Annotated in this window: 43 protein-coding genes, 1 tRNA gene, 1 rRNA gene and 1 pseudogene (1 of these 46 running past the window's edge); 19 read left to right on the top strand and 27 right to left on the bottom strand. The window is 72.0% G+C overall.

The window, feature by feature from the left end:
* Window positions 1-268, bottom strand: the start of a protein-coding gene (miaA, locus tag ABZZ20_RS22575; protein WP_356872222.1) for a tRNA (adenosine(37)-N6)-dimethylallyltransferase MiaA. Its footprint begins 671 nt before the window's first position; the window shows 268 of its 939 coding nt (coding positions 1-268); the start codon lies at window positions 266-268; its stop codon lies beyond the left edge, outside the window.
* A 243-nt stretch (window positions 269-511) separates the two neighbouring features.
* Here miaA and ABZZ20_RS22570 point away from each other — a divergent pair, with 243 nt between their 5' ends.
* Both ABZZ20_RS22570 and ABZZ20_RS22565 read left to right on the top strand, forming a co-directional pair.
* Window positions 512-661 carry a gliding motility protein gene (locus ABZZ20_RS22570; RefSeq protein WP_356872220.1) on the top strand — a complete coding sequence of 50 codons (150 nt, stop codon included), beginning with the start codon at window positions 512-514 and terminating at the stop codon, window positions 659-661.
* A gap of 23 nt (window positions 662-684) precedes the next feature.
* A complete protein-coding gene (locus tag ABZZ20_RS22565) occupies window positions 685-930 on the top strand; it encodes an antitoxin (RefSeq protein ID WP_356872218.1) in 246 nt (81 codons plus the stop codon).
* A gap of 54 nt (window positions 931-984) precedes the next feature.
* Here the strand turns inward: ABZZ20_RS22565 and ABZZ20_RS22560 are convergent, their stop codons facing one another.
* The gene (locus tag ABZZ20_RS22560) at window positions 985-1,692 is read right to left on the bottom strand and encodes a class III extradiol dioxygenase subunit B-like domain-containing protein (protein WP_356872216.1); all 708 of its coding nucleotides are present in this window, start codon (window positions 1,690-1,692) and stop codon (window positions 985-987) included.
* 388 nt (window positions 1,693-2,080) lie between these two features.
* Window positions 2,081-3,601: a tRNA (N6-isopentenyl adenosine(37)-C2)-methylthiotransferase MiaB gene (miaB, locus tag ABZZ20_RS22555; RefSeq protein ID WP_356872214.1), complete on the bottom strand. Its 1,521-nt coding sequence runs from the start codon at window positions 3,599-3,601 to the stop codon at window positions 2,081-2,083.
* Window positions 3,602-3,755: 154 nt separating this feature from the next.
* Here miaB and ABZZ20_RS22550 point away from each other — a divergent pair, with 154 nt between their 5' ends.
* Window positions 3,756-4,751, top strand: a complete 996-nt coding sequence (locus ABZZ20_RS22550; protein WP_356872212.1) for a TAXI family TRAP transporter solute-binding subunit — start codon at window positions 3,756-3,758, stop codon at window positions 4,749-4,751.
* 106 nt (window positions 4,752-4,857) lie between these two features.
* Here ABZZ20_RS22550 and ABZZ20_RS22545 read toward each other — a convergent pair whose 3' ends face one another.
* The 3 genes from ABZZ20_RS22545 to ABZZ20_RS22535 form a co-directional block, all read right to left on the bottom strand.
* A complete protein-coding gene (locus tag ABZZ20_RS22545; RefSeq protein ID WP_356872374.1) occupies window positions 4,858-5,793 on the bottom strand; it encodes an ROK family protein in 936 nt (311 codons plus the stop codon).
* A gap of 90 nt (window positions 5,794-5,883) precedes the next feature.
* Window positions 5,884-6,915, bottom strand: coding sequence for a LacI family DNA-binding transcriptional regulator (locus ABZZ20_RS22540; RefSeq protein WP_356872210.1), 1,032 nt, complete (start codon window positions 6,913-6,915; stop codon window positions 5,884-5,886).
* An 11-nt stretch (window positions 6,916-6,926) separates the two neighbouring features.
* Window positions 6,927-11,234, bottom strand: a complete 4,308-nt coding sequence (locus ABZZ20_RS22535) for an NEW3 domain-containing protein (protein WP_356872208.1) — start codon at window positions 11,232-11,234, stop codon at window positions 6,927-6,929.
* A 213-nt stretch (window positions 11,235-11,447) separates the two neighbouring features.
* Between ABZZ20_RS22535 and ABZZ20_RS22530 the strand changes: the two genes are divergently transcribed.
* On the top strand, window positions 11,448-12,749 hold the full coding sequence (locus tag ABZZ20_RS22530) for a glycosyl hydrolase (RefSeq protein WP_356872206.1): 1,302 nt from the start codon (window positions 11,448-11,450) through the stop codon (window positions 12,747-12,749).
* 93 nt (window positions 12,750-12,842) lie between these two features.
* Window positions 12,843-15,026, top strand: a complete 2,184-nt coding sequence (locus ABZZ20_RS22525) for an endo-beta-N-acetylglucosaminidase (protein WP_356872204.1) — start codon at window positions 12,843-12,845, stop codon at window positions 15,024-15,026.
* Between the two features lie 60 nt (window positions 15,027-15,086).
* Here the strand turns inward: ABZZ20_RS22525 and ABZZ20_RS22520 are convergent, their stop codons facing one another.
* Window positions 15,087-16,499: a HAMP domain-containing sensor histidine kinase gene (locus ABZZ20_RS22520; protein WP_356872202.1), complete on the bottom strand. Its 1,413-nt coding sequence runs from the start codon at window positions 16,497-16,499 to the stop codon at window positions 15,087-15,089.
* 12 nt (window positions 16,500-16,511) lie between these two features.
* Complete coding sequence (locus tag ABZZ20_RS22515) at window positions 16,512-17,216, bottom strand: response regulator transcription factor (protein ID WP_356872200.1); 705 nt, start codon at window positions 17,214-17,216, stop codon at window positions 16,512-16,514.
* A 265-nt stretch (window positions 17,217-17,481) separates the two neighbouring features.
* Here ABZZ20_RS22515 and ABZZ20_RS22510 point away from each other — a divergent pair, with 265 nt between their 5' ends.
* The 7 genes and pseudogenes from ABZZ20_RS22510 to ABZZ20_RS22480 all read left to right on the top strand — a co-directional run.
* Entirely contained in the window at window positions 17,482-18,267 is a 786-nt protein-coding gene (locus ABZZ20_RS22510; RefSeq protein WP_356872198.1) for an amino acid ABC transporter ATP-binding protein, read from the top strand.
* Window positions 18,268-18,354: 87 nt separating this feature from the next.
* Window positions 18,355-19,206 carry a glutamate ABC transporter substrate-binding protein gene (locus ABZZ20_RS22505; RefSeq protein ID WP_356872196.1) on the top strand — a complete coding sequence of 284 codons (852 nt, stop codon included), beginning with the start codon at window positions 18,355-18,357 and terminating at the stop codon, window positions 19,204-19,206.
* An 83-nt stretch (window positions 19,207-19,289) separates the two neighbouring features.
* Window positions 19,290-19,964: an ABC transporter permease subunit gene (locus tag ABZZ20_RS22500; protein ID WP_356872194.1), complete on the top strand. Its 675-nt coding sequence runs from the start codon at window positions 19,290-19,292 to the stop codon at window positions 19,962-19,964.
* Window positions 19,961-20,854 (top strand): amino acid ABC transporter permease, encoded by an 894-nt coding sequence (locus ABZZ20_RS22495; RefSeq protein WP_356872192.1) that lies wholly within the window; start codon window positions 19,961-19,963, stop codon window positions 20,852-20,854. The genes ABZZ20_RS22500 and ABZZ20_RS22495 overlap by 4 nt, the downstream gene beginning before the upstream one ends.
* A gap of 191 nt (window positions 20,855-21,045) precedes the next feature.
* Window positions 21,046-22,617: an FAD-dependent monooxygenase gene (locus tag ABZZ20_RS22490; RefSeq protein WP_356872190.1), complete on the top strand. Its 1,572-nt coding sequence runs from the start codon at window positions 21,046-21,048 to the stop codon at window positions 22,615-22,617.
* A 33-nt stretch (window positions 22,618-22,650) separates the two neighbouring features.
* Entirely contained in the window at window positions 22,651-22,737 is an 87-nt protein-coding gene (locus tag ABZZ20_RS22485) for a putative leader peptide (protein ID WP_356872372.1), read from the top strand.
* 223 nt (window positions 22,738-22,960) lie between these two features.
* A pseudogene (locus ABZZ20_RS22480) lies at window positions 22,961-23,167 on the top strand (rhodanese-like domain-containing protein); the annotation flags it as partial.
* A gap of 193 nt (window positions 23,168-23,360) precedes the next feature.
* On the opposite strand, the gene ABZZ20_RS22475 reads toward ABZZ20_RS22480, so the two are convergent.
* The 3 genes from ABZZ20_RS22475 to recA all read right to left on the bottom strand — a co-directional run bounded on the left by ABZZ20_RS22475 (window position 23,361) and on the right by recA (window position 27,718).
* Window positions 23,361-25,901 (bottom strand): FtsX-like permease family protein, encoded by a 2,541-nt coding sequence (locus ABZZ20_RS22475; protein ID WP_356872188.1) that lies wholly within the window; start codon window positions 25,899-25,901, stop codon window positions 23,361-23,363.
* 116 nt (window positions 25,902-26,017) lie between these two features.
* A complete protein-coding gene (gene recX, locus ABZZ20_RS22470) occupies window positions 26,018-26,605 on the bottom strand; it encodes a recombination regulator RecX (protein ID WP_356872186.1) in 588 nt (195 codons plus the stop codon).
* A gap of 3 nt (window positions 26,606-26,608) precedes the next feature.
* Window positions 26,609-27,718 (bottom strand): recombinase RecA, encoded by a 1,110-nt coding sequence (gene recA, locus ABZZ20_RS22465; protein ID WP_356872184.1) that lies wholly within the window; start codon window positions 27,716-27,718, stop codon window positions 26,609-26,611.
* Window positions 27,719-27,945: 227 nt separating this feature from the next.
* Here recA and ABZZ20_RS22460 point away from each other — a divergent pair, with 227 nt between their 5' ends.
* On the top strand, window positions 27,946-28,707 hold the full coding sequence (locus tag ABZZ20_RS22460) for a Clp protease N-terminal domain-containing protein (protein ID WP_356872182.1): 762 nt from the start codon (window positions 27,946-27,948) through the stop codon (window positions 28,705-28,707).
* Here ABZZ20_RS22460 and ABZZ20_RS22455 read toward each other — a convergent pair.
* Entirely contained in the window at window positions 28,655-29,749 is a 1,095-nt protein-coding gene (locus ABZZ20_RS22455; protein ID WP_356872370.1) for an AI-2E family transporter, read from the bottom strand. The genes ABZZ20_RS22460 and ABZZ20_RS22455 overlap by 53 nt on opposite strands.
* 201 nt (window positions 29,750-29,950) lie before the next feature.
* A complete protein-coding gene (locus tag ABZZ20_RS22450; RefSeq protein WP_030729208.1) occupies window positions 29,951-30,145 on the bottom strand; it encodes a DUF3046 domain-containing protein in 195 nt (64 codons plus the stop codon).
* Between the two features lie 82 nt (window positions 30,146-30,227).
* Here ABZZ20_RS22450 and ABZZ20_RS22445 point away from each other — a divergent pair, with 82 nt between their 5' ends.
* Window positions 30,228-31,253 (top strand): hypothetical protein, encoded by a 1,026-nt coding sequence (locus ABZZ20_RS22445; protein ID WP_356872180.1) that lies wholly within the window; start codon window positions 30,228-30,230, stop codon window positions 31,251-31,253.
* Here the strand turns inward: ABZZ20_RS22445 and ABZZ20_RS22440 are convergent.
* From ABZZ20_RS22440 to ABZZ20_RS22430, 3 genes are all read right to left on the bottom strand, one after another.
* Entirely contained in the window at window positions 31,222-31,530 is a 309-nt protein-coding gene (locus tag ABZZ20_RS22440) for an AzlD domain-containing protein (RefSeq protein WP_356872178.1), read from the bottom strand. The two genes, ABZZ20_RS22445 and ABZZ20_RS22440, sit on opposite strands and share 32 nt — an antisense overlap.
* Entirely contained in the window at window positions 31,527-32,225 is a 699-nt protein-coding gene (locus ABZZ20_RS22435) for an AzlC family ABC transporter permease (RefSeq protein ID WP_356872368.1), read from the bottom strand. Before ABZZ20_RS22435 ends, ABZZ20_RS22440 begins: the two co-directional genes overlap by 4 nt.
* A gap of 85 nt (window positions 32,226-32,310) precedes the next feature.
* Window positions 32,311-33,135, bottom strand: coding sequence for an AraC family transcriptional regulator (locus ABZZ20_RS22430; RefSeq protein WP_356872176.1), 825 nt, complete (start codon window positions 33,133-33,135; stop codon window positions 32,311-32,313).
* An 80-nt stretch (window positions 33,136-33,215) separates the two neighbouring features.
* On the opposite strand from ABZZ20_RS22430, the gene ABZZ20_RS22425 reads away from it, so the two are divergent.
* From ABZZ20_RS22425 to ABZZ20_RS22410, 4 genes are all read left to right on the top strand, one after another.
* Window positions 33,216-37,805, top strand: a complete 4,590-nt coding sequence (locus ABZZ20_RS22425; protein WP_356872174.1) for an ATP-dependent helicase — start codon at window positions 33,216-33,218, stop codon at window positions 37,803-37,805.
* Between the two features lie 180 nt (window positions 37,806-37,985).
* On the top strand, window positions 37,986-38,675 hold the full coding sequence (locus ABZZ20_RS22420) for a hypothetical protein (protein WP_356872172.1): 690 nt from the start codon (window positions 37,986-37,988) through the stop codon (window positions 38,673-38,675).
* 126 nt (window positions 38,676-38,801) lie between these two features.
* Entirely contained in the window at window positions 38,802-39,602 is an 801-nt protein-coding gene (locus ABZZ20_RS22415; RefSeq protein ID WP_356872170.1) for a DNA-formamidopyrimidine glycosylase family protein, read from the top strand.
* 32 nt (window positions 39,603-39,634) lie between these two features.
* Window positions 39,635-40,405, top strand: coding sequence for an SDR family NAD(P)-dependent oxidoreductase (locus ABZZ20_RS22410; protein ID WP_356872168.1), 771 nt, complete (start codon window positions 39,635-39,637; stop codon window positions 40,403-40,405).
* Here ABZZ20_RS22410 and ABZZ20_RS22405 read toward each other — a convergent pair.
* The 9 genes from ABZZ20_RS22405 to ABZZ20_RS22365 form a co-directional block, all read right to left on the bottom strand.
* Entirely contained in the window at window positions 40,353-40,619 is a 267-nt protein-coding gene (locus ABZZ20_RS22405; RefSeq protein WP_356872166.1) for a hypothetical protein, read from the bottom strand. The genes ABZZ20_RS22410 and ABZZ20_RS22405 overlap by 53 nt on opposite strands.
* A gap of 158 nt (window positions 40,620-40,777) precedes the next feature.
* Entirely contained in the window at window positions 40,778-41,158 is a 381-nt protein-coding gene (locus ABZZ20_RS22400) for a helix-turn-helix transcriptional regulator (RefSeq protein ID WP_030301503.1), read from the bottom strand.
* A 109-nt stretch (window positions 41,159-41,267) separates the two neighbouring features.
* A complete protein-coding gene (locus tag ABZZ20_RS22395; RefSeq protein ID WP_356872366.1) occupies window positions 41,268-41,786 on the bottom strand; it encodes a CinA family protein in 519 nt (172 codons plus the stop codon).
* Between the two features lie 68 nt (window positions 41,787-41,854).
* Window positions 41,855-42,511 carry a CDP-diacylglycerol--glycerol-3-phosphate 3-phosphatidyltransferase gene (gene pgsA / locus ABZZ20_RS22390; RefSeq protein ID WP_356872164.1) on the bottom strand — a complete coding sequence of 219 codons (657 nt, stop codon included), beginning with the start codon at window positions 42,509-42,511 and terminating at the stop codon, window positions 41,855-41,857.
* Window positions 42,508-44,004, bottom strand: coding sequence for a 30S ribosomal protein S12 methylthiotransferase RimO (gene rimO, locus ABZZ20_RS22385; protein WP_356872162.1), 1,497 nt, complete (start codon window positions 44,002-44,004; stop codon window positions 42,508-42,510). Before rimO ends, pgsA begins: the two co-directional genes overlap by 4 nt.
* A 115-nt stretch (window positions 44,005-44,119) precedes the next feature.
* Complete coding sequence (locus ABZZ20_RS22380) at window positions 44,120-45,004, bottom strand: RodZ domain-containing protein (RefSeq protein WP_356872160.1); 885 nt, start codon at window positions 45,002-45,004, stop codon at window positions 44,120-44,122.
* A 206-nt stretch (window positions 45,005-45,210) separates the two neighbouring features.
* On the bottom strand, window positions 45,211-47,991 hold the full coding sequence (locus ABZZ20_RS22375; RefSeq protein ID WP_356872158.1) for a DNA translocase FtsK: 2,781 nt from the start codon (window positions 47,989-47,991) through the stop codon (window positions 45,211-45,213).
* Window positions 47,992-48,158: 167 nt separating this feature from the next.
* On the bottom strand, window positions 48,159-48,839 hold the full coding sequence (locus tag ABZZ20_RS22370; RefSeq protein WP_356872156.1) for a response regulator: 681 nt from the start codon (window positions 48,837-48,839) through the stop codon (window positions 48,159-48,161).
* 274 nt (window positions 48,840-49,113) lie between these two features.
* Window positions 49,114-54,636 carry a HAMP domain-containing protein gene (locus ABZZ20_RS22365; RefSeq protein ID WP_356872154.1) on the bottom strand — a complete coding sequence of 1,841 codons (5,523 nt, stop codon included), beginning with the start codon at window positions 54,634-54,636 and terminating at the stop codon, window positions 49,114-49,116.
* A gap of 228 nt (window positions 54,637-54,864) precedes the next feature.
* Here ABZZ20_RS22365 and ABZZ20_RS22360 point away from each other — a divergent pair, with 228 nt between their 5' ends.
* A complete protein-coding gene (locus tag ABZZ20_RS22360; RefSeq protein WP_356872152.1) occupies window positions 54,865-57,390 on the top strand; it encodes a SpoIIE family protein phosphatase in 2,526 nt (841 codons plus the stop codon).
* 107 nt (window positions 57,391-57,497) lie between these two features.
* On the opposite strand, the gene ABZZ20_RS22355 is transcribed toward ABZZ20_RS22360, so the two are convergent.
* Both ABZZ20_RS22355 and rrf read right to left on the bottom strand, forming a co-directional pair.
* A tRNA-Thr gene (locus ABZZ20_RS22355) sits at window positions 57,498-57,573 on the bottom strand.
* 5 nt (window positions 57,574-57,578) lie between these two features.
* A 5S ribosomal RNA gene (gene rrf / locus ABZZ20_RS22350) occupies window positions 57,579-57,671 on the bottom strand; the annotation flags it as partial.

The following is a 57,671-nucleotide window of genomic DNA, read 5'->3' as shown; positions in this document are numbered from 1 at the left end:
TCTCGGCGCGGGCCAGGCGCTGGTACTCGGCGACGCTCGCGGTCTCGGTGACGTCCCAGATGTCGAGGAGGTGGTGCGGGACGCCGCCGCGCTCCTCGGTCGTCAGCTTGGCGGTGCCGATGTCCATCCCCCGGTACAGCTGCATGGAGTCCGCGTTGACGACTTCGCCGTCGAAACTACGGGCCAGGGCTACGCCCAGATCGGACTTTCCGGCCGCGGTGGGACCGACGACGGCGATGACCCGCGGGGCGGGGGCTGCTTTCCTCACCGCCCCAGTCTCGCAAACCCCAGGGCATGTACCCGATCGAGTTACGTGACAGGGAAGTGCCGGGGTCGTTGCCCTGGCGAGGTTCCGCCGGGCCTCCGCCGGGCGTACGCCCGGCGGAGGCCGCGCCGGACCGGGCGGAACTTCACCCGCACGAGTAACGTTATGGGAGTAGACATGGGTGTTTTTGATCGGTTTTTTCGGCGTAAGGGCGAGGATGCGACCGCGGAGGTCGCGTCCGGGGGCGTGACGACGGAGTCCGAGACGGCGGCCGAAGGGGCCGAGGCCGAGCCGGCTGCGACGGAGATTCCCGCGGCGGAAGCCGTGGAGATTCCGAAGCAGCAGTCTGCGGATGTCGCTGCGGACAGCGAGGCCGGCGAGAGCGCCCGTACGTAGCCACCGCCACGGGAAGGTGTCCCATGGGCCTGCTGGACAACATGAAGGCCAAGCTCGCTCCGGCGAAGGAGAAGGTCGGCCACCTCGCGCACCAGCACGAGGGCAAGATCGGTCACCACCTGGACAAGATGGCCAAGGCGGTGGACTACAAGACCAAGGGCAAATACCACGGTCGGATCGAGACCGGAACGAGCAAGGCGAAGGAAGCCCTGGGCAAGATCGCGCACAAGGACGCTCCGGGCGGGCCGACTCCGCCGACGGCCCCCTGACGCGGTTTCCGGAAGGGGCGCGGGTTCCGGTGAACCCGCGCCCCTTCCGCAGGTCTAGGACCAGGCCGCGACGAAGTAGCCGACCCCGTACGGGGCGTCCTCGTACAACAGCCGCCCGTCGAGGCCCGCTCCCTCGGCGGCGCCGGCCAGAACCTGCCAGGGGGCCCTGCCGGCGGCCTTGAGCTCGTACGCGAGCTCGGCGTCGAGGACGGCGAGCGCGGCCACGTCCGCGCTGCCGAGCGCACGGGCCGCGGCGGCGTCGAAGGCGGCGGCGCGGTCGTCCAGGTAACCCGGGGCCTTGAGGGTGCGGCAGGCGCTGCCGTCGCCCATGACGAGGAGGGCCACGCGCGCCTCGCGCGCCGCGATCTGCCGGCCGGCCTCCAGGCAGCGGGCGGTGTCGAGCGGCTCCCCGACCCCGAGGCCCTCCAGCGGCGCGGCGCCCCAGCCCGCGCGGTTCAGCAGCCAGGCGCCGACGGCGAGGGACGGCGGCAGGGGGCGAGCACCCGCGTCTCCGGCTCCGAGCTGTACGTCGGCCTCGACCCCGAATCCGCGGAAGCTGCCGCGGGCGCCCTGGGGGTAGGGGCCGCGGTGGTCCTCGTCGGCGGGTCCGACGACGACCAGCAGGTCGGGTCGGGAGGCGGCGAGCACCGCGAGCGCGTCGGAGCAGGCGGTGCGGGCTTCGCCGAGTTCGGCGGCGGCCCCCGCGGCGACCTCGGGCACGAGGAGCGGCGGGGCGGGGCAGACGGCGGCGGCAACGAGCATGATCCGCAGCCTAGCCCCCGGTCCGCGGTCTCCGCCCCCGGATCTCCCGTGCCAGGGCCGGCGACGGGACCGGAGGCCGATCAGCCGGCCCCGGCGCGGCGCAGGCGGGCCGGGGCAGGCGGGCCGGGGCAACCCCGGCCAGGGGCATGTCGAGCACAGGGGGCAGGCCTGCCCGGGGCAAACCCGGGCCGGGGGCAGGCCCGGCCCAGAGGCAAGCCCGGGCCCGGGGCAGGCCGAGCGCGAGGGCAGATCGGGCCCCGGGGCAGGCCGAGGGCGGGGCCGGAGGCGGGACCGGCTGATCGGGGACGGGTGCGCCAAGGGACGGGGCGGTCCCTACCGGTCCCGCCGAGTGGCGGGACCGGTAGGGGACGACGCGTGCGACGGCGTGTCAGGAAGGCAGGGCGCAGCCCGAGGTGGCTTCCGGCAGCGGGGCAGGGACGCCCAGCGTCGGGATGCCCAGCATGACGCCCTGCGGCTGTGCGGGCGCCGCGTTGCGCTTCTCCCAGGCGTCGCCCGCGCGCGTGCGGCGCACGGACTGCGTCGGGCCCTCCGCCAGGAGGTGGTGCGGGGCCGCGTAGGTGATCTCCACGGTCACCACGTCGCCGGGACGGACCTCGGACTCCGGCTTCGTGAAGTGCACCAGGCGGTTGTCGGGGGCTCGGCCGGACAGGCGGTGCGTCGTACCGTCCTTGCGACCCTCGCCCTCCGCGACCATGACCTCCAGCGTGCGGCCGACCTGCTTCTTGTTCTCCTCCCAGGAGATCTCCTCCTGGAGGGCGACCAGCCGCATGTAGCGCTCCTGGACGACCTCCTTGGGGATCTGCCCCTCCATGTCCGCGGCCGGGGTTCCCGGACGCTTGGAGTACTGGAAGGTGAACGCGTTCGCGAAGCGCGCCTCGCGCACCGTGTGCATCGTCTGCTGGAAGTCCTCCTCCGTCTCACCGGGGAAGCCCACGATGATGTCGGTGGAGATCGCGGCGTGCGGAATGGCGGCGCGCACCTTCTCGATGATGCCGAGGAAGCGCTCCTGGCGGTACGAGCGGCGCATCGCGCGCAGGATCGTGTCCGAGCCGGACTGCAGCGGCATGTGCAGCTGCGGCATCACGTTCGGCGTCTCGGCCATCGCCGCGATCACGTCGTCGGTGAAGTCCCGCGGGTGCGGGGAAGTGAACCGGACCCGCTCCAGTCCCTCGATCTGGCCGCAGGCGCGCAGCAGCTTGGAGAAGGCCTCGCGGTCGCCCAGGTCCGAGCCGTAGGCGTTCACGTTCTGCCCGAGCAGGGTGATCTCGCTGACGCCTTCGGCGACGAGGGCCTCCACCTCCGCGAGGATGTCCCCGGGGCGGCGGTCCTCCTCCTTGCCGCGCAGCGCCGGAACGATGCAGAAGGTGCAGGTGTTGTTGCAGCCGACGGAGATCGAGACCCAGGCGGCGTACGCCGACTCGCGGCGGGTCGGGAGCGTCGAGGGGAACGCCTCCAGCGATTCGGCGATCTCGACCTGGGCTTCCTCCTGGATGCGGGCGCGCTCCAGCAGGACGGGCAGCTTGCCGATGTTGTGCGTGCCGAAGACCACGTCGACCCAGGGGGCCCGCTTGACGATCGTGTCGCGGTCCTTCTGCGCGAGGCAACCGCCGACGGCGATCTGCATGCCGGGGCGCTTGGTCTTCATCGGAGCCAGCCGGCCGAGGTTGCCGTACAGCTTGTTGTCCGCGTTCTCACGGACGGCGCAGGTGTTGAACACCACCACGTCGGCGTCACCGTCGGACCCCTCGGGCGCCCGGGTGTAGCCCGCGCCCTCCAGCAGACCGGAAAGCCGCTCGGAGTCGTGCACGTTCATCTGGCACCCGTAGGTGCGCACCTCGTATGTTCCCTTGACGTCCACTGCCGTGCTCCGGTCGCTGCTGCTGGTCATGGAACAAGGGTAGGCGGTACCCGACGGCCCTCCGGCCCCCGTGCGGTCGGCCCGCGGCAGGGCGGCGCCGCGGACGGGTTTCCGCCGCCGGATCGGGAGGCCCCGGGCCGGGCGCCCCGTGACAGGGCGGCGGGTCGGTGGCAGGATCGCGGCCATGGCTCGCGTACCGCCCCGCATCAGCAGGCGCACCGCCCTGTGGGGGCTGGTGGCCGTGCTCGGGGTGCTCGGGCTGCTTGTGTGGTGGCTGAGGCCCTTCGGGGAACCGCAGCTCAAGGGCGATCTGACTTTCAGTACGGGTGTCCGTACGGGTGTCTACCACCGCTACGGCCAACTCCTGGACCAGGCCCTCGCCCGGGACATGCCCGGGGTCCGCGTACGGCTGGAGACCAGCGAGGGCTCGCAGGAGAACCTTCGTCGGGTGGCCACCGGGAAGGCGGACTTCACCATCGCGACGGCCGACGCGGTCTCCAAGTACCGGGCCGACGAGGAGCCGGGCGCGGAGCGCCTGCGCGGCGTCGCGCGGCTGTACGACGACTACGTGCAGCTGGTCGTGCCGGCCGATTCGGCGGTGCAGTCGGCCCGGGACCTCAGGGGCAAGCGGGTCGCGGTCGGCCAGTCGGGCTCCGGGGTGCGGTTGGTCTCGGAACGGCTGCTGACTGCGGCGAAGCTGGACCCGGCGCGGGACATCACGCCGGTGTCCATCGGCATCGACACCATGCCGGCCGAGCTGGAGGCCGGGCGGATCGACGCGTTCTTCTGGTCCGGTGGCCTGCCGACGAACGCGGTACGGGAGCTCTCCGAGCGGTTCGACATCCGGCTCGTGCAGCTGGGGGACCTGGTGGAGGCGCTGCAGAGGAGCGGGAGCCCGGCCCGGTACTACCGGGCGGCGGTGATGCCGCAGGACGCGTACACGCGGGCCCGCAACACGTCGGCGGTGGCGACCCTGGCCGTACCGAACCTGCTGGTCACCACCGAGCGGACGGATCCGGGGCTGACCGAGCAGTTCACGCGGACGGTGATCCTCAGCCGTGACCGGATCGGGCAGGAAGTGCACGCGGCGCAGCTGGTGGACCTGCGGACGGCGATCTACACGGATCCGCTGGACCTGCACGAGGGCGCCCGCCGGTACTACCGCTCGGTGAAGCCGTAGGAGTTCCGGGGCGGAGAAATTCCGGGTCGGGTGCTCCGGGGCGGAGTACCCCGGGGCAGGGAGCTCGCGCGGGGAGCTCCGGGAGGCGTGCGGGCGGCCGGGCCGCTCAGGTTGCCGGCAGCAGCATCATCGCGGCGGCAGCCGCACCGATCAGGCCGGCGTGGGTGCCCAGGGCCGCCGGAACCACGTGCAGGTCGCTCACGAACGAGAGCGTGGCGTAGTCGGCGAGGTGGCTGCGGATGGGCGCGAAGAGGGTGTCGCCCGAGGTCGCGACTCCCCCGCCGATGACGGCGACGTCCGTCTCGACGAGGGTCGCGGTGGCCGCGATGGCGGCGGCCAGGGCGCGGCCCGCACGGTCGAAGGCGGCCAGCGCGACGGGGTCCCCGGCCTCGGCGGCGACGGCCACGCCGGCCGCCGTGGCGTCGGCGGAGCCGGGTGGCGGGGTCCAGCCCTGGGCGCGGGCCCATCGGGCGATGGCGGTGCCCGAGGCGAGGGACTCCACGCATCCGTGGCCCCCACAGACGCAGCGTTCGCCGTCGAAGGCGACGCTGATGTGGCCGATGTGGCCCGCGTTGCCCGTGGGACCCGGGTGGAGCTGGTTGTTCAAGATCAGCCCGCCGCCCACCCCGGTGGAGACGACCATGCACAGGGCGTTCGCACGGCCCCGGGCCGCTCCCAGCCAGTGTTCGGCGGCGGTCATCGCCACGCCGTCGCCAACCAGCACCGTGGGGAGGTCCGCGCCGTGCCGGGCCAGTTCGGCCTCGACCCGCGCCTGGATCGGGAACTCCCGCCACGCTCCGATGTTGACCGGGCTCACCGTGCCGCGGGAAGCGTCCACGGGGCCCGCGCTGCCGATGCCGCAGCGGGCGGCCGACGCCCAGAGCGGGGAGCCCGCGAGGTCCGCGACGACCTCCGCGACGGCGGCGAAGACCCCGTCGCCGTCCGTGCCCCGGGGGGTCGGGCGACGGGTGGTGTCCGTCATCGTGCCGTCGGGGTGCACCAGCGCGCCGGCGATCTTCGTACCACCGATGTCGATCGCCACCGTCGGGCCGGTGTCCGCGCCAACGGCAGGCGGGGTGGGGACGGCGGGGGTGGGAGGGGTCACAGCGGCGCTCCAGGAAGGGGTCGGAAATCAGTATGCGGCCGGCGGCCTGGCCGTACTCTCCCGGGGCTCCAGCCGGGGCTGTTCACCCTCACGGGCCCGCGGGGGGCCACCGGCCAGTACGGCGACGAGCTCCTCGGCGGCGAGCCTGCCGAAGCCCGCGGTGTCGCGGACGAGCGCGGTGAGCCGGGGGTGGGTGACCCGGCACAGCGCGGAATCGTCCCAGGCCACCACGGAGATCCGACCGGGCACGGGAAGGCCCAGCTCGGCGGCGACGGCGATGCCTGCCACCGCCATCACGTCGTTGTCGTAGACGAGCGCGGTCGGCGGTTCGGGTTCGGCGAGGATCCGGCGGGTGGCGGCGGCCCCTTCGGCGTCGGAGTAGTCGGTGACCACCGAGCGCACTTGGTCCGGGCCGAGGCCGCGCGCCGCGGCCTCGGTGCGCAGCGAGTCGATCCGGCGGGCGGTGTGGGCCAGACCGGGCAGTCCGGCGATGTGCGTGATCCGGCGGTGGCCCAGCCCGTACAGGTGGTCCAGCACCCGGGCCATGGCCCGGGCGTCGTCCGCCCAGACCGAGGACAGCGGGCCGGTCCCGCCCGTCCCGCCGATCATGACCGCTGGGAGGCCGAGCTGCGCGAGGAGCTCGGGGCGCGGGTCGTCCGTCCGCGGGTCGACGACGAGGACCCCGTCCACGCGCCGCTCGGCCCACCAGCGGCGGTAGACGGCGCATTCGGCGTCGATGCCGTCCACGACCTGGAAGAGCAGGGCGATGCGGCCGGCGGACAGCACCTCCTGTATGCCGGAGACCAGTTGCAGGAAGAAGGACTCGACGCCGAGGGTCTGCGCGGGCCGGGCGAGAACCAGCCCGACCGCGCCGGAACGTTCGCCGGACAGGGCGCGCGCGGCACTGTTGGGCTGCCAACCGAGCTCCTCCGCGACCCGGCGGATCCGGGCGCGGGTGTCCCGGGACACGCCGGGCCGGTCGTTGAGCGCGAAGGAGACGGCGCTCTCGGACACCCCGGCCCGGCGGGCGATGTCCTTGATGGTGGGTCTGCGGGCCATGGCCTGCCTCTTCATCCCTCGGGTACGTCGGGTACGCCGCGTACGCGGACGGCAATGGCGGGACCGTACGCGATCCTGCCCTGGCAGACCGCCTTGACCACCATCCAGTACGTGCCGGGTGCGCATCCCGGCGGCGGCCGGAGCTCGAACTCCAGCTCCGCCGGGCGGTCCGCGGGGACGCGTACGGGCTGGACGGCGGGACCGACCGACTGCCAGGCGCCGTACGGGGAGACGGCGTACGCCAGGCCCGTCAGCGGGCTCCGCATCCCGGTGCTGCCGATCCGGGCCCGTACCGGGGCCCGCCCGCCGGGGGCCACCTCCACCTCCGTGTCGGGCGCCCGGACCCACAGCGCGGCCGGGGTGTCCGGGCTGCCGGGCACGGTGACCGTCAGCACGTCCTCGTACTCCCCCGCCGGGGTGTGCGCGAGCACGCGGACCAGGTGGGCGCCGGGCCGGGCGTCGGCCGCGGGAATCACGGTCAGCGGGAAGCGCTCGTGCCCGCCGGGTGGCAGCTGCACCGTGCGCCGGGTCCAGGAGGCACGCCAGCCTTCGGGGGGTCGGACCTCCAGCCGGACCGGGCCGTGGGCGCCCTCGCCGTGCGCCGCGACGGTCACCGCGGCGTCGTCCGGGACGCCCGTGCAGGTCACCGTGTACGGCGCGGCGCCGAGCGGGGCCGTTCCCGTGTTGTGCAACCAGTACGGGCTGAACACCGGCTGGTGCGGCTCCCGTTCGTCCTGTCGCAGCGGCATGCCCGATGCCGTGCGCAGCAGCACGGTCGTGGTCGCCGAGCCTGCGATCCCGCCCGCGAAGGGGGCGAGGGGACGGTCCAACAGGTCGGCCTCGGCGGTGGGTTCTGTGGGCCACCGCAGGCTCACCCGCGCCGGGCGGCCGTGGGTCTCGTGCAGCCGGACCGCGAGCCCGTCCGGTTCGCCGGCCGCCCGTTTGACCGTCTCGATCACCACCCGGTCGGCCGGCTCGACGCCGAGCAGCGAGCGGGCGGGTGGCTTCGGACCGGCTCCCGGCACGGTGGTGACGGCGGTGAGGGGCTTGTTGAACTCCCGTCCCCGGCGCACCAGATCGACCTGCCGCCAGTCTCCGGCGCCCGCGACCAACGCGTGCTCGAAGACGTGGGTCCAGTGCTGGAGCTGGAAGGAGCTGCCGTCCGGGGCGGTGCGCCGAGGCGGGTCCATCCACTCCCCGGCGGGGCGGCCGGTGCAGGAGCGCATCAGGTTGCCGTGCAACCGCCCCGCGGGGTCCACGGCGAAGCCGGGGGTGCCCTTGACCAGGATCCCCACGGTCCGGCCCGCGTACGGTGCTTCGCGCGGGCCGGCGTCCGTGGCTCCCTGCGGGGGGCTCAGCGGGGCTCCCCGCGGGGCTCCCTGCGAGGGGCACAGCGGGACCGCACCTGCCAGCGGGTCCACCGCTTCGAGCCGGCCCGACGCGGCGACGGCCGATGCCGCCTCCGCCACGGGGCCGGTGAGCACCAGGACCGGCAGGTCCCGGATGCCGGTCAGGTCGCAGCCGGGCCTCCAGAGCTCGCGGAGCTCGGCCCGGGCCGGTACCCAGACCCGTGCGTGTTCTCGTACGGCCTTCTCGTACGCGGGGTCGGCCGCCGCCAGGACCGCCGCGGTGAAGGTGTTCCGCTCGGGGCCGCCGAGCGCGATCCGGAAGTCCGGCAGGCTGCTGTCCGCGGCCAGGTCCCCCCAACGCGGCCCGCCGGGTCGGGTCGGGGTGGCGGTGACCCCGTACCGGGCGAGCGCCACGACCAACTCCCTTAGCCCCTCGGGAGTTCCCGCGTCCGGCAGGACGATCTCGGCCGCGCCCACCGCCCGGCCGCCTCCCACCCGCAGCGGTGCCGAAAGGGCGAACCAGTTCAGGCACGGGCTGTCCAGGGTCCACGGGGCGCGGGTGTGGTCGGCCCCCGCGTCCGCCTCGGGGAAGGCGAAGCCGCGCCCCACGGCCGCGGCCGCCGTCTCGGCGACGGGCAGGGCCCCGGGGACGTCGGCCGGGACGCGCAGCCGCAGCAGTCGGTCGGATCCGTCGAACTCATCCACGATGGTGGTCAGTTCGACCCGGTCGAGGCAGTTCCACACGGTCGTGGTCCGCGTCCAGCGGACCGGGCCGGTGCGCCCCGAGGCCACGATCCGCGCCCCCAGCGGCCCCCGCTCCACGCGGCAGGAGTCGGCGGGCGCGCCGCCCGAGCCGGTGCCCGGCCCTTTGGGCAGCAGGTGCCAGGGCCCCTCCTCGAAGAAGGGGTGCCGGTCGTACTCCTCCTGCACGACGAGCTCGTCCACCTCGCCCGGGGTCAGCAGCTCCTGCCCCGTGCTCCGGTGCAGCAGCCGGGCGAGGCCGCCGCCGCGCGCGGGATCGGCCTCGGCACGGTAGTGCTCGTTCTCGACGATGAGACCGGCCGCGGGCTCCCACCCGCCGGAGCGGGACGACGAGGAGGCGGCGAGCCACCAGGTGCGGTGGCCGAGCGGCGGCACGTCCGCGGCCAGGAAGGCCAGCTCCGCCCGGCCGTCGGCGACCGCTTCGAGGTGGACGGCGGCGGCGCGCCCCTCGGCGTCCAGGACCACGACCCGCCGGGCGTCCTCGGCACGCAGGCCCAGGGACGCGAGTTCCACCGTCGTACGGACGAGGTCGGTGCGCGGCCAGGACACCGGGTTGTGGACCGTCACGGCGAGCGGGCCCGGACCCCGGGTGTCGGCCGCGCCGGTCAGCGCGAGCAGCGCTTCCTCCCGTACGGCGGCGGCCAGTTCGTGGGCCTCGCGCCAGGTCGGGAGCAGGTCCAGGTACACCTGGTCGGAGAAGGTACCGGTGACCGCGTCGTGGTGCGCGGCGTGCAACAGGTGCCGCCAGGCCTTGGCGAGCGTCTGCTCCGGGTAGTCGAGCAGCCCGTCCGCGCAGGCCAGTGCCGCAAAGGTCTCGGCCTGTTCGAGGAGGTTCTCGGCGGCCCGGTGGGCCTGCTTCACATCGGCGTAGGTGACGTCCTTGCCGGTGTACACGGGGCCCATCTCGCGGGTCACCGGCAGCGGCGCCTCTCCGCGGGCCGCCAGCTCTGCGCGGACGGCGTCGAAATGGGCGCGCGGGCCGGAGTGTCCCATGCGCGGCCAGCAGTATCGGCGGTTCCAGGCGTGCTGCACGTCCAGGCCCCAGCGGTGCGGCCAGGAGAAGTCGGTGCCCATCGGGATCAGGACGTTCTTCGTCGCGGCGCAGGTCCTCAGCAGTTCGTGGAGTGCGAGCAGTTGCTCGGCGGCCGTCTCGGCGTCCGGAGCCTGGTGGGAGGGCCAGCCGGCCGAGTAGTGCGCGGGCAGGTAGTGCAGCAGCAGCCCGCGGCCGTCGGGTGCGATCCACTCGTACTCGGCGGGCAGCTGCATGGCGGACGGGGCCCGCAGCCTGTCGCCCCAGGTGTCCATCATCGGGCCCCAGTGGTGGTGCGGCCCGCGGGCTAGGACGGCGGAGTCGAGTCCGGCGCCGGCCATCAGGGTGGGGAAGGACGGGTCGTGTCCGAACACGTCGAGCTGCCAGGCGGTGCGCGGATCGGCACCGAGGGTGCCGCGGTGCAGGGCGAGACCGTGGACCGCGCTGCGGATGGTGCTCTCGGCGGAGGTGAGGTTGGTGGACGGCTCGTTGTAGGTGCCGCCGACGATCTCGATCCGGCCCGCCGCGATCAGGGCGCGCAGCTCGGCACGGTCCTCGGGGTGGGTGTCCCAGTACGGCTTGAGGTAGTCCACCTCGGAGAGCACGAAGCGGTACGCGGGGTCCTCGCGCGCCTGTTGCAGGTGCAGCGGGATCAGGGTGAAGGCGGGGACCCCGGTGTACTCCCAGCCGTTTTCCGCCGCGCCGGGCTGCGGCGGGGCGTCCCACAGGGCGGTGTAGGCGGCCTGGGTGTTCCACCACATCGGGTCGTAGTGGAAGTGCGGGACGAGCCGGACGGTCCAGCCGGGTTCGGCGACGGGCAGGTCGAACGGCAGCTCGGCGAGCGGCCGCCCGGCGGGGGTGGCGACCCGGACGGTGGCGGGCAGCACGGTCCCGGGAGCGGCTCCTGCGGTGCGTACGGCGACCTCGACGGTGGACTCCGCAGTCGAGGCGCCCCTCGAAGCACCCGTCGAAGCGCCCGTCGCGGCGTCGCCCCCGGCGTCCGCGCGCACGATGCGCGCGTGCGGGGTGGTGATCGCGGGCCCGTGCACGGTGACGTACAGCGGGCCGGCCGGACGCTCCCTCCGGATCCGCACGCGGACCACCTGGGCAGGGGTTTCCGGTGGGCCGGTGAAGAGGGGCGGGGTGGTGACCGCCGTGACCGAAATACCGCTGTCCATTTCCCCACACTTCCCGGCGAAACACCATTGGGCGAACGGAGCTAAACCGCATTAGCTCATCCAGCTTCAGATGGCGACAACCCTTCTGTCAACGGCACTGAAGCGCATAAGTCCGTGACGACTTCCGGATTCCAAGGCCCTGTTGACTTTTCCCCGTGGAGCGCGGCAGGTTATGGGACGTCCGGCGAATTCCCCTGAACTCCAGGACCATTCATGCGCGACGGCACCGCCGTTCCCCCGCCCGCCCGACCCGCCGCCCGTAGGCCGGCCCGAACCCTCCGTTTCGGCGCCAACTACACGCCCTCCCAGGGCTGGTTCCACCACTGGCTCGACTTCGACCTCGACGACGTCCGGGCCGACCTCGACTCGATCGCCGCGCTCGGGCTGGACCACGTACGGGTCTTCCCGCTGTGGCCGGTGTTCCAGCCGAACCGGACCCTGATCCGGCCCCGCGCCGTCGAGCAGCTCGTCGCGCTCGCGGATGCGGCCGACGAGCGCGGGCTCGACGTCAACGTGGACGGACTCCAAGGCCACTTGTCGAGCTTCGACTTCCTGCCGGCGTGGACCGCGAGCTGGCACCGGCGCAACCTCTTCACCGACCCGGACGTGGTCGCCGGGCAGGCGGAGTACCTTCGCACGCTGGCCGCAGCCCTCGCCGACCGGCCCAACTTCCTGGGCATGACCGTCGGCAACGAGATCAACCAGTTCTCCGACTCCCCGCACCCGGACCCGGACCGGATCTCCCGGGAGCAGGCGGGCCGGTGGCTGGAGCAGATGCTCGCCGCCTGCGAGGAGGGCGCCCCGGGCCGGTTCCACCTGCACGCGGAGTACGACGCCGCCTGGTACCAGGACGGGCACCCCTTCACCCCGGCCCAGGCGTCCCGGCTGGGCGCGGCCACGGCCGTGCACTCCTGGGTGTTCAACGGCACCGCGCAGCGCCACGGTCGAACCGGGACGGCGACCGAACACCACGCGGCCTACCTGATCGAGCTGTCCAAGGCCTGGGCGCTCGATCCGCACCGGGCGGTGTGGCTCCAGGAGGTCGGGGCGCCCGCGCCGCTGATCCCGCCGGAGCACGCCGCCTCCTTCGCCGAGGCGACCATCGCCGGTGCGTTGGACTGCCCGGACCTGTGGGGCGTGACCTGGTGGTGCTCGCACGACGTGTCCCGGAAGCTCGCGGACTTCCCGGAACTGGAGTACGGCCTCGGCCTCCTCACCAACGACGGCAGGACCAAACCGATCGGTGCGGCCGTCGCCCGGATCACCGAGCAGTGGCGGGGCCGGGAACACCGCCCGGCCGTCCGGTCCACCGCGCTGGCCGTGGACGTCGGCGGGGCGCACACCGCGCCGGGGCGCTCGGTGTGCGCCCCGGGCGGCGCCTTCTTCGAGGCCTGGGCCGCGCTGACGGCCCAGGGGGTCCGCCCCGCGGTGGTCCTGGCCGAGCTCGCCGAGGACCCCGCCCACCTCGGCGCACGCGGCATCACCGAGGTGCTGCGCGTCCGCGACGTCACCTGACCACTCGCCACCGCCGCCACCACCGTCACCACCGTCACCGTCACCGTCACCGTCACCGTCACCGTCACCGTCACCGTCACCGAGGAGCCCCGCATGTCCGAGACCGACAACGGCGCCGACCCTCGCACCGCCCCTCCGCTGCGCCCGGCCCCTCCGACCCGGCGCGGGATGCTCGCCGCCGGAGCCGGGGTGGGGGCCGCCGCGCTGCTCGGCGCGACCGGCGCCGCCACCGCGGCGCAGGCCGCCCCGGCGACGTGGGCCGCCGCCACCCCGGCCACGGCCACGGCCACGGCCGTGACAGTCGCCGCGCCGGCGCCGGCCGACCTCACCCCGTACGCCTCCTACTGGTTCCCCGACACGCTCCCCCAGGGCGCCCCCGGCCCGGGCATCACCTGGCGCTCCCTCAAGCAGTGGACCCCCGAATCCGATCCCGACCTCGCTCACAACACCGCGACCGCGCCGCTCGCACCCCGTTTCACTCCGGTGCCGCCGAACGCGAGCGCCCGTACCGGCCAGGCCCGGATCGCCTCGCTCGTCTCCTTCGGGCCCACGGCCCGGAACCCCTCCCAGGGCTCTGCGACCGCCGACTACTACGCGCTCACGCACTGGGCGTACATCGACGAGCTGGTCTTCTGGGGCGGCTCCTCCGGCGAGGGCATCGTGCTCGCCCCGAACGCGCCCGTCGTCGACGCCGCGCACCGGGCCGGGGTCCGGGTACTGGGCAACGTGTTCCTGCCGCCCGTCGTCTACGGCGGTGACCTCCAGTGGACGCGGGACCTGGTGCAGCAGGACGCCCTCGGCCGGTTCCCGATCGCCGAGAAGCTCGTACAGGTGGCGCGGACGTACGGCTTCGACGGCTGGTTCGTGAACGCCGAGACCGACGGCGGGGACAGCTCGCTCGCCGCCCGGATGCGGGAGTTCCTGCGCGCCCTGCGCGCAGCCGGTGCGCCGCACGGGCTGCGGACCACCTGGTACGACGCCATGAACAGCACCGGCCGGGTCGGCTGGCAGGGCGCGCTCAACCAGCTCAACCAGGAGTTCTTCGAGGACCGGGCGGGCACGGTCGCGGACACGATGTTCGTGGACTTCCGCTGGACCCCGCAGACCCTGGCCGCCTCCGGTGCGCTCGCCGACCGGCTCGGCCGCTCCCGCCACGAACTGTGGGCGGCCCTCGACGTGGAGTCCAACGGATGGAATTCCAGCATCCGTTGGGACGCGATCGTCCCGCGCGACAGTGACCACGTCGTCAGCTACGGCTTCTACCGGCCCGAGTGGACCCGCAACCACCTCGCCGACCGTTCTCCCGGCGCCTTCCACCGCGCCGACGACCGGTTCTGGACGGGTGAGTCCCTGGATCCGGCCCACCCCGCACCCGAGGGCAGCTGGCGGGCGCCCGCCACCGCCGTCGCCGACCGGTCCACCGTCACCGCGCTGCCGTTCGCCTGCGCCTTCAACACCGGCCACGGGGAGCGCTGGTACGACGGCGGCAGGGTCACCTCCGACACGCCCTGGAACCACCTCGGGCTCCAGGACCGGTTGCCGGGCCGCCGCTGGGTCGTGGAGACCACCGGGCGGCGCCCGTCCGTCGCCCTGGACTTCGGCCGCGCCTGGCGCGGCGGCTCCAGCCTCCTCGTGACGGGCGGACTCACCGCCCCCACCGCGATCGGACTGCACGCGACCCGACTGCCGCTGACCGGCTCCACCGTCCTGGAGCTGGTGCACGCCACCGAGGCGGGCGCGCTCACCGTCGAGGTGGGGGTGGCCACGCGCGAGCCGGCCGTCCCGGGCGAGCCGGTCCCGTACACCTGGCTGAAGACGCAGGCCCAGCGCTCCGGCCCGGGCGGCTGGCGCACCTCCCGGGTCGCGCTCGCCTCCCTGGCGGGCAGGACCGCGTACGGGCTGGCCGTACGGATCACGGCCCGCGGGAGCAGAGCGGTGGCCTGGCGACTCGGCGCCGTGTCGGTGCGCGACGACACCGCGCGGCGGCGCCCGGCGTCTCCGAGCGCACTGACCGTGGACGCCTCGGCCCAGCAGGACGGCAAGGCCTCCGTGCGACTGTCCTGGCGCCGAGCGGTCGGGCCGGTCCGCCACTACGAGCTGTACCGACTGCTCCCGGACGGCACCCGCCGCTTCCTCGGCGGCACCTGCGGCACTGCCCTCCACCTTGCGGCCGTCGTCCGCGCCGACCGGGAGAGGTCGGCCGCCTTCGAGGTCCGGGCCGTGGACGAGCTGTACGCCGCCTCCGCGCCGGCCGCCACCACCCTTGCCTGGACCTGATCCATCTGACCCGACTCGACCGGACCTGACCTGCCCCGACGCAGGGGCGGGCGTCAGCGGTCAGGACATGTGCGGATCGCTGCGCGGAACGGCCACCGTCACCCGCAGCCCGTGCGGCGGGTTCGTCTCGTACGAGAGGGACCCGCCGCCCGCGGCGAGCAGGGCCCGGGAGATCGACAGGCCCAGCCCGGAGCCCTTGACGTTCTGGTGGCGACCGCTGCGCCAGAACCGGTCGCCGACGCGGAGCAGCTCCTCGTCGGTCAGGCCGGGGCCGCGATCGGCGACGGCGACGTGCACGAAGGGCCCGGCCGCGTCGACCGACACCTCGACCTCCTCGCCCTCGGGGGTGAACTTGAGGGCGTTGTCGATCACTGCGTCGAGCGCGCTGGAGAGCGCGATGGGGTCGGCCCAGCCCGTGACGGCGGCCCGGCCCGTCTCGGTGAGGCGCACGCCCTTCTCCTCGGCGTACGGACGCCAGGCGGCCACCCGCTCGGCGGTCAGCCCCCCGATGTCGGTCAGGCTGAGTTCCGCGGAGGTGTGCTCGGCCAGCGCCAGGTCCAGCAGGTCGTCCAGGACCTGGGTCAGGCGCTTGCCCTCGGTCCGTACGGAGGCGATCTCCTCGTTCCCCTCGGGCAGTTCGAGGGCGAGCAGCTCGATCCGCAGCAGCAGCGCCGCGAGCGGGTTGCGCAGCTGGTGGGAGGCGTCCGCGACGAATGCCCGCTGCTGTTCCAGGACCTCTTCCACATTGTCGGCCATCTCGTTGAACGAGTGCGCCAGCCGTTGGAGTTCCGGAGGGCCACCGGCGGCTGCGACCCGGGAGTTCATCCGCCCGGTGGCGATGCCGTGGGCGGCGGCGTCCAGGGTCCGGACGGGCTTGAGGACCCAGCTGGTGAGCAGCAGTGCGGCGCCGAAGGCGACCAGCATGGCGGCGGCGAGCCCGGCGATGATGAGCAGCCAGCCGGTCAGGATCCGGGCCCGCATCTGGTCGGTGGGCGACTCGGTGACGACGACCGCGACGACGTCACCGTCGAGGACGACCGGGGAGGCGACGAGGAGTTTGCCGTGGGTCTGCCAGGGCCACACCTGGGCTGGATCGTGACTGCGCCGCCCGGCGAGGGCCTCTTGGAAGGCCCCGCGGCCCTCGCCCACCTCCGGGAGCTGCCACCAGCCGGGGGCCCGGACCATGGCGTTGTCGTCGCGGTAGAAGATGCCGACCCGGATGCCGTACAGCTCCTGGTAGCGGGCGAGTTCGAGCTGGAGGGTGTCGCGGCGGTCGGCCGCGCCGGTGGAGCCGGAGCCCTCGGCGTCGATCACGAACTGGGCGAGGGCGGCGAAACGGGCGCTGTCGTCGATCCGGTCGACCACCACGCGCTGCTGCTGCCCGGCGGCCAGGCTCACGGCGAGCGGGAAGCCGAGGGCGAGCAGTACGCCCGCCATCAGGACGACGAGCAGCGGAAGCAGTCGGGCACGCACGACAAGGGCCCGCTAGGTGGCGGCCGGGGTGACGAGCCGGTAGCCCACACCGCGGACGGTCTCGATGAGGGCGGGCATGCGCAGCTTGGAGCGCAGCGAGGCGACGTGGACCTCCAGGGTCCGCCCCGTCCCCTCCCAGCTGGTGCGCCACACCTCGCTGATGATCTGCTCGCGGCGGAAGACGACCCCGGGGCGCTGCGCGAGCAGGGCGAGCAGGTCGAACTCCTTGCGGGTGAGTGGTACGTCGCTGCCGTCGACGCTGACCCGTCGGGTGGGCAGTTCGATGCTGACGGGGCCGAGCCGGACCACGTCGGGGGCGCCCGACCCGGTGGCGGCGGCTTCTTCGGAGGCTCCGGTGCGCCGGGCGACGGCGTGAATGCGTGCGAGGAGTTCCCCGGTGTCGTAGGGCTTGACGACGTAGTCGTCGGCGCCCATGTTGAGGCCGTGGATGCGGGAGCGCACGTCACCGCGCGCGGTCACCATGATGACGGGCGTCGCGGTGCGCTTGCGGATCTTGCCGCACACCTCGTAGCCGTCCTGGTCGGGCAGGCCGAGGTCAAGCAGGACGACGCCGAAGGGCGGTGCACCGGCAGGCAGCAGGGCGTGCAGGGCCTCTTCGCCGTTGCGGGCGTGGGTCACCTGGAAGCCGTGCCGGGCGAGGATCGCGGACAGGGCGGCGGCGACGTGGTCGTCGTCCTCGACGAGCAGCAGTCTCATTGCGTCCCCCTTTCCTGATCAGGGCCCGAGTCAGGGCCACCATGCATCCACGCCGATACGGAGGCCCGCGTCAAGGGGGTTCCGGCGCGGCGCGCCTTCCGTTATGCACCCGGTACGAGCGGTCGGACCCGGGCCGCCGTGGCGCGCACGGAGCGTATCGGGGCGAGGCCGTATCGTTATGCTCAATTCTCCCTCAGATGTGATGACGGTGTGCGCACCGCCTCACTACTGTCCTCCCAACCGAGGAGGACGGAGCAAGAAGCCGATGAGCGGAGTATCAGTGACCAAGGACGTGCAGGATGCGGCCGGGGCCGCGGACGACCTGGTCGTACTGAGCAACGTCAACAAGCACTTCGGCGCGCTGCACGTGCTTCAGGACATCGATCTGAGCATTGCCCGCGGTGAGGTCGTCGTGGTGATCGGTCCTTCGGGATCGGGCAAGTCCACCCTGTGCCGGACCATCAACCGCCTGGAGACGATCGACTCGGGCACCATCACGGTCGACGGCAAGGAACTGCCCTCGGAGGGACGGGAGCTGGCCCGGCTGCGCGCCGACGTGGGCATGGTCTTCCAGTCCTTCAACCTGTTCGCCCACAAGACGGTGCTGCAGAACGTGATGCTGGGGCAGCTCAAGGTCCGCAAGACGGACCAGACGGCCGCCCTCGAAAAGGCGCAGTCCCTGCTGGACCGGGTGGGCGTCGGCTCGCAGGCCGACAAGTACCCGGCGCAGCTCTCCGGCGGTCAGCAGCAGCGCGTGGCGATCGCCCGCGCGCTGGCGATGGACCCGAAGGTGATGCTGTTCGACGAGCCGACCTCGGCGCTCGACCCGGAGATGATCAACGAGGTGCTGGAGGTCATGCAGCAGCTCGCCCAGGAGGGCATGACGATGGTGGTCGTCACGCACGAGATGGGCTTCGCCCGCTCGGCGGCCAACCGGGTGGTCTTCATGGCCGACGGAAAGATCATCGAAGAGGCCGCGCCCGAACAGTTCTTCAGCAACCCGCGCAGTGACCGTGCGAAGGACTTCCTTTCGAAGATCCTGCACCACTGACGGTCTTGTCTGGTAGTGATCCCCTGGCGACTCAGAGCACGCGTGTCGCTCGTCGTCCAACCACGTCTCATCCGAGGGAAGTTCACCATGAAGGTTTTCAAGGCCGGTGCGGCCGCGGCCGTGGCCGCCGTCCTCGCCCTGACCGCGACCGCCTGCGGCGGCAGCAGCGACAAGGCCGCCAGTGACGGCGGTGCGTCGGGTGGCGCCAAGGACAAGATCGTCATCGGCATCAAGTTCGACCAGCCGGGTCTGGGTCTCAAGACCCCGGACGGCAAGTTCTCCGGCTTCGACGTGGACGTGGCGACCTACGTCGCCAAGGAGCTCGGCTACCAGCCCGACCAGATCGAGTTCAAGCAGGCCGTCAGCGCCGAGCGCGAGAACCTCATCGCCAACGGTGACGTGAAGCTGGTCGTCGCGACCTACACGATCAACGACAAGCGCAAGGCGAAGGTCGACTTCGCCGGCCCGTACTTCCTGGCCCACCAGGACCTGCTGGTCCGCGCCGACGACACCTCGATCACCAAGGCCGAGGACCTCAACAAGAAGAAGCTCTGCTCGGTCACCGGCTCCACCTCGGCGCAGAACGTCAAGACCAAGCTGGCGCCCGAGGCCGACCTGCTGGAGCAGGGCGGCTACTCCGAGTGCCTCACCGGCCTGGAGAACAAGAAGCTCGACGCCCTGACCACGGACAACTCGATCCTGGCCGGCTACGCCGCGCAGGAGAACAACAAGGGCAAGTTCAAGCTCGTCGGCCTGAAGCTGAGCGACGAGCCGTACGGCATCGGCCTGAAGAAGGGCGACAAGGACCTCCAGACGAAGGTCAACGCCGCCCTCAAGAAGATGGTCGAGGACGGCTCCTGGCAGAAGGCCGTGGACAAGAACCTCGGCCCCGCCAACTACAAGGCCGAGCCGGCCCCGCAGATCACCGAAGGCAGCTGATTCATCGGTGAGGGGTGTCGCCGCCCGCCTGCACCGGGCGGCGGCCCCTCTCACCGGCCATCCTGGGGAGAGCGCAGGGCAACGTGTTCGACTTTCTTAATTCCGGGCAGTACGACGTGCTCGGAGCCTTCTGGGTGACGGTTCAGCTCACCCTCTACTCGGCGGTCGGATCCCTGATCTGGGGCACCGTCCTGGCCGGGATGCGGGTCAGCCCGGTCCCGCTGATGCGGGCATTCGGCACGGCGTACGTCAACATCGTGCGCAACACCCCGCTGACCGTCATCATCATCGGCTGCTCACTGGGTCTCAATCAGACCCTCGGCATCTCGCTCGGCGGCGGCACGTTCAAGGAGACCGGGTTCCGGCTCGCGATCCTGGGCTTCATCGCCTACACGGGCACCTTCGTCTGTGAGGCGATCCGCTCGGGCATCAACACGGTGCCCGTGGGCCAGGCCGAAGCCGCCCGCGCGCTGGGCCTGAGCTTCTTCCAGGTGCTCGTCCTGATCGTGCTCCCCCAGGCTTTCCGGGCGGTCATCGCGCCGCTCACCAACGTACTGATCGCCCTCACCAAGAACACCACGGTGGCGGCGGCCATCGGCGTGGCCGAGGCAGCCCTGCTGATGAAGGAAATGATCGAGAACGAGCCGCAGGCGCTCTTCGCCGTCTTTGGGATCTTCGCCCTCGGCTTCGTCCTGCTGACCCTGCCCACCGGCCTGCTCCTGGGCTGGGTGTCCAAGCGAGTGGCGGTGAAGCGATGAGCTCCGTTCTGTACGACACCCCTGGCCCCAAGGCCAAGGCACGCAACTGGATCTACACGGCGGCCTTCCTGGTCGTGTTCGGCCTGGTCATCTGGTGGGTCCTCAGCGTCATGGCCGACAACCACCAGCTCGACGCCGACAAGTGGAGCCCGTTCGTCACCGACAGCGAGATCTGGACGACCTTCCTGATCCCGGGCCTCCTCGAAACGCTGAAGGCCGGCCTCATCGCCGTGGTCATCTCGCTGCCGCTGGGTGCGGTCCTCGGCATGGGCCGGCTCTCCGACCACCGGTGGGTCCGGATCCCCGTAGGCGCCTGGGTCGAGTTCTTCCGCGCCATCCCGGTGCTGATGCTGATGCTGTTCGGCTCCGCGCTGTACGTGAAGTTCAGCACCGTCAGCTCCGAACTGCGCCCGCTGTACGCGGTGGTCACCGGGCTGGTCCTGTACAACTCGGCGGTCATCGCCGAGATCGTCGTCGCCGGCATCCGGTCGCTGCCGCGGGGCCAGACCGACGCGGCCAAGGCGATCGGCATGCGCAAGGGCCAGATCATGACGTACGTCCTGGTCCCGCAGGCCGTGACGGCCATGCTGCCGGCCCTGGTCAGTCAGCTCGTGGTGATCATCAAGGACACCGCGATCGGCGGTGCGGTGCTGGGCCTCGCCGAGCTGCTGTCGATGAACCGGCAGATCTCGGCGAACTACAGCAACACCATCGCGACCCTCGTCGTGATCGCACTGATCTACATCGTGGTGAACTCCGCACTGACCACCTTCGCCTCCTGGATCGAGGGGCAGCTGCGGAAGTCGAAGAAGGGCACCGGCGCGGTCGTCGCCGGGGACGTGGCCGAGGTCGACGCGGGCGGCGCGGCCGGCGTGGGCGAAGCTCCCTGACGTCCGGCGGGCGCGGCTCCCCGCTAGCGGAACCCTGACGCCCGGTCAGTACACTTGCGTGACACCTGTGGTGCGGCGGAACTCATCCGCCGCACCACACGGCGTTGGCGGGACCGGTGTCACTTGACGCAGGCACCTCCAGTGGGTTGCATACGTTCTGTGATCACATACCGGACACCGGGAGCCGCATCATGGACCCGGTGATCGTCGTCGGCGCGGGGCCCGTCGGACTGTCCCTGGCCCTGGCCCTGGCCGGCTCGGGCGTACCTTGCGTCGTGCTCGACGAGGGACCCGGCAAGGACCAGCCCCGACCCGCCCGTACGGTCGTTCTGCACGCCGACACCGCCGCGATGGCCCAGCGGCTCGGCTGTACGACACTGCGCGACGAGGGCGCGTACTACGTCGCCTGGCGCACGATGCGACGCGGACGTGACACCCGGCGGACCACCTTCGAGGACGAACCGGCCCCCCTGCACCTGCCACAACACGCCCTGACGCGCGGACTGCGCGACGCCGCGGCCGGGCATCCGCTGATCCAGCTGATCAACGACAGCAAACTGGACTCCCTCGAACAGGACGACCGCGGGGTCACCGCCCACACCCGGGGCGCCGAGACCACCTGGTGGCGGGGGAGCTACCTGGTCGGCTGCGACGGGGCCCGCTCCACCGTGCGCAAACTGCTCGGCATCCGCTTCCCGGGCCGCACCGCTGTGGAACGGCACGCCGTGGCCGCGCTGCGCACCGAACTTCCCTGGCCGGGCGAGGCCCTGCTGCACCGCGACCCGCCGCAGGAGACCACCGCCCGGCCGCTGCCCGACGGGGTGTGGCGGCTGGACTGGCTGCTCCCGGGCCGGGGGGAGCTCGTCACCCCGGATGCGCTGGTGATGCTGGTCCGGGAGAGCCTGGCGGGGTGGTGCGGGGGCAACACTCCCCCGTACGACCTCCTCGACACCGGGGTCCACACGTTGCACCACCGCCTCGCCCGGCGCTGGCGCGACCGCCGCGCCTTCCTCGCCGGGGACGCCGCCCACCTGCTGGGCGCGCTCGGCACCCAGGGCGTCGAGGAGGGGCTCCGGGACGCCGAGAACCTCGCCTGGAAACTGAGCCTCGCCTGGCACCAGGGCGCCTCCGAAGACCTGCTCGACAGCTACGAGGGCGAACGGCGCAGGGCCGTCGCGGCGCGGCTGCGCGCCGCCGACCAGTCGATGCCCGTGCTCCGCGGCGGGGGCGGACTACGGACCCTGCTGCCGGGCTCCGCCCGTGCCGGCGAGCTCCTGCTCACCGACGGCCACCTCGGGCGGGGCCCGCTCGGCGCGGAACCCACGTACGCCCCGCCGGTGGCCGTACGCGAGGTCCCGACCGCGACCGAGCCGGGCGGTGCGGTCGCGAACGTCCCGGTGACCGCCCCCGACGGGTCGACGGTGCCGCTGCGCGACCTGCTGGGGCGGGGCCGCCTGCTGGTGGTCCTGGTCGCCCCGGGCACCGGGGTCTGGGATCGGCGGCACTGGCTGGGCGCCGGGCTGATGCCCCGGCTCGCGGCGGCCGTGAGCGCCCTCCCGGTCCGGACCGAACTGCTGGTCGCGGACGGCTATCCGGGGGCTCCGGCGCACACCGTGCTCCTGGTCCGGCCGGACGGGCATCTGGCGGCGACCTTCGCGGGGGTGCGGCCCGCGGAGCTGTACGCGGCGGCGGACACCGTTCGGCTGGGGGCGCCCGCTCCGCTGGAGGAGGCGCCCACCACACATCCCGCCGTGATCGATTGACCGGTCTCCGGTCGTCATACTTCACTCGCCGCCATGACCGGCAACGCCGTACGCCTGTGGCGGAGGGTCCACATGGACCTGCTCCGCTACGCGGGCTGCGTGTGTCGTCCTTCCTGCTGATTCGCCTTCCCTCCGCGCTCCGCGCGCACTTTCACGAACCCCCAGGACGATCACGCCCCCATGTCTGCGCCCCTTGCACCCAGTACATCCAATGCGCCCCACGCACTCCCGTACGCCCCCGCCCGCGCTACTGCGGTGACGGCCGCGGAACTCCTCGACTTCGCCCTGCGCACCGCCGCCGACCCGGCGGTCATCGACTCGCTCCCCCCTCGATCCCGAGGGCCTGGACCCCCAGGGCTCCCACCGCGTCCCCGAGGCCACCTCGCACGACCTCCAGGTGGTGGTGACCTGCAACGAGGGGTACGCCCCCTCCCTCGCGGCGAGTTCCGTGCACGCCCTGGGCCTGCACCGCGCCACCGACCTGATCGGCGGCTTCCAGGCCTGGAGGTCGGCGGGCCTTCCCGTGCCCCAGGCCCCTGCCACGGCCTGAAGGGCACGTGACGGGGCGCGGGTCCGGTAGCAGGTACGGAGCCGGGGGCAGGTACGGAGCCGGGGGCAGGTACGGAGCCGGGGGCAGGTACGGAGCCGGGGCCGCACCGCTTCGGCGGTACGGCCCCTGACCTTCGAGGTGACGGCCCGCCGCGGACGGGCCCTGCTTGCCGCCCGGGGCCCGCAGCTGCCCGTCACCTCGACGTCGCCACCTCCACCGGCCGCACCCGCAGAGCCACCCGGCCCGGCAGGGCGGTGGCCCCGAGGGCCAGCAGGCCGGCCACGCCCAGCACCGCCACGTACACCGCCGGGAGCACTGCCGGTGCGACCACCCCGGTCATGCCCACGCTGAAAGCGGTCAGGACGGCCAGTGCGATCCCCGATCCCAGTACGGCCCCGATCAGCAGCACCGCCAGCGCCTCAGCCCGGAGCATCCGCAGCACCTGCCGACGCTTCGCCCCCGCCAGCCTCAACATCGCGAACTCCCGGAACCGCTCCGCCGTCGACATCGCCAGCGTGTTGACCACCGCGATCGCGGTGAATGCGAGCACCAGGCCCATCGCCAGCAGGTTGATCTCGGCTCCGGCCTGCTGCCGCTCCGCCCCGGCCTCGTCCACGTCCCGCGCAGACAGCACCTCCACACCCGGGAACCCCCTTACCGCAGCGGTCAGTCGCTCCCGCCCGGTCGCCGGCTCCGCAGCCACCAGCACGCTGCTCGCCAGCGGGTTGTCCACGTGCGCCGCGACCAGGTCGTGCGGCAGCGTCACGTCCCCGAAGCCCAACCCCCGCGCGTACACGGCCGAGACGGTGAGGGACACCGGGGTCCCGTCGCCCAGCGACAGGGTCAGCGGGCTCCCCGGCCCCAGGCCCAGCTGGTCCGCGGCCAGTTCGCTCACCGCCACGCTCCGCTCGTCGAAGCCGTTCAGGCTCCCGCGCGTCACCCCGGGGTCCCAGGTCCGGTCCAGCCCGACCGGGGTGACCCCCTGTGCGCCGTACTTCGTCAACCCCACCCGGACGGAGGTGTGCACGATCTCGGTGGCCGCCGTGACCCCTGGCGTCCGGCGGACCTTCTCCGCGGCCTCGCCGGAGATCCCAGGCCCCTGCGCGGTCAGCGCCCAGCCGGCCCGCAGCCCGTCGCGGGCCTGTGCCCGGGCCGCGTTGCCCAGCGTCGGCGTGACGAACAGGACGGTGCAGGTCATGCCGATCAGCAGGGCGATCGGGGTGACGGCGGAGGCCATACGGGTGGCGTTGCCGCGCAGGTTCGCGGTGGCCAGGTGCCCGCCCGGGCCAACCAGCCGCAGCGGCCCGGCGAGCAGCACGGTCGCGCCCCGGACCAGCAGCGGGCCGAGCAGCGAGACCGCTGCGGCGAGTACCACGACGGCCAAGAAGGTCACCGGGGTCGAAGCCGGTTCGCTGCGCAGCGCGCTCAGCACGGCGACCAGCACCGCACCGCCGGCCAGCAGCAATGCCCCGATCGCGATCCGGACCCACCCGGGCCTGCCCCGCTCGACGGCGGCCTCGGCCAGCGCCTGCGCCGGCCTGATCCGCGCGATCCGACGCCCGGTGATGCGGGCCGCGGCCCAAGCCCCGAGCAGGCTCGCGCCGATGGCGGCGAACATCGGGAAGATCCCGGCGGTGCGCTCCAGGTTGGCGGGGACGACCCCGCTCGCGACGAACCGGCCGTAGAGCAACGCGGCGAGCGGGAGTCCGGCGCACGCCCCCACGACACCCGCGGCCAGGCCCACGAGCAGGGCTTCGCGGCCGATCATGCGGCGCAGCTGCCGGGGAGTGGCGGCGATGGCTCGCAGCAGGGCGAGCTCGCGGTGGCGCTGCTGGACGGAGAGGGCGAAGGTGCCGACGACCACGAGGATCGCGACGAGCAGCGCGGTGCCCCCCATGGCTCCGCCCATGGAGACCAGCTTGATGCGGGCACCGGCCGCGTCGAGGAACTCCACGGGCCCGCGTTCATCACCCCGGCTGACCTGCGCGCCGGTGCCCTGAAGTGCCCCCTTGACCCGCCGGGCCAGCTCGCCCGGGTCGACCCCGGGGGCCGGAACGACGCCGATCGCGGTGATCTGTCCGTCACGGGAGGCGAGCCGTTGTGCCTCGGCGTCGCCGAAGAACAGCGCACTCTGCCGGGTTGGGCCACCGTCGGCCGCCCGTGCTATTCCGCTCACGGTGTACGTCTTCGGCTCGCCGGTGGCCTGCACGGTGAGCGGGCCACCGGTCCTCAGTCCCGCGCGGGCTGCCAGTTCACGGTCGACGACCACCTCGCCGCCGCCCTGGGGGGCGCGGCCCTCGACGAGCGTGAAGGGGGTGAGCGCGGCGGAAGTCCAAGCGTGCCCGTACGAGTGCTTCGCTGCGCCCGAGGCCTTCACCAGTGGGACGGCCTGGAAGGTGAGTTCGGGCACGGCCCGCTCGACCCCCGGCACGGACCGGACCGCGTCCACGGTGGAGGCGGGGAGCCAGGCCCGCTCGGCCACGGGCTTGGCCTTGTGTTTCGTCTTGGTCTTGCCCTTCTTCTCCCTGACCGTCGTCTGGTGGACGTTCTGGTCCGCGGTGACGACGACCGGCGTGGCCGCATAACGCTCGGTGTCGATCTTTCCGCGGAGACCGGTTTCCAGGAGCGTGCCGCAGGCGGTGACGAGGGCCGCCGCGCACAGGAGGGCGACGAAGGCGCCCAGGAAGCCGGCCTTGCGGTCCTTTATGGTCTGGAGGGCGTAACGCAGCATCATGCGGTCAACTCTGCTGCCGGCCTGGGCGCCTGACAGTGGAGCATCCCGGCGTCTCGCCCCGGGGGCTACCCCTACCCCCCGCTCCCCCTGCGCCTGCGCGGCGCGACGGGCGGAGGTCAGAGCCCCGGGTACCCCAGGTCGTCGGCGTCGTCGCCCTCCTCTTCCAGCGCCCGGCGGACCACCCTCAGGGCCATGCCCTCCGGGTAGCCCTTGCGGGCGAGCATCCCGGCGAGGCGCCGGATCCGCTTGTCCCGCTCAAGACCGCGGGTGGCGCGGAGCTTTCGCTCCACGAGCTCCCGGGCGGTCTGCTCCTCCTGATCGGAGTCCAGCTGTTCCAGGGCTTCCTGGACAAGGGTGGCGTGCACCCCTTTGGTGCGCAGCTCCTGTGCGAGCGCCCGGCGGGCGAGGCCCCGGCCGCGGTGCCGGGACTCGACCCAGGCCCCGGCGAAGGCGGCGTCGTCAATGAGACCCACCTCCTCGAACCGGGAGAGGACCGCCTGCGACACCTCCTCGGGGATGCCCCGCTTGTCCAGGGCGTCCGCGAGCTGGCGCCGGGTACGCGGCATCCCGGTGAGCAGGCGCAGGCAGATCGCCCGCGCCTGCTCTTCGGGACTCTGGGGCGGCAGCTCCTGGCGGCCTTCACGGCCGCCTTCGCGACGGCCTTCCCGGCCACCGCGCTCGCCGCCCCCTTCCTGCTCCCGCACGGGTCAGCTCTTGGCCGCGGCGGCCTTGGCCGTCGTCTTGGCCTTCGACGCGGGGGCGGGCACGGGCGCGGCCTCGGCAGACGCACCGGCGCCGGCCTCGTCGGCGCCGGCGTCCTTGCGCACGCCCACGCCGAGCTTCTCCTTGATCTTCCGCTCGATCTCGTTGGCGAGGTCGGGGTTGTCCTTCAGGAAGTTGCGGGCGTTCTCCTTGCCCTGGCCCAGCTGGTCGCCCTCGTACGTGTACCAGGCGCCGGCCTTGCGCACGAAGCCGTGCTCCACGCCCATGTCGATCAGGCCGCCCTCACGGCTGATGCCCTGGCCGTAGAGGATGTCGAACTCGGCCTGCTTGAACGGCGGCGCGACCTTGTTCTTGACGACCTTGACGCGGGTGCGGTTGCCGACCGCGTCCGTGCCGTCCTTCAGGGTCTCGATGCGGCGGATGTCGAGGCGTACGGAGGCGTAGAACTTCAGGGCGCGGCCACCGGTGGTGGTTTCCGGCGAACCGAACATCACACCGATCTTCTCGCGGAGCTGGTTGATGAAGATCGCGGTGGTCTTGGACTGGTTGAGCGCACCGGTGATCTTCCGGAGCGCCTGGCTCATCAGTCGGGCCTGGAGACCCACGTGCGAGTCGCCCATCTCGCCCTCGATCTCCGCGCGCGGCACGAGCGCGGCGACGGAGTCGATGACGATCAGGTCGAGGGCACCGGAGCGGACCAGCATGTCCACGATCTCCAGCGCCTGCTCGCCGGTGTCCGGCTGCGACAGGATGAGGTTGTCGGTGTCGACGCCGAGCGCCTTCGCGTACTCGGGGTCGAGCGCGTGCTCGGCGTCCACGAAGGCGACGGTGCCGCCGGCCTTCTGTGCGTTGGCCACGGCGTGCAGGGTCAGGGTCGTCTTGCCGGAGGACTCGGGGCCGTACACCTCGATCACACGACCGCGGGGCAGCCCGCCGACGCCGAGTGCGATGTCCAGCGCGGTCGACCCGGTGGGGATGACCTCGATGGGGTCGTTCGGCTTGTCGCCGAGGCGCATGACCGCACCCTTGCCGAATTGCCGTTCAATCTGTGCGAGAGCGGCGTCGAGAGCCTTCTCGCGGTCGGTGCCTGCCATGGGTTCCACCCGGTTTGCTTGAGTCGATCGCTTCACGCCATTGACGCTAACGCCTGCCACTGACAATGCGCTTCCACGCCCGGTTCGGCTGTGGATAACTCATCAGAATGGATGTTCGATTTTCCTGTCAAGCGCACCACTCCCCGCCCCGCACGACTGCCGCCAGCCGGAGATCAGCTGACAACCTGAGGTTGACACCCACTCGACTGTCAACCTAGGGTTGCCCCATGACGAACCCTTCAGTGGAACCCGTTCGCATGACCAATCCCGTACGCCTCGACGACCTGATCGAGGCCATCAAGAAGGTCCGCACCGACACCCTGGAGCAGCTCAGCGACGCCGTCGTCGCGGCCGAGCACCTCGGCGACGTGGCCGACCACCTCATCGGGCACTTCGTCGACCAGGCCCGCCGCTCCGGAGCCTCCTGGACCGACATCGGCCGCAGCATGGGCGTCACCCGCCAGGCCGCCCAGAAGCGCTTCGTCCCCAAGGCCGACAAGGAGGGCGACCCGGGCCTCGATCCCAACCAGGGCTTCGGCCGCTTCACCCCCCGCGCCCGCAACGTCGTCATGGCCTCCCAGAACGAGGCCCGCGCCGCCGGCGGCACCGAGATCCGCACCGCGCACCTGGTCCTGGGCCTTCTGGCCGAACCCGAGGGCCTCGCCGCGTTGGCCCTGCGCGCGCAGGGCATCAGCACGGACGACCTGCGCGCCGCTGCGACCGCGGCCCTGCCCCCGGCCGTGGCGGAGGTCCCCGACCTGATCCCCTTCGACGCCGACGCGAAGAAGGCCCTGGAACTGACCTTCCGCGAGGCGCTGCGCCTCGGCCACGGCTACGTCGGGACCGAGCACATCCTGCTCGCGCTGTTGGAACTGGAGAACGGCACGGGTCTGCTCAGCGACCTCGGAGCCGCGAAGGACACCGTCGAGGCGACGGTCAACGACGCCTTGGCAACCGTACTCGGCTCCACGGAGGGGAAGGCGCCGTAGAGGCGTCCGCGTCCTCCGTCAGCGCGTACCGCTTCACGTACGCGCCCAGGAAGGCCTGCAGCGTGGCGACGGCCGGGATCGCGATGAGCGCCCCGACCGCGCCCAGCAGGGCGGTGCCCGCGATGACCGAGCCGAAGGCCACCGCGGGGTGGATGTCCACGGTCCGCGCGGTCAGCTTGGGCTGGAGGACGTAGTTCTCGAACTGCTGGTAGATCACCACGAACCCCAGGACGTACAGCGCGTACCAGGGATTGACGGTGAACGCGATCAGCATCGGCAGCGCGCCCGCCAGATAGGTCCCGATGGTGGGGATGAACTGCGAGACCAGCCCCACCCACACCGCAAGCGCGGGCGCGTACGGCACTCCGAGGACCGCGAAGACGACGTAGTGCGCGATGCCGGAGACGAGTGCCATCAGCCCGCGCGAGTAGAGGTAGCCGCCCGTCTTGGCCACGGCGATCTCCCAGGCGCGCAGCACCTCCGACTGCTTCGCAGGGGGCAGTACGGAGCACAGCGCGCGCCGCAGCCGTGGCCCGTCGGCGGCGAAGTAGAAGGAGAAGAGTCCGACCGTCAGCAGCCTGAAGAGCCCGCCGAGCACGGTGGCGGACACGTCGAGCACTCCGGTCGCGCTGTTCTGCACGTACTTCTGGAGCCAGTCGGAGTGCAGCAGGCTGTCTTGGATCGCGAGCCGGGACAGCTCGGTGTGGAAGGTCGTGTTGAGCGAGTCGATCACCGAGTCGAGGTAGCGCGGGAAGCCCTCCACCATGTCGACGATCTGCCCGGCGAGCATCGAGCCGAGCAGGACGACGAAGCCGGCGCCCGCGACGAACACCCCGAAGAACACCAGGAAGGTGGCGAGCCCGCGGCGCATGCCGCGGGCCGCCATCCGTGCCACGGCGGGTTCCACCGCGAGCGCGAGGAAGAACGCGATCAGCATGTTGACGAGCAGACCGGTCAACTGATGGAAGGCCCAACTGCCGAGTTGGAAGCAGGCGATGAGCGCCAGGACGAGGACGACGGCGCGGGGCAGCCAGCGCGGCATCCGGTGACCGGCCGCAGCCGGGGCGGCGAGGTCTTCCGGTGGGCCGCCCGGGGCGGCGGTGAGGGGGCGGGGCCGGTCGGCGGACGACTCGGTCATGTCGGTCGGCCGGCTCGAGTCGGTCATGTCGGTCGTCTCATCGGTGGCTGCCACGCAGCCAAGTCTGTCCCACCCGCCACGCGGACGGGGAAACGCCCACCGGCGTCAGCGCAGCGAGGCCGGCACGTCCATGGCCGAACACACCGCGCGCCACACGTCCTTGGTCTCCCAGCCCGCGTCCAGCGCCTGGTGGACGGTGCGTCCGCCGAGCTCCGTCATGACGTGGTCCCGTGCGAAGGAGTCCGCGTAGGCCGCGCCGAAGTGCTCGGCCATCCGCTCCCAGAAAATCGTCAACCGCATGCCCCCAGTATCCCGCCCCGGGAGAGTGCACCGGCCCGGTTCACCCCCCGCCCCCGCCTCCCGGCACCCTACGGTTTCACGCATGCCTGGAGACGAAGCTTCCTCGCTGACCACACCGACCACACCGACCGCGCGAGCCGCACGGGCCGCACCGACCGCACCGACGCCGCTGGCCCGCGCCGAGCAGTTCATCTGGCTCACGGCCCGGGTCCTGGAGCAGCACCGGTTCGCATTCCACTTCCTCGGCGCCGAGGCCGACCCGGTGGACACCGCCCTCGGCTCGTACCTGAACCCCGACGGCGGGTACGGCCACGCCCTCGACCCGGATCTGCGTGGTCCGCTCAGCCAGCCGCTGCACACCGCGTACGCCCTGCGGGTCCTGGACGGCCTGGGCCGCTGCGCCGGGCAGCGCATCGACCGGCTCTGTCGCCACCTGACCCGGGTCTCCACCGCGGACGGAGCGCTTCCGGTGCTCCGTGCGGCCCCGCGCGCCTTTCCCGTGGCCCCGTACCACCAGGTCCACGACGACCCGCCCGGCGAGCTGCTGACCACGGGCCCGGTCGTCGGCGTGCTGCACCGCAACCGGATCTGGCACGCGTGGCTGTTCCGCGCCACGGACTTCTGCTGGGAGCGGGTCGAGAACCTGCGGCACTCGCACCCGTACGAGGTCCAGAGCGCGGTGGCCTTCCTCGAAGGCGTCCCCGACCGGGCGCGGGCCGTGGCGACCGCGGACCGGCTGGGACGGATGGTGCGCGAGCAGCGGCTCGTCGTGCTCGATCCCCGGCGACGGGCGGAGTACCCGCACCACCCCGGTTACGCACCGGGCGAGAACCTGTTCGCGCACGACCTCGCACGGCGGCCGGAGTCCCTGGCGCGCGGGTGGTTCACCGACGAGGAGATGAGGCACTCGCTGGACTTCCTGGCCGCACAGCAGCAGTCGGACGGCGGGTGGCCGGTGCGCCGTGAAGCGTGGGCGCCCGGCAGCTCGCTGGAGCGGCGTCCGATCGCCACGCTGGAGGCCCTGCTGACCCTGCGGGCGTACGGGCGCCCCCTGGACGGCACTCCCCCGGCCTCCGCTACCCTCCCAGCGCCCGGACGCCCGCGGTGACGACGACCGCGATGCCGACCACGACGAGGAAGGGCGCCCGCAGCAGTAGGGCGAGCCCGGCGGCGAGCAGACCCGCCGCCCGGGCGTCGAGCACGATCTCGTGCCCGGAACTGAAGGTCTGCTGGGCGGTGAGCGCGGCGAGCAGCGCGACCGGCACCAGTGCGGCGAGCTTGCGCACGACCGGCCGCTCCAGCGCCCCGGCAGGCACGAGCAGCCCGGCGAGCTTGACGGCGTAGCAGCCGACGACGGTCAGCCCGATTGCGATCCAGACGTTCACGAGCGGCGTCCCTTCAGCCAGAGGATCGCGGGGGCGGCGAGGGCGGCGACGAGGACCGGCAGCCCGACGGGCAGGACGGGGAGCAGCCCCAGGCCGAGGACGAGGGCGAGCGCGGCGACGGCCCGCTCGGTGGCGGTCTTCAGCATCGGTGCGAGCAGGGCCAGGAAGACGGCGGGCCCGGCGGCGTCCAGCCCCCACGCGGAGGTGTCCCCGAGCGCTTCGGCACCGAGCGCACCGATCAGGGTGGTCAGGTTCCACAGGACGTACAGGCTCAGCCCGGTCACGGTGAAGCCGAGGCGGGCGGACCTGCGGTCGGGCTGCGCCAGTGACACGGCGGCGGTCTCGTCGATCACCCAGTGGGCGGCGAGGGGCCGCACGGCCTTCGGCAGCGCGAGCAGCTGTGACAGCCTCAGCCCGTAGAAGGCGTTCCGCGTACCCAGGAAGAAGGCCCCGGCTGCCGCGGTGAACGGGTTCCCGCCCGCGGCCAGTGCCCCGACCAACGCGAACTGCGAGGCCCCGGTGAACACCAGCAGGCTCAGCACACAGGCCTGCACCACGCTGACCCCGGACCCCGCGGCGGTCACCCCGAACGCGAATCCGGACAGCCCGACGGCCACCCCGACCCCGAGCGCGTCCCGCACCACGGCGGCACGCGGCCGTCCGGCGACCCCTTCGGGGGCTTCCCGCACCACCATCTGACGTTCTCCCACGCCGCGACCGTACGAGGGGCGGGGCAGCCGGGTCTTGTACGTTCTTGCACGCCCAGGATCGCGGCCGGGATTAGCCGGACCGCTCCCGCCGGTAGGCGCCCGGCGGAACCCCCACGATCCGGGTGAAGTGCCGGTTCAGGTGCGGCTGGTCGGTGAAGCCGACGGCGACGGCGACCTCCGCCGGCGGGGTGCCCGCGTCCAACAGTCGGCGGGCCTGCCGGACCCGGGCGTCGGTCAGCCACGTGTGCGGCGGCATCCCGTAGTGCTCCCGGAAGGCCCGCAGCAGGGCGAACGGGCTCGTCCCGAGTTCCGCGGCCAGTTGTTCCAGCGACGGCGGGTCCGCCAGCCGCTCCTCCAGCACCGACCGGGCCCGCGCGGCGTCGAGGGCTCCGGCGCTGCGGACCGTACGGGCGGGCAGCGGCCCGGCGTGCCGGGCCAGCATCCGCGCGACCGCCCCGCGCAGCAGGGTGTCGGCGGCCAGCGCGTTCCCTTCCTCGGCGGCCCGGTGCACCTCGCTGATCACGTGGGAGGTCTGCGGGTCGGTGACCGAGTCGGCGGTGAAGCCGGCGGTCCCGCGCAGACTGCCGATCTCGGCGGCCACCTCGGCGATCAGCCCCCGGGAGGGGTAGAGCGTGGCGTACGCCCAGCCTTCCGGGACCCCTGCGCGGGCGGTGTGCGGCACCTCGGGGTTGATCAGGACCACGCTCCCCGGCCCGGCCCGCACGGTCCCGCCGGGTAGGCCGACCTCCTCGACGCCGCCGGTGACGGCCGCGATGACGTACCCGTCGTGGGCGTGGCGGGGGAAGGAGTGGCGGATGTAGTGGGCGCGCAGCAGGTCCAGCCCGGGCAGCTGTGCGTGCCGCCAGTGCCGCGCCCACTCCCTGTCGTCCGCCATCCCCCCATTCTGCGCCTCGCCCGGAGCGGGGGTTTGCCCAGGTCGGGGCCCTTGTCGGTGCCGGGGTGCAGGATGGGGGCATGGCCGGCTCAGCGCTCGATTCGTTCTCCCCCGCGACCCGCTCCTGGTTCACGGGGGCCTTCGTCCAGCCCACCTCCGCGCAGGAAGGGGCGTGGGGGGCCATCCGGAAGGGCTCCGACGTGCTCGTCGTCGCGCCCACCGGCTCCGGCAAGACCCTCGCCGCCTTCCTCGCCGCCCTCGACCAGCTCGCGTCCACGCCGCCGCCCGCCGAGGCGAAGAAGCGTTGCCGGGTGCTGTACGTGTCCCCGCTGAAGGCGCTCGCGGTCGACGTGGAGCGGAACCTGCGCAGCCCGCTGACCGGAATCCGCCAGGAGTCGGTCCGCCTGGGCCTGCCGGAACCCGAGATCCGGGTGGGCATCCGGTCCGGGGACACCCCGCCGGCCGAACGCCGGGCGCTGGCCACACGGCCGCCGGACATCCTGATCACCACCCCCGAGTCGCTGTTCCTGATGCTGACCTCGGCGACGCGCGACGCCCTCGCCGGGATCGAGACGGTGATCCTGGACGAGGTGCACGCGGTCGCGGGGACCAAGCGGGGCGCCCACCTGGCCCTGTCCCTGGAACGGTTGGACGAGCTGCTGCCCCGCCCGGCCCGCCGGATCGGGTTGTCGGCGACGGTCCGGCCGGTGGAGGAGGTGGCCCGGTACCTCGCACCGCGCGGCAAGGTGGAGATCGTCCAGCCGCCCTCGACGAAGGAATTCGACCTGTCGGTGGTCGTGCCGGTGCAGGACATGGGCGAGCTGGGCGGCTCTCCGGCCACCGAGGGGAAGGAAGGCGGCGACAAGCCCTCGATCTGGCCCCACGTGGAGGAGCGGATCGCCGATCTGGTCCAGGCCCACCGCTCCACGATCGTGTTCGTCAACTCGCGCCGTCTCGCCGAGCGCCTGTGCAACCGACTGAACGAGATCGCGTACGAGCGCGCCACCGGCGAGACGCTGCCCGACGGCCCGCCCCCGGCCGAGATCATGGCCCAGTCGGGCGCCGCCCGGGGTGCCCCACCGCTGCTGGCGCGGGCACACCACGGTTCGGTCTCCAAGGAGCAGCGGGCGCTGGTGGAGGAGGACCTGAAGGCCGGGCGACTGCCCGCCGTGGTCGCCACGTCCAGTCTGGAACTGGGCATCGACATGGGCGCGGTGGACCTGGTCGTACAGGTGGAATCCCCGCCCTCGGTGGCCTCCGGGCTGCAACGCGTGGGGCGGGCCGGGCACCAGGTGGGTGCGGTGTCCACCGGGGTCGTCTTCCCCAAGTACCGGGGGGACCTGGTCCAGGCGGCCGTGGTCACCGAGCGGATGCGGACCGGGTCCATCGAGTCCCTGCGCATCCCGTCGAACCCGCTCGACGTACTGGCACAGCAGCTGGTCGCGATGACGGCGATGGACACCTGGCAGCTGGACGAGCTGCTGGCCCTGGTGCGGCGGGCGGCGCCGTTCGCGGCGCTGCCGGAGTCGGCCTTCACCGCGGTGCTGGACATGTTGGCCGGCCGCTATCCCTCGGACGCCTTCGCGGAGCTGCGTCCGCGGGTCGTCTGGGACCGGGTGGCCGGTACGATCACCGGCCGGCCGGGGGCGCAGCGCCTCGCGGTCACGTCCGGCGGCACCATCCCCGACCGCGGGCTCTTCGGCGTCTTCCTCGCGGGGGCCGACCCGAAGAAGGGTGGCGGCCGGGTCGGCGAGCTGGACGAGGAGATGGTCTACGAGTCCCGTGTGGGGGACGTGTTCACCCTCGGCACCACCTCCTGGCGGATCGAGGACATCACCCGCGACCGCGTGCTGGTCTCCCCCGCCCCCGGCGTCCCGGGCCGGTTGCCGTTCTGGAAGGGCGACCAACTGGGCCGCCCGCTCGAACTGGGCCGCGCGGTCGGCGCGTTCCTGCGCGAGCTCGGCGGCCTGTCCGCGGAGGACGCCCGGCTGCGCCTGCTGGCGGCCGGGCTGGACGCCTGGGCCGCGGAGAACGTGCTGGCCTATCTGGCGGAGCAGCGCGAGGCCTGCGGCCACGTGCCGGACGACCGGACCATCGTGGTCGAGCGGTTCCGCGACGAGCTCGGCGACTGGCGGGTCGTCGTGCACTCCCCCTTCGGCGCCCAGGTGCACGCCCCGTGGGCGCTCGCGCTCGGCGCCCGTCTCGCCGAGCGGTACGGGATGGACGCACAGGTCGTGCATGCGGACGACGGCATCGTGCTGCGCCTGCCCGATGCGGACCTGCTGTCCATGGACCTCCTCGATCACGATCCCGCGGCCCCCCACGCCTTCGTCTCCGACGACGAACAGGCACCGCTGGGCGCGGCCGACATCGCCTTCGACCACGGCGAGGTCAACCAGATCGTCACCGACCAGGTGGGCGGCTCCGCCCTGTTCGCCTCCCGGTTCCGGGAGTGCGCGGCGCGCGCGTTGCTGCTGCCGCGCCGCAGCCCCGGCAAGCGCACCCCCCTGTGGCAGCAGCGTCAGCGGGCCTCCCAGCTGCTCCAGGTTGCCTCGGAGTTCGGTTCGTTCCCGATCGTGCTGGAAGCCGTACGGGAGTGCCTCCAGGACGTCTTCGACGTACCCGGCCTGACGGAGCTGATGGGGGACATCGAGGCGCGCCGGGTCCGTCTGGTCGAGGTCACCACCCCCGAGCCGTCCCCCTTCGCCCGGTCGCTGCTCTTCGGCTACGTCGCCCAGTTCCTGTACGAGGGGGACTCGCCGCTGGCCGAGCGGCGGGCGGCCGCGCTCTCGTTGGACTCCCGCCTGCTGGCGGAGCTGCTCGGCCAGGCGGAGCTGCGCGAACTGCTCGACGCGGAGGTACTGGAGGAACTGGAGCGGGAGCTCCAGTGGTTGACCGGGGACCGGCGCGCCAAGGACGCCGAATCGGTCGCCGACCTGCTGCGCCTGCTCGGCCCGCTGACCACGGCCGAACTGGCCGAGCGCGGCGCCGATCCAGCCTGGCCGAAGGCCCTGGCCGCGGCCCGCCGGGCCATCCCGGTCCGGATCGGTGGTGCGGACCACTGGGCGGCGGTCGAGGACGCGGGCCGGTTGCGCGACGCGCTGGGCACGGCGCTCCCGGTCGGGGTCCCGGAGGCGTTCACCGAGCCGGTCAAGGATCCGCTCGGCGACCTCCTGGCCCGGTACGCCCGCACCCACGGGCCGTTCACCACGGCCACGGCCGCCGCCCGCTTCGGTCTGGGCGCGGCGGTGACCGAGGGCGCCCTGCACCGGCTCGCGGCAGCCGGCCGAGTGGTCCAGGGCGAGTTCCATCCGGCCGGGATCGGCCAGGAGTGGTGCGACGCCGCCGTACTGCGCAGGCTGCGCCGTCGCTCCCTCGCAGCGCTGCGACAGGAAGTGGAGCCGGTTCCTCCGGCCTCCCTGGCCACCTTCCTGCCGCAGTGGCAGCACCTGGGCGGGGCCTTGCGCGGTATCGACGGCCTGGCGCGGGCCGTCGAACAGCTCCAGGGCGCCCCGGTCCCCGCCTCGGCTCTGGAGCGCCTGATCCTCCCGTCGCGCGTCGCGGGGTACTCCCCGGCCCTGCTGGACGAGCTGACCACCACGGGTGAGGTGGTCTGGGCGGGCGCCGGCGCCCTCCCGGGCAAGGACGGCTGGGTCTCGCTCTACCTGGCGGATTCGGCGCCGTTGTTGCTGCCCCCGCCGCACCCGTTGGAACTGACTCCCCTTCACCAGTCCATCCTCGACACCCTCGCGGGCGGGTACGGCCTGTTCTTCCGTCAGTTGGCGGAATCGGTGCGCGCGAAGTGGTCCGAGGCCACCGATCTCGAACTGACGGAGGCCGTCTGGGACCTGGCCTGGTCGGGCCGCCTGACGAACGACACCCTGGCCCCGCTGCGCTCCCTGCTGGGTTCGGGCCGCACCGCCGGCGCGACCGCCCATCGGGCCCGGCGTACTGTCCCGCGCGGCCGGTACGGGACGCTCAGCGCACAGGTGTCCCGGCCGGGCCCGCCCACGGTCTCGGGCCGCTGGTCGCTGCTGCCCTCCTCGGCCCCCGACCCCACCCACCGGGCCCACGCACTGGCCCGGACCCTGTTGGACCGGCATGGTGTGGTCACCCGGGGCGCGGTGGCCGCCGAGGGCGTGGAGGGCGGCTTCAGCGCGGTGTACCGCGTCCTGTCCGCCTTCGAGGACAGCGGCCAGGCCCGCCGTGGTTACGTGGTGGAGGGCCTGGGCGGGGCCCAGTTCGCCATGGACGGCGCGGTGGACCGGCTGAGGTCGGCCGAGCGGAACCCGCCCCCGCTGGCGGCGGTGGTCCTGGCAGCCGCCGATCCGGCGAACGCGTACGGGGCGGCCCTGCCCTGGCCGGAGCCCCCGGCCGGGGCCACCCACAAGCCGGGCCGCAAGGCGGGCTCCTTGGTGGTCCTGGTCGACGGCGAGCTCACCCTCTATCTGGAGCGCGGCGGCAAGACCCTGCTGGCGTGGCCCCCCGCGGAGGATCCGCGCCTCGCGGCGGCGACGGTGGCTCTGGCGGCGGCTTCCCGGATGGGCACCTTGCCGGCGTTGACGGTGGAACGCATCAACGCCACCCCGGCGTTGACTTCTGCGCTGGGCCCCGTCCTGGAGGCGGCCGGATTCCACGCCACCCCACGTGGCCTGCGCCTGCGCTCCTGAAGTCCCGTCTACCGCAGGGCCGTCCCGACCGTTCCGCTTATGTTGCGCTTATGTACTGGGCACGTCACGAAGTGGCCCCCTGGCTGGCAGGGGCTCTCTCGCATCGACTATCAAGATCCACAGAGGCGTCGCACACGGCGGTGCCCGATCACGTGCATATCCAACGGGGAGAAGAAAAGAGTGAGCAACATCAGCATGCGTAGAGCGACAACGGGCGTCATCGGTCTGGCGGTTGCCGGCACCCTGAGCCTGACCGGCTGCAAGAGCGGCAACGAAGAGATCACCCCGGCCCAGCCGAGCTCGCCCGCCGCCCAGCAGTCGCAGCCCGCGCAGCAGCCCAGCGCCGGTGCCAGCTCCTCGGCCGGTGGCGGTTACGACGGCGGCGGAAGCGCCCCGGCCCCGAGCGGTGGCGTCGCGAAGGCCGGCCAGACGTTCAAGATCGGCGAGGCGGCGCAGTTCCCGTTCAAGAGCGGCAGCACCGCGGGCGACATCACGCTCACCGTGACGGCGATCGAGCAGGGCCAGTCCTCCGACCTGGACGCCCTGAAGCTCGGCGACAAGGTCAAGGGCATGGTCCCCTACTTCGTCCGTTACACCGTCAAGAACGTCGGCTCCACGGACCTCTCCTTCAGCTCGGTGGGCCACATCAAGGGCACGCTCAGCGACGGCAGCGAGGCGCAGGACGTCTCGGTCATCGGCAACTACGAGAAGTGCCCGCACGAGTCGCTGCCGAAGGGCTTCACCAACGGCAAGACGCAGAACGGCTGCGCGATCGCGCTGGCCCCGTCCAGCCAGACGAAGGTCGCCGGCGCCATGTACTGGGGCGACCCGTTCGGCCTGGCCCAGGGCAAGGCCATCTACTGGAAGTAGTGGCAACGGAAAGCAGCGGCGGCCACCTCCGCCCCTTCCCCCTACCGAAGCCCTCACCGCGCCACGGCGCGGCGGGGGCTTCGGCCGTGACGGGCCCGCCTCCCGCTGCGGGGCGACAATGGCGCCATGCCCGAAGGAGACAGCGTCTGGCGCGCGGCGGCCCGCCTCCACACAGCCCTGGCCGGCAAGGAGCTCACCCGCTGTGACCTGCGCGTGCCGCGCTTCGCCACCGCCGACCTCACCGGCCGCACCACCCTCGACGTCACCCCGCGCGGCAAACACCTCCTCGCCCGCTTCGAGGGCGGCCTCACCCTGCACACCCACCTCCGCATGAACGGCGCCTGGCACGTCTTCGCTGCGCACGAGAAGTGGCACGGCGGCCCCGCACACGAGATCCGCGTCATCCTCGGCACCGCCGAGCACGCCGCCGTCGGCTACCGCCTGCCCGTCGTCGAACTGCTCCGCACCAGCGACGAGCAGCGGGTCGTCGGCCATCTGGGGCCCGACCTCCTCGGCCCCGACTGGGACCCGGACCTTGCCGCCGCCAACCTGCTGGCCTCCCCCGAGCGCCCCCTCGGCGAAGCACTGCTCGACCAGCGCAACCTGGCCGGCATCGGCAACATCTACAAGTGCGAGCTCTGCTTCCTGGCCCAAGTCACCCCCTGGACCCCGGTCGGCGCCCTCCCCGACCCCCCGACCACGGCCGTCCGCCTCGCCGCGGGCGCGCACCGCCTGCTCGCCGCAAACACCGGCGACCGCGGGATGCGCAGCACCACCGGCAGTCGCCGCCCCGGCCAGAACCTCTTCGTCTACGGGCGCGCCCACCGCCCTTGCCTGCGCTGCGGCACCCCGGTCCGCGAGGCCCTCCAAGGCGACCGCCCGACCTACTGGTGCCCCCGCTGCCAATCCGGCCCGTCCCCTGGTTGACGCTCCGTCAGATTCGGTCGTACGGTCCCGACATGCCCACACCCAGCGCCCCGTACGACCTGACCGGACGGACCGCCCTGATCACCGGCGCCGCGAGCGGCATAGGCCGCGCCACCGCCGTCCTCCTCGCCGCCGCGGGAGCCGCCGTGCACTGCGCCGACCGCGACGAGAAGGGCCTCGCCGAGACGGCGGAGCTGGTTTTCCGAGCAGGCGGCTCCGCGACCGTCCACCCCCTCGACGTGACCGACCGCGACGCCCTGCGCGCCGCCGTCGCATTCGCCGGCCCGCTCGACATCGCGGCCGCGATCGCCGGGATCATGCACACCAGCAGCGTCCTGGACACCACCGACGAGGATCTCGACCGGGTCCTGGACGTCAACTTCAAGGGGGTCCTGCGCACCTGCCAGGAGGCTGCCCGGGCCATGATCGCGGCCGGCCGCCCGGGCTCGATCGTCACCATGGCCTCCGGCGCGGTGGACGCCGCCCAGCCCGGTCTGCTCTGCTACAGCGCCGCCAAGGCCGCCGTCGTCCAGCTCACCAGGACCCTCGCCACCGAGGTCGGCACCCACGGCATCCGCGTCAACGCCGTCGCCCCGGGGTGGATCCGCACGCCCATGACCGGCCGCCACGGCTCCGAGGTCCAAGAGCGCACCGAGGCGACGATGGTCCGGATGTCCCCCTTGCGCCGGGTCGGCGAGCCCGAGGACATCGCCCAGGCCGTGCTCTACCTCGCTTCGGACGCCTCGTCGTTCATGACGGGCCAGATCCTGCGCCCGAACGGCGGAGTGTCGATGCCCTGGTAGCTCCGCCGCCCGCCGCCCGCGACGTCTTGCGCACCGGTCCCGGGGTGCAGTGCACCGGCAGCAGGCCGAGCCCCCAACCGCCCACGGCCACCGCGCCCTCCACGGGCCCCGAAGCCGCCGGTGCCAGCGCGAGCCGCAGGACCGCCCACCACCAGAGCACGCCCACGACCAGTGTGAGGGCCACGCCCGGATGTATGCGCAGTAATCGCCGCACGGCTGCCTCCCGAGATCAGGGCCGCGATCCGGACTCGTCCCATCCTCCCGTACGGCCCCCGCCCGCGCACCCAGAACGGCGCGGAGCCCCGGCCGGCGCATCATGCACCGACCGGGGCTCCGGCCACGCTCGTATCTTCACAGCTCGGGCATTCGAGCTCACGCGGCTACGACATTCACCGCTTCCGCAGGTGCCTTGATGGTCACCCGCTCCGGGCCGCCCGCGACCGAGGTCACGGAGACCGAATTGAGCATCGGGCGGACCGGCACCGTCACCGGTTCGCTTGCCGCGGCCGACTGTGCCAGCTCGGCCAGCGACAGTTCGTCACTGACCTCGCGCATCAGCTCGGACATCCGTACGTCCAACGCGTCGCAGATCGCGGAGAGCAGCTCGGAGGATGCCTCCTTCTGCCCCCGCTCCACCTCGGAAAGATAGCCGAGAGAAACTCGGGCGGACGAGGAGACTTCGCGCAGAGTACGGCCCTGGCGCTGGCGCTGCCGACGCAGCACGTCACCCAGCAGGCGACGGAGCAGAATCATCGGTGGCTCCCTCCTCTGACCGTGTAGCCGCATCCTTCACGCCCCACCGTACCGCCTCGCGCCGCGGCCGTGCGGGGAGCGATGTCGTGTTCACTCAGGGCTGCAAACATCAAATCCCCCCGTTCTGTTCCGTATCCTGCCCCCGCGCATTCTCGCGGAGTTCGCTCGAAAGCAGTTCGAGCACTTTCCGTGCACTCTCCCTACGGATTTCCGCACGGGAGCCGTTCAACCGCAGCGGGACGGTTTTCCTGCCCCCGGGTCCCGCCACGGCGACGAAAACGGTGCCCACGGGCTGTCCGTCCTGCGGGTCCGGACCCGCCACCCCAGTGGTCGCGATCCCCCACGAAGCTCCCAGTGCGCGCCGCACTCCGGCCGCCATCTCGGCCGCGACCTGTGCGTTCACCGCCCCTTCGGCCGCCAACAGCTCGGCGTCCACCCCGAGGAGCCGGTTCTTGAGCTCCGTCGCGTACGCCGTGACCGAACCGCGGAAGGACCGGGAGGCCCCGGCGACGGCCGTGATCTCCGCCGCCACCATCCCACCCGTCAGTGACTCGGCGACCGCAAGCGTCTGGTCACTCTCCGCGAGCAGACGCAGTACCTCCTCGACGATCGCGGTGGTGTCCCGAATCCCCGCGTCCGCCTGCACGGCGTCCGAAGCCGCCCCACCGGCCGCCGGAGATTCCCCCACCGCGTCTGTCACCTTGCGGCCCGCTCCGCGGCCAGACCCCTGCGCCGCAGCACGACGGCCTCGCGGATGTAATCCAAACCGGTGACCACGGTCAGCACGACGGCGACCGCCATCACCCAGAACCGCATGGTCGCCAGCGGCCCGGTCAGCGCGAGCACGTACATGCCCACCGCCGTGCCCTGGGCCAGGGTCTTGAGCTTGCCGCCCCGGCTGGCGGGAATCACTCCGTACCTGATGACCCAGAAACGCATCAGCGTGATCCCGAGTTCCCGCCCGAGGATCACCCCGGTGACCCACCAGGGCAGGTCGCCCAGCCAGGAGAGACAGATCAACGCCGACCCCATGATCGCCTTGTCGGCGATGGGGTCGGCGATCTTCCCGAAGTCCGTGACCAGGTTGTACGTACGGGCCAGGTGCCCGTCGAAGATGTCCGTGATCATGGCGACGGCGAACGCGGCCCAGGCCAGCGCCCGCCAGACCGGGTCGTACCCGCCGTCGGCGAGGAGGAGGAGGACGAATCCCGGCACCAGGACGAGCCGGATCATCGTCAGGATGTTGGCGATGTTCCACAGGCTGGCCTGATTGACCGCCGCAGCCCCCAGCTTCGCGCCGGGCGCGGGCCGGCGGCCGGTCCCGCCCGCCGCAGATGCCGGGACTCCGGTCATCCGGCCGCCTCCTCGAGGTGCAGGGGCTCGGCCACCAGGTCCACGCCCAGCGTGCCGACCACCTTCGCCGTCACCATACGACCGGGCACCAGGCCCGTGCTGTCGGTGAAGACGACCTGGCCGTCGGTCTCGGGCGCCTGGTGAGCGGCGCGCCCGTAGGCACCGTCGCCGTCCTCGTCGACCGCCTCGACGGACTCGACGAGTACCTCCAGGGTCTCTCCGATCCGCTCCTCCGCACGCTGCGAAGTGAGCTCCTCGGCGAGTCGCTGCATGTGCGCGAGCCGCTCGGCGATCGTGTCCTCGTCCAGCTTGTTCTCGTAGGTGACGGCCTCGGTGCCGTCCTCGTCGGAGTAGCCGAAGACACCGATCGCGTCGAGGCGCGCGTGGGTGAGGAAACGCTCCAGCTCGGCGAAGTCCGACTCCGTCTCGCCGGGGAAGCCGACGATGAAGTTGGACCGGACGCCGGCCTGCGGGGCCTTGGTGCGGATGGTGTCCAGCAGCTCCAGGAAGCGGTCGGTGTCACCGAAGCGGCGCATGGCGCGCAGCACGTCGGGGGCCGAGTGCTGGAAGGACAGGTCGAAGTAGGGCACGACCTTGGGGGTCGAGGTCAGTACGTCGATCAGGCCGGGGCGCATCTCGGCAGGCTGGAGGTAGCTGACGCGGACGCGCTCGATGCCGTCCACCGCGGCCAGCTCGGGCAGCAGGGTCTCCAGCAGGCGGATGTCACCGAGGTCCTTGCCGTACGAGGTGTTGTTCTCGGAGACCAGCATGACCTCCTTGACGCCCTGCTCGGCGAGCCAGCGCGTCTCGCCCAGCACGTCGCTGGGGCGGCGGGAGATGAAGGAGCCGCGGAAGGACGGGATGGCGCAGAAGGAGCAGCGGCGGTCGCAGCCGGAGGCCAGCTTGACCGAGGCGACCGGGCTCTTGTCGAGGCGGCGGCGCAGCGGTGCGCGCGGCCCGGAGGCGGGCGCGACTCCGTCCGGCAGGTCGGCGGGGGCTTCGGCCGGCTCTTCGACGGGCGACGACTGGGCGTGGCCGGGCAGCGCCACCTCGGCGTCCTGGCGGGCCGCCGGGCTGATCGGCAGCAGCTTGCGCCGGTCGCGGGGGGTGTGGGAGGCGTGGATGCCGCCGTTGAGGATGGTCTGGAGGCGGTCGGAGATGTCGGCGTAGTCGTCGAAGCCGAGCACGCCGTCGGCCTCGGGAAGGGCCTCGGCGAGCTCCTTGCCGTAGCGCTCGGCCATGCAGCCGACGGCGACGACGGCCTGGGTCTTGCCGTGATCCTTGAGATCGTTGGCTTCCAGCAGGGCGTCTACGGAGTCCTTCTTGGCGGCTTCGACGAAGCCGCAGGTGTTGACGACGGCTACGTCCGCATCGGCGGCGTCCTCGACGAGCTCCCAGCCATCCGCCGCCAAGCGGCCTGCGAGCTCCTCCGAGTCCACCTCGTTACGGGCGCAGCCAAGAGTGACAAGGGCGACGGTACGGCGTTCGGGCATGGACTCAAGACTACTTTGTCCAAACGCCGGCCCCCGCCCCAAGTCCTGGTAAACGAAGATCCCCGGGGTGCGGCGCAGCACCCCGGGGATCCGGAATCAGGTATTCAGCGCTGTGTCAGCCCGCCTGGGCCGGTCCCTGGCGGGGATCGTCCTTGGTGTATGTGAGGCGTTCCACCTGGCCGGGCTGGAAGTCGTCCTTGATCTCCTTGCCGTTCACGAAGAGCTTCACGACCCCGGCGTCACCGAGAACGAGGTCGATGGACTCCTTGTCCGTGAAGGTCTTGGACTCGCCCGCGGCCAGCGTGCCGTCGAAGAGCAACCGGCCGCTGTGGTCCTTGGCGGAGATCCAGCTCTCGCCGTCGTTGGCCGTCAGGACGACCGTGACGAGGTCCTTGGGCGCTGCGGCGATGGCGCTGTCCGAGGGCTCCGGCTTGGGCGCCTTCGGGGTCTGCTGGGGCTGGGCGGCCGACTGCTTGGGTGCGGCCTGCGGGGTGGCGGAACCTTCCGCCACGGGCCGCTTCTCCTTGCCCTCGCCGCCGCCGAAGGCGGTGAAGCCCACGAAGCCGATCACGGCGACGATGGCGGCCACCATGGCAGCGGTCCAATTGGGCCGCTGCCGCTCGGGGCGGATCCGCTCGGCGTCGAACATCGGCGCGGCGGGGGTGGGTGCCGGCCGGCCGCCGTGAGCAGCGTCGTAGGCCTCGACCAGGGGTTCCGGGTCGAGCTGCACGGCGCGGGCGAGCGTACGGATGTGACCGCGGGCGTAGACGTCGCCACCGCACCGCGTGAAATCGTCCGCTTCGATCGCGTGCACGATCGGGATGCGCACGCGGGTGGTGGAACTGACCTCGTCGACGGTCAGGCCGGCGGCGATCCGGGCCTGCTGCAGGGCCGTCCCGATGGACGGACCTTCGACGGTGCGTTCGATGATGCGGTCCTCGGACCGGTCGTCGGTCGAAGGCCGCTCTTCTTCGGGGGAGTTGGAGTTGCCGATGGACACGAGGGCGCCTTTCGAGCGTGTAGCCACCTGCTGGATGTCCAGTCTAGGGGGGTGACGAAAGGGTGGAGCAACCGGAGGGTGGACTTCCTACGCCATCCGAATGGCGAGGGGCGTCCTGGGCGGTGCGGCGGACCGGCGTAGCGCGCAGGGCCGCCATCCCCCTCAACTAGACGCGGGCCCGTGGGAAACGGTTGCCCGCCGATCCCTTACGGGTGAGCCTCCCCCCGGATCACGGCGAGGACGCCGTCCAACTCGTCTGCCTTCACCAGGACGTCACGCGCCTTCGAACCTTCGCTCGGGCCCACGACCCCCCGCGATTCCATCAGGTCCATGAGCCGGCCGGCCTTGGCGAAGCCCACCCGCAGCTTGCGCTGGAGCATCGAGGTCGACCCGAACTGGGTGGAGACCACCAGCTCGGCCGCCTGGCACAGCAGGTCCAGGTCGTCGCCGATCTCCTCGTCGATCTCCTTGGTCTGCTTCTGCCCGACCGTGACGTCGTCCCGGAAGACGGGCGTCATCTGGTCCTTGCAGTGCTGGACGACCTTGCCGACCTCTTCCTCGGTGACGAAGGCACCCTGGAGCCGGACCGGCTTGTTCGCGCCCATCGGCAGGAACAGCCCGTCGCCCTTGCCGATGAGTTTCTCGGCGCCGGGCTGGTCGAGGATGACCCGGCTGTCGGCGAGCGAGGAGGTGGCGAAGGCCAGCCGCGAGGGCACGTTCGCCTTGATGAGGCCGGTCACCACGTCCACCGAGGGCCGCTGCGTGGCGAGCACCAGGTGGATGCCGGCCGCGCGGGCCAGCTGGGTGATGCGGACGATGGAGTCCTCCACGTCCCGCGGGGCCACCATCATCAGGTCGGCGAGCTCGTCGACGATCACGAGCAGGTACGGGTACGGGGTGAGCTCCCGCTCGCTGCCCGGCGGCAGCTGGATCTTGCCGTCCCGGATGGCCTGGTTGAAGTCGTCGATGTGCCGGTACCCGAAGGCGGCCAGGTCGTCGTAGCGCAGGTCCATCTCGCGCACGACCCACTGGAGCGCCTCGGCGGCCCGCTTGGGGTTGGTGATGATCGGCGTGATCAGGTGCGGGATGCCCTCGTACGCCGTCAGCTCCACCCGCTTGGGGTCCACCAGCACCATCCGGACGTCTTCCGGAGTGGCCCTGACCATGACCGAGGTGATCAGGCAGTTGATGCAGGAGGACTTTCCGGAACCGGTGGCGCCGGCGACCAGCACGTGCGGCATCTTCGCGAGGTTGGCCATGACGTAGCCGCCCTCGACGTCCTTGCCGAGCGCCACCAGCATCGGGTGGTCGTCCTCGGCCGCGTCCGCGAGGCGCAAGACGTCACCCAGGTTGACCATCTCGCGGTCCGTGTTCGGGATCTCGATGCCGACCGCCGACTTGCCCGGGATCGGACTGATGATCCGCACGTCCGGGGAGGCCACGGCGTACGCGATGTTCTTCGCCAGCGCCGTGATCCGCTCGACCTTCACGGCAGCGCCGAGCGTCACCTCGTAGCGGGTGACCGTCGGACCCCGGGTGAATCCGGTGACCTGCGCATCGACCTTGAACTCGGTGAAGACGTTCGTCAGCGAGGCGACGACCGCGTCGTTCGCGGCGCTGCGGGTCTTGCCCGGCCCCCCGCGCTCCAGCAGGTCCAGCGAGGGCAGGGCGTACGTGATGTCCCCGCGCAGCTGGAGCTGCTCGGCGCGGGGCGGCAGCGGCTGGGGCGGCCGCGGCGCCTTGGTGAGGTCCGGCACCGACAAGGTCCCGGAGGCCGCGGCGGTGGTGGCGTGCGGCGGATCGGCCGGACCCGGGGCGGCGGGCCGGGTCCGCTCCTCACGGGCGGGCGGTACGGGAGCGGTCACCTCCACGTCCGCATCCACCCGATCGTGATCGTGATCGACGGAGATGCCGTGGGTGAGGTCCGCGACCAGTGGGGAGGGCGGCATTCCACCGAGCACCACGCCGTCCAGCGCCGCGGCGGCCGCCGCGGCCACGTCGACGGCGTCCATCTGGCGGTCCATGGCGGGCCGGGCCTGGCTCCGCCGCGGGCTGCGCCGCCGGGCGAGCGCCTGCTCCTCGGCGGCGTCGACGGGATCGGCAGGTCCGGCGGACTTGGACGCCGCCCCGGAGCGGGCCCGCCACTGCTCGGCGTCGTGCCGGTCGGCGGCGCCGGCCTCGCCGAACTCCTCGTCGTACTCGTTCGGCGCGATGATCCCGAGCCGGATGCCGAGCCGCCGGAGCCGCTGCGGGATCGCGTTCACCGGGGTGGCGGTGACCACGAGCAGTCCGAAGATCGTGAGCAGGACCAACATCGGCACGGCCAGCGGCGCGCCCATCGTGAAGATCAGCGGCTTGGAGGCGGCCCAGCCGATCAGCCCGCCCGCGTTCTGCATGGCGGTGGTGCCGTCGTCCCGGCCGGGCGCCCCGCAGGCGATGTGCACGAGGCCCAGCACCCCGATGGCGAGCGCGGAGAGGCCCACGCCGATCCGGCCGTTGGCGTCGGGCTGCTCGGGGTGGCGGATGAAACGTACCGCCATCACACCGAGGAGGATCGGAACGAGCAGATCCAGTCGTCCGAAGGCCCCGGTGACCAGCATGGTGACCAGATCCCCCACCGGGCCGCTCAGGTTCGACCAGGTACCGGCGGCGACGATCAGCGCGAGGGCGAGCAACAGCAGTGCGATGCCGTCCTTGCGGTGGGCCGGGTCGAGGTTCTTGGCCCCCTGGCCGACCCCGCGGAAGACCGCGCCGACCGCGTGCGCGCAGCCCAGCCAGACGGCCCGCACCAACCGCACCACGCCCCCTGTCGGGGACGGGGCGGGCTTGGGCGCCGCCTTCTTGACCGTGGGGCGCCGGCCCGCCGCGGCCTTCTTCGCGGCAGGCCCCCGCGCGGGAGCCGCCTTCTTCGCCGCCGTACGGCCGGTGCGGCCCTTCGCGGTGCCCGCGGTGCTCGGGGAACCCTTGCCGGACGTACGTGAGGCCATGGGCCCGAGATTACCGGTGCGCACGCCGTCGGACGCGCGTGCCCACCCCTTCACCCGTTCGTGTCGCCACCCGCATCAGTTCTTTGACGCACCGCCAGACTTGACGTCCACCGGGCACAGACCGGGACGGTCCGGTCCGGTCCGCAGGGCGGCGGACCGGGCGGAGCTCAGTTTTGAGCGGGTAGGACCGGAGTCCCACCGCCGGTTCCGGGCTCCAGCGCGTCGAGCGCCCGCCGCAGTCCGGTGAGCTTGCGCTCCAGATGGGCCGCGGTCGCCACGACCGCCGCATCGGCCGACTCCTCGCCGAGCTGCTTGGTCAGCGCCTCGGCCTGCTCCTCGACCGCAGCGAGCCGCGCGGAGAGCTCGGCCAGCAGGCCGGCCGTCTCCTTGCTGCTGTCGCCGCTGGAGCCACCGCCCTCCAGTTGGAGCCTGAGCAGCGCCGCCTGTTCGCGCAGTTGGCAGTTCTTCGTGTACAGCTCCACGAAAACCGAGACCTTGGCCCGCAGCACCCACGGATCGAAGGGCTTGGAGATGTAGTCCACCGCGCCCGCTGCGTAACCGCGGAACGTGTGGTGCGGCCCGTGGTTGATCGCGGTGAGGAAGATGATCGGGATGTCCCGGGTCCGCTCCCGCCGTTTGATGTGCGCGGCCGTCTCGAATCCATCCATCCCGGGCATCTGCACGTCCAGCAGGATGACCGCGAAATCGTCCGTGAGCAGCGCCTTGAGCGCTTCCTCCCCCGACGACGCCCGGACCAGTGTCTGATCGAGCGCGGAGAGGATGGCCTCCAGCGCCAGCAGATTCTCCGGCCGGTCGTCGACCAGGAGGATCTTGGCCTTCTGCACCATGCCCTGTCCTCCTCGCCCCGGCATGGGGCCTCCCCGGCTCCTGGCACCGGCCTGTACGCCGGGCCCCGCCCCAGAGGACGGCATCCTTGCGCCGTCCGTCCTTGTGCCGGTCATCGTAGCCCCAGTCCCGAGATCGCCACACCCTGTCACCAGGATGTCACTGTGAACGAAGCAGAAACGGTGTGGGGGAGCAGAAGGTTCCCCGTCTACCGCCCTTCCACACCGTTTTCGCCACAGTCAGTCAGCAATTGGTACCGGAGCGCTCACCGTTCGATCACTTTCCTCGCATCCATTGCTCCATCACCGACAGCAGGTAGTCCGGGTCCACCGGCTTGGTGACATAGTCGGAAGCACCGGAGTCGATGGCCTTCTCCCGGTCCCCCTTCATCGCCTTCGCCGTCAGGGCGATGATCGGCAGCCCGGCGAACTGCGGCATCCGCCGGATCGCCGACGTCGTCGCATAGCCGTCCATCTCGGGCATCATGATGTCCATCAGTACGACCGTCACATCGTCGTGCTGCTCCAGGACTTCGATGCCCTCCCGACCGTTCTCCGCGTACAGCACGGTCAGCCCGTGCTGCTCCAGCACGCTGGTCAGCGCGAAGACGTTGCGCACGTCGTCGTCCACGATGAGGACCTTCTCGCCGTGGAAGTCGTAGGTCCGGGGCACCACCGGCAACTCCTCCTCGGGACTGCCCCACGCGTCCCCGGGTCCCTGCGCGTTCGGCTGCCCCGGCACCGCCGTACGCGGCTCCAGGTCGCTCAGCGCCTTGCGCCGCCGCCTGAAGAGCGCGGCGCCGCCCTGCCCCTGCCCGACCGGCTCGGCCGCCGGCAACGCGGGCCGCGCCTGCTGCGGCTGCACGGGCGGTGCGGAAACCGGGGCGGCCGGCAGCTCGGTCCGCGCCCCGTCGACCTGCCTGCGGTACGCCTCCCCGCGCCCGCCGCCGGGCGTCGGCGGCGCGTACCCCTGCGGCGGCAGCTCGCTCGGGTGCAGCGGCAGGTACAGGGTGAAGGTGGACCCGCGGCCCGGCTCGCTCGCCGCGTGGATCTCCCCGCCCAGCAGCCGGGCGATCTCCCGGCTGATGGACAACCCGAGACCCGTGCCGCCGTACTTCCTGCTGGTGGTCCCGTCTGCCTGCTTGAACGCCTCGAAGATCACCAGCATCTTGCTCGCCGCGATCCCGATCCCGGTGTCCGTCACCGAGAAGGCGATCAGGTCCCCGTCAGCCTCCCGCAACGAACCGGCCTCCAACAACTGCTCCCGGATCGCCGCCGGAACGTCCGACCCGGCAGGCCTGATCACCAGCTCCACCGCACCGGTGTCGGTGAACTTCACCGCGTTCGAGAGCAGGTTGCGCAGCACCTGGAGCAGCCGCTGCTCGTCCGTGTGCAGAGTTGCCGGCAGCTCCGGGGAAACCCGCACCGAGAAGTCCAGGCCCTTCTCCGCGGTCAGCGGCCGGAAGGTGGCCTCCACGTAGTCCACGAGCTGAACCAGCGCGATCCGGGTCGGCGACACGTCCATCTTCCCGGCCTCGACCTTCGACAGGTCGAGGATGTCGTTGATCAGCTGCAGCAGGTCCGAGCCAGCCCCGTGGATGGTCTCGGCGAACTCCACCTGCTTGGGCGACAGGTTCTCGTCCGCGTTGTCCGCAAGCAGCTTGGCCAGGATCAGCAGCGAGTTGAGCGGGGTGCGCAACTCGTGCGACATGTTCGCCAGGAACTCGGACTTGTAGCGCATCGAGACCGCCAACTGCTCGGCACGCTCCTCCAGGACCTGCCGGGCCTCCTCGATCTCGGTGTTCTTCACCTCGATGTCCCGGTTCTGCTGGGCCAGCAGCTCCGCCTTCTCCTCCAGCTCCGCGTTGGCGGCCTGGAGCGCCTTCTGCCGGTTCTCCAACTCGTCGGAGCGCTCCCGCAGTTGCTCGGTCATCTCCTGCGACTGCTTGAGCAGCATCTCCGTCTTGGAGTTGACGCTGATCGTGTTGACGCTCGTACCGATCATCTCGGCGATCTGACTCAGGAAGTCCTTCTGGATCTGCGTGAAGGGCTGGAAGGAGGCCAGCTCGATGACGCCGAGCACCTTCCCCTCGAACAGCACCGGCAGCACGATCACGTGCGCCGGCGGCGCCTCCCCGAGCCCCGAAGAGATCTTCAGGTAGCCGGGCGGGGTGTTCTCGACGAGGATCGTCCGCTTCTCCTCGGCGACGGTCCCGATCAGCCCCTCCCCCGGCCGGAAGGACGTGGGCATCTGACCGCCCGCGTACGCGTAACTCCCGCGCATCCGCAGCTCGTACGAGCCGTCGGGGCCGCCCTCGGTACCGATCTCGGTGGTGCCACCGGTCGGCAGAGCCAGGAAGAACGCCCCGTGCTGCGCCGAAACCACCGGGGTCAACTCGCTCATGATGAGCGAGGCCACGTCGTCCAGCTCGCGGCGGCCCTGCATCAGCGCGGAGATCCGGGCGAGGTTGCCCTTGAGCCAGTCCTGCTCCTTGTTGGCCAAGGTGGTGTCGCGCAGGTTCGCGATCATCGTGTTGATGTTGTCCTGGAGGACCTGGATCTCTCCCGCCGCGTCCACGTCGATCTTCAGGTTGAGGTCGCCGCGGGTCACCGCGGTGGCCACGGCCGCGATCGCGCGCACCTGCCGGGTCAGGTTCCCGGCCATCTCGTTCACGGACTCCGTGAGGTCGCGCCACGTGCCGTCGACGTCCCGGACCCGGGCCTGACCGCCCAGGATGCCCTCGGTGCCCACCTCGCGGGCCACCCGGGTCACCTGATCGGCGAACGAGGACAGCTGGTCGACCATCGTGTTGATGGTGGTCTTCAGCTCCAGGATCTCGCCACGGGCGTCGATGTCGATCTTCTTGGTCATATCGCCCTTGGCGATGGCGGTCGTGACCATGGCGATCTGCCGCACCTGACCGGTGAGGTTGGAGGCCATGAAGTTCACCGAATCGGTGAGGTCCTTCCACGTTCCGGAGACCCCCGGCACGTGCGCCTGACCGCCGAGCCGGCCCTCCGTACCCACCTCCCGGGCCACGCGCGTGACCTCGTCCGCGAACGAGGACAGGGTCTTCACCATCGTGTTGACCGTGTCGGCGAGCTGCGCGACCTCGCCGCGCGCCTCGACCGTCACCTTCTTCGTCAGGTCGCCGTTGGCAACCGCCGCCGAGACTTGGGCGATCCCGCGCACCTGGGCCGTCAGGTTGCCGGCCATGGTGTTGACGTTGTCGCTCAGGTCCTTCCAGATGCCGGTGACCCCGCGCACCCGGGCCTGGCCGCCCAGGATGCCTTCGGTACCCACTTCGCGCGCGACCCGCGTCACCTGCTCCGCGAACGACGACAGCTGGTCCACCATCGTGTTCACGGTCGTGACCAGTTCGAGGATCTCGCCCTTGGCGTCCACGGTGATCTTCTTGGAGAGATCACCCATCGCGACCGCCGTCGTCACCTCGGCGATGTTGCGCACCTGCGACGTCAGGTTGTTCGCCATGAAGTTGACGGACTGCGTGAGGTCCTTCCAGGTCCCGGAGACCCCCTTCACCTCCGCCTGACCGCCCAGGATGCCCTCCGTACCCACCTCGCGGGCCACCCGGGTGACCTGCTCCGCGAAGTTCGAGAGCTGGTCGACCATCGTGTTGAGGGTGTTCTTCAGCTCCAGGATCTCGCCGCGCGCGTCCACGTCGATCTTCTGCGACAGGTCGCCGCGCGCCACCGCCGTCGCGACCTGCGCGATGTTGCGCACCTGCGAGGTCAGGTTCCCGGCCATGCCGTTCACCGAGTCCGTCAGGTCACGCCACACGCCGGCCACCCCTGGCACCTGCGCCTGACCGCCGAGCCGGCCCTCCGTACCCACGTCCCGGGCCACCCGGGTGACCTGCTCCGCGAAGGCCGAGAGCTGGTCGACCATCGTGTTGATGGTGTTCTTCAGCTCCAGGATCTCGCCGCGCGCGTCCACGTCGATCTTCTGCGACAGGTCGCCGCGCGCCACCGCGGTGGTCACCTGGGCGATCTGGCGCACCTGGGACGTCAGGTTGCCGGCCATGAAGTTGACGGAGTCGGTGAGCTCCTTCCACGTGCCGGACACCCCCTCCACCCTCGCCTGCCCGCCGAGGCGGCCTTCGGTGCCCACGTCCCGGGCCATCCTCGTGACCTGGTCGGCGAAGCTCGACAGCTGGTCGACCATCGTGTTCACGGTGTTCTTCAGCTGGAGCATCTCACCGGAGACGTCCACGGTGACCTTCTGCGACAGGTCACCGTTGGCGACCGCCGTCGTCACCTGCGCGATGTTGCGGACCTGGCCGGTGAGGTTGCGGAAGGCGGTGTTCACCGAGTCGGTGAGGTCCTTCCAGGTCCCCGCCGCCCCCGGCACCTGGGCCTGACCACCGAGCTCACCCTCAACGCCGACCTCGCGGGCCACGCGCGTCACTTCCGCACCGAAGGACTGGAGTTGGTCCACCATCGTGTTGACGGTGTTCTTCAGCTCCAGCATCTCGCCGGCCACATCGACCGTGACCTTCTGCGACAGGTCGCCGTTGGCCACGGCGGTGGTCACCTGCGCGATGTCCCGCACCTGCGTGGTGAGGTTGCGGAAGACCGTGTTCACCGAGTCGGTGAGGTCCTTCCACGTACCCGCGGCCCCCGGCACCTGCGCCTGGCCGCCGAGCAGACCCTTCGCCCCGACCTCGCTGGCCACCCGGGTGACCTCGTCCGCGAAGGTCCGCAGCGTCTCCGTCATCTGATTGATCGTTTCGGCCAGCTGCGCCACTTCACCGCGCGCGCTGACCCGGACCTTCTGCGACAGGTCGCCGTTCGCCACCGCCGTCGTGACCTGCGCGATCCCGCGGACCTGGGCCGTCAGGTTGCCCGCCATCGTGTTGACGGAGTCGGTTAGGTCCTTCCACACGCCTGCGACGCCGGGCACCTTCGCCTGGCCACCCAGCTCGCCCTCCGTACCCACCTCGCGGGCGACCCGTGTCACCTCGGAGGAGAACGACGACAGCTGGTCCACCATCGTGTTCACGGTGTTCTTCAGCTGGAGCATCTCGCCGGCCACGTGCACCGTGACCTTGCGCGACAGATCGCCCTTCGCGACCGCCGTCGTCACGAGGGCGATATCACGCACCTGAGCGGTGAGCCGGTACGCCATCGTGTTGACGGAGTCGGTCAGATCCTTCCAAGAACCCGACATTCCACGCACCTGGGCCTGGCCGCCGAGCTTGCCTTCGGTACCCACCTCCAGCGCCACGCGCGTCACCTCGTCGGTGAACGCGGACAGCTGGTCGACCAGGTTGTTGACCGTGCGCCCGACCTTCAGGAACTCTCCGCGCAGCGGATGCCCGGCCCCGTCCGCCGTCTGCGTCCGCAAGTCCATGCGCTGGTCCAGGTCGCCCTCGGCGACCGCCGACAGCACCCGTCCCACTTCGGACACGGGCCGGGCGAGATCGTCCACCAACTGGTTCGAGGCGTCGATCGCGGCTGCCCAGGAACCCTCACAGGCACCCGTTTCCAGCCGTTCGCTCAGCTTGCCCTCGCGGCCCACCATCCGCCGCACCCGGGAGAGCTCTCCGGTCAGGTGGAGATTGCGGTCGGCGACCTCGTTGTAGACGGCAGCGATCTCCGCCATCACGCCGTCGCCGGACACTGTCAGCCGCTTGCGGAAATTCCCGTCTCGCATCGACACCAGGGCCGTGAGCAGCCGGTTCAGAGCGGCGGTATCGACTTCCGTCGTACCGCTCCGCCGGGACCGTCCCCCCTTGGGGCGCGTTCCCGTACGCCGCACCGCCGCGCCAGACTCCACCGTGTCCCTCCCGAAAGGGTCGACCACTGTTCCACCGAGACCCGGCGAATCAAACGCCCGGCTGTTCCATCCTGCCCAGTGTTTCACCCCGGCCGAACCCGGCCATAACACTTCGGCACCATCGCACACCGGCCGCACCCTGGGGGTGGAATCCCGGACGACGGCGCCAAGCCGACCGCGAAGGTAAGTAACCTGGCACCCGATGTCCAACCGCGTCGAAGGAGACTCGTGATCACGGCTCGGGCGGCTGCCAGCTTCGACCCCCTCGGGCGCTCGGTCGCCGCTGCCCGTGCGTTCGTCCGCGACACCCTGCAAGGCTGGGGCTTCGCGGACATCGTCGATGACGCGGTGGTCCTCACCAGCGAGCTCGTCACCAACGCCGTGGTCCACGCCGGCACGCGCGCCGAGGTCCTGTGCCTGCGCACCGAGGACGGGGTACGGGTCGAGATCGCCGACCGGTACCCCGAACGCGAGCTCCCGCTCCAGCACCCCGGCGAGCGCCCGTACGCCGACCCCGACCGGGAGAGCGGTCGCGGGCTGATGCTCTGCGCCGCCCTCGCCACTCGTTGGGGAGTGGAGTACACCAGCACGCACAAGCACGTGTGGTTCCGGCTCGACCTGCCGGACCGGCCGGTCGGTACCCGCTCCGCCGGCCCGATCGTCCCCGATCGCCTCCTCCCCCTCACCGACAGCCGGGTCCGCGTGGCCGTGCTGCAGGTCGATGCCGCCGACTGCGTCTCCGCCTGGAACGACGACGCCGAGCACGTCTTCGGGTACTCCGCCGAGAAGGTGGTCGGCCGCCCGCTCGCCGAACTCGCCGCTTGGCCCCAGACCCCGGGTACCGGCACCGGCATCGCGGAGGCCCTGCGCCTGTCCCGCTGGGAGGGCAGCTACGGCATCCGCGGAGCCGACGGCCGCGTCATCCCCGTCTACGCATCCCACCTGCGGGTCCGTGACGCCCACGGGGAGCCTTCCATCGTCTGCCTGCTGGTCCACGACGACGAGCGCGCCCTGCTCCAGACACCCGTACGGGTAGCTCCCTCCGACGCCCTCCAGCTCACCGAGCCCCGCCCGGCGGACCCCTTCGAGGTCTTCATCGGTTCCCCCGCTCCCGACGACCTCGACGGCCTCCTGCAGCGCACCGTCGAACGCGCCCGCGACATGCTCGACGCCGACTCCGCCTTCTTGCTGCTGGCCACCGACGACGAGACGGAGCTGGAGGTCCGCGCCACGACCGGACTCCCCTCCACCCGCCAGCGCTTCGCCCGCGTCCCCGTCGAGGCCGGCACCAACCGGTACGGTTCCGCCCGCATGCCCGCCGTCCACGACGACCTCGCCGCAGTCCCCGGAGCCGTGCCGCTCCTGGAGGCCACCGGCATGCGCTCCGTGATCACCGTCCCGCTCAAGGTCGAAGGCAGGCTCACCGGGTCCCTCGGCGTCGCCGCCGAGAGCCCGGGCCGCTATTCCAACGCGGAGGCCCTGCGCCTCCAGTTCGCCGCCGACCGCATCGCCCTCGCCGTGGAATCCGCCCGCCTCGGCGAGCTGGAACGCCTGCGCCGCGGCTCCCTGTCCTTCCTCGTCGAGGCCTCCGACCTGCTCGCCGGCACCCTGGACCGGGACCAGACCCTGGCCCTCGTGGCCCAGATGACCGTCCCGACGCTTGCCACCTGGTGCGCCGTCTACACGATCGCCGACCAGTCCTCCGATCCGTACCTCTCGTACGTCCTGCACGAGGACGAGGAACGCATCGACGGCCTCAAGGACCTGCTCTCCCACGTCAGCCCGCCCGAACCGGTCCGCGAGGCCGGTGCCCGCCCCTGGCCGGCGACGACCACGGCGGTCGGCGGCGAGACCGTGGTCCTGCCGCTGCTGGCGCGCAACCGCGTGATCGGCATGCTCACTTTGGGGAAGCCGTCCGAGGAGCACTTCCGGCAGGAGATCCTCGAACTGGCCGAGGACCTCTCGCGACGGGCCGCCCTCGCCCTCGACAACGCCCGCCTCTATTCCGAGCGCACCGCCATCAGCCGCTCCCTCCAGCGCAGCCTGCTCCCGCCCGGCTCTCCGGCCATCCCCGGCATGGAGGTCGAGGTCATCTACCGTGCGGCCGGCGAAGGCAACGAGGTGGGCGGCGACTTCTACGACGTCTTCCCGATCCGCGACGGTGCGTACGGCTTCGCCATCGGCGACGTCTGCGGCACGGGCCCCGAGGCGGCGGCCGTCACGGGCCTGGCACGGCACGCCCTGCGCCTGCTGGCCCGCGAGGGCCTCGGCGGCCCGGCGGTCCTGGAGCGGCTGAACGCGGCCATCCTCGACGAGGGCGCCCGCAGCCGCTTCCTCACCCTCCTCTACGGCGAGCTCCACCCCCAGCCGGACGGCGGCGCCCTGATGAAGGTGGTGTGCGCGGGCCACCCGCTCCCGCTCCGGCTGCGTCCGGACGGCCGGGTGACCCCGGCCGCGGACCCGCAGCCGCTGCTCGGCGTGATCGATGACCTCGACCTCTACGAGCAGACCCTCACCCTGGATCCGGGCGACGTGCTGCTGTGCGTCACCGATGGTGTGACGGAACGCCGCGAGGGCTCGCGCATGCTGGGAGACGACGGCCTCGCGGAGGTGCTGACCACCTGCACCGGCCTCACGGCCGGCGCAGTCGCCGCCCGCGTCCTACGCGCGGTGGAACGCTTCGCGGCCGAACCCGCTTCCGATGACATGGCCATCCTGGCCTTCCGCGTCCCGGGCCAGCGCACTGGCGACTGACCGGCCCGGCCGCTTGCTCGACCGGGCCTGTGGCTTGGCCCCTAGCCGCGGCCACCACACGGGCAAAACGCAAAAAGGCCCCCGCCATGTGGCGGGGGCCTTTTCGTTGGAGCCCTTTAACGGAATCGAACCGTTGACCTTCTCCTTACCATGGAGACGCTCTACCGACTGAGCTAAAAGGGCGGGTTGTTCGGCGGCGTCCTACTCTCCCACAGGGTCCCCCCTGCAGTACCATCGGCGCTGAAAGGCTTAGCTTCCGGGTTCGGAATGTAACCGGGCGT

The organism is Streptomyces sp. NPDC006430, assembly GCF_040612395.1.
Classification (GTDB): domain Bacteria; phylum Actinomycetota; class Actinomycetes; order Streptomycetales; family Streptomycetaceae; genus Streptomyces.
The sequence above is the reverse complement of the archived record's forward strand: the minus strand, read 5'-3'. Positions and strand labels throughout refer to the sequence as shown.

Bases quoted from the DNA above. Each gene is read 5' to 3' on its own strand.
- ABZZ20_RS22565 (WP_356872218.1), top strand. From the start codon at position 685: ATGGGCCTGCTGGACAACATGAAGGCCAAGCTCGCTCCGGCGAAGGAG.
- ABZZ20_RS22560 (WP_356872216.1), bottom strand. From the start codon at position 1,692: ATGCTCGTTGCCGCCGCCGTCTGCCCCGCCCCGCCGCTCCTCGTGCCC.
- miaB (WP_356872214.1), bottom strand. From the start codon at position 3,601: ATGACCAGCAGCAGCGACCGGAGCACGGCAGTGGACGTCAAGGGAACA.
- ABZZ20_RS22550 (WP_356872212.1), top strand. From the start codon at position 3,756: ATGGCTCGCGTACCGCCCCGCATCAGCAGGCGCACCGCCCTGTGGGGG.
- ABZZ20_RS22540 (WP_356872210.1), bottom strand. From the start codon at position 6,915: ATGGCCCGCAGACCCACCATCAAGGACATCGCCCGCCGGGCCGGGGTG.
- ABZZ20_RS22535 (WP_356872208.1), bottom strand. From the start codon at position 11,234: ATGGACAGCGGTATTTCGGTCACGGCGGTCACCACCCCGCCCCTCTTC.
- ABZZ20_RS22530 (WP_356872206.1), top strand. From the start codon at position 11,448: ATGCGCGACGGCACCGCCGTTCCCCCGCCCGCCCGACCCGCCGCCCGT.
- ABZZ20_RS22525 (WP_356872204.1), top strand. From the start codon at position 12,843: ATGTCCGAGACCGACAACGGCGCCGACCCTCGCACCGCCCCTCCGCTG.
- ABZZ20_RS22515 (WP_356872200.1), bottom strand. From the start codon at position 17,216: ATGAGACTGCTGCTCGTCGAGGACGACGACCACGTCGCCGCCGCCCTG.
- ABZZ20_RS22510 (WP_356872198.1), top strand. From the start codon at position 17,482: ATGAGCGGAGTATCAGTGACCAAGGACGTGCAGGATGCGGCCGGGGCC.
- ABZZ20_RS22505 (WP_356872196.1), top strand. From the start codon at position 18,355: ATGAAGGTTTTCAAGGCCGGTGCGGCCGCGGCCGTGGCCGCCGTCCTC.
- ABZZ20_RS22495 (WP_356872192.1), top strand. From the start codon at position 19,961: ATGAGCTCCGTTCTGTACGACACCCCTGGCCCCAAGGCCAAGGCACGC.
- ABZZ20_RS22490 (WP_356872190.1), top strand. From the start codon at position 21,046: ATGGACCCGGTGATCGTCGTCGGCGCGGGGCCCGTCGGACTGTCCCTG.
- ABZZ20_RS22485 (WP_356872372.1), top strand. From the start codon at position 22,651: ATGACCGGCAACGCCGTACGCCTGTGGCGGAGGGTCCACATGGACCTG.
- ABZZ20_RS22475 (WP_356872188.1), bottom strand. From the start codon at position 25,901: ATGATGCTGCGTTACGCCCTCCAGACCATAAAGGACCGCAAGGCCGGC.
- recA (WP_356872184.1), bottom strand. From the start codon at position 27,718: ATGGCAGGCACCGACCGCGAGAAGGCTCTCGACGCCGCTCTCGCACAG.
- ABZZ20_RS22460 (WP_356872182.1), top strand. From the start codon at position 27,946: ATGACGAACCCTTCAGTGGAACCCGTTCGCATGACCAATCCCGTACGC.
- ABZZ20_RS22455 (WP_356872370.1), bottom strand. From the start codon at position 29,749: ATGCCGCGCTGGCTGCCCCGCGCCGTCGTCCTCGTCCTGGCGCTCATC.
- ABZZ20_RS22450 (WP_030729208.1), bottom strand. From the start codon at position 30,145: ATGCGGTTGACGATTTTCTGGGAGCGGATGGCCGAGCACTTCGGCGCG.
- ABZZ20_RS22445 (WP_356872180.1), top strand. From the start codon at position 30,228: ATGCCTGGAGACGAAGCTTCCTCGCTGACCACACCGACCACACCGACC.
- ABZZ20_RS22435 (WP_356872368.1), bottom strand. From the start codon at position 32,225: ATGGTGGTGCGGGAAGCCCCCGAAGGGGTCGCCGGACGGCCGCGTGCC.
- ABZZ20_RS22430 (WP_356872176.1), bottom strand. From the start codon at position 33,135: ATGGCGGACGACAGGGAGTGGGCGCGGCACTGGCGGCACGCACAGCTG.
- ABZZ20_RS22425 (WP_356872174.1), top strand. From the start codon at position 33,216: ATGGCCGGCTCAGCGCTCGATTCGTTCTCCCCCGCGACCCGCTCCTGG.
- ABZZ20_RS22415 (WP_356872170.1), top strand. From the start codon at position 38,802: ATGCCCGAAGGAGACAGCGTCTGGCGCGCGGCGGCCCGCCTCCACACA.
- ABZZ20_RS22410 (WP_356872168.1), top strand. From the start codon at position 39,635: ATGCCCACACCCAGCGCCCCGTACGACCTGACCGGACGGACCGCCCTG.
- ABZZ20_RS22400 (WP_030301503.1), bottom strand. From the start codon at position 41,158: ATGATTCTGCTCCGTCGCCTGCTGGGTGACGTGCTGCGTCGGCAGCGC.
- pgsA (WP_356872164.1), bottom strand. From the start codon at position 42,511: ATGACCGGAGTCCCGGCATCTGCGGCGGGCGGGACCGGCCGCCGGCCC.
- rimO (WP_356872162.1), bottom strand. From the start codon at position 44,004: ATGCCCGAACGCCGTACCGTCGCCCTTGTCACTCTTGGCTGCGCCCGT.
- ABZZ20_RS22375 (WP_356872158.1), bottom strand. From the start codon at position 47,991: ATGGCCTCACGTACGTCCGGCAAGGGTTCCCCGAGCACCGCGGGCACC.
- ABZZ20_RS22370 (WP_356872156.1), bottom strand. From the start codon at position 48,839: ATGGTGCAGAAGGCCAAGATCCTCCTGGTCGACGACCGGCCGGAGAAT.